General features: G+C 58.9%; 59 protein-coding genes and 1 pseudogene (1 of these 60 only partly in view). 21 read left to right on the top strand and 39 right to left on the bottom strand.

Features of this window, described 5'->3' with window-relative positions; translation table 11 throughout:
- Window positions 1-218, top strand: partial view of a methionine ABC transporter permease gene (locus tag V6P94_RS04020; RefSeq protein ID WP_133075094.1) — the 3' end only. 457 nt of this gene lie to the left of the window's left edge; 218 of the gene's 675 nt are visible here — the last part of the coding sequence; the start codon falls outside the window, past its left edge; its stop codon occupies window positions 216-218.
- 81 nt (window positions 219-299) lie between these two features.
- Window positions 300-1070: a MetQ/NlpA family ABC transporter substrate-binding protein gene (locus V6P94_RS04015; RefSeq protein WP_046809345.1), complete on the top strand. Its 771-nt coding sequence runs from the start codon at window positions 300-302 to the stop codon at window positions 1068-1070.
- A 114-nt stretch (window positions 1071-1184) separates the two neighbouring features.
- Here V6P94_RS04015 and V6P94_RS04010 read toward each other — a convergent pair whose 3' ends face one another.
- From V6P94_RS04010 to coxB, 9 genes are all read right to left on the bottom strand, one after another.
- Window positions 1185-1820 (bottom strand): SCO family protein, encoded by a 636-nt coding sequence (locus V6P94_RS04010; RefSeq protein ID WP_338649034.1) that lies wholly within the window; start codon window positions 1818-1820, stop codon window positions 1185-1187.
- Window positions 1817-2716: a heme o synthase gene (cyoE, locus tag V6P94_RS04005; protein ID WP_133075092.1), complete on the bottom strand. Its 900-nt coding sequence runs from the start codon at window positions 2714-2716 to the stop codon at window positions 1817-1819. The genes V6P94_RS04010 and cyoE overlap by 4 nt, the downstream gene beginning before the upstream one ends.
- Window positions 2704-3753 carry a heme A synthase gene (locus V6P94_RS04000; RefSeq protein ID WP_133075091.1) on the bottom strand — a complete coding sequence of 350 codons (1050 nt, stop codon included), beginning with the start codon at window positions 3751-3753 and terminating at the stop codon, window positions 2704-2706. Before V6P94_RS04000 ends, cyoE begins: the two co-directional genes overlap by 13 nt.
- 10 nt (window positions 3754-3763) lie before the next feature.
- A complete protein-coding gene (locus V6P94_RS03995; RefSeq protein WP_133075090.1) occupies window positions 3764-4357 on the bottom strand; it encodes a hypothetical protein in 594 nt (197 codons plus the stop codon).
- Window positions 4332-5069 carry an SURF1 family protein gene (locus V6P94_RS03990; protein WP_133075089.1) on the bottom strand — a complete coding sequence of 246 codons (738 nt, stop codon included), beginning with the start codon at window positions 5067-5069 and terminating at the stop codon, window positions 4332-4334. The genes V6P94_RS03995 and V6P94_RS03990 overlap by 26 nt, the downstream gene beginning before the upstream one ends.
- Window positions 5066-5953, bottom strand: coding sequence for a cytochrome c oxidase subunit 3 (locus V6P94_RS03985; protein ID WP_133075088.1), 888 nt, complete (start codon window positions 5951-5953; stop codon window positions 5066-5068). Before V6P94_RS03985 ends, V6P94_RS03990 begins: the two co-directional genes overlap by 4 nt.
- Before the next feature lie 12 nt (window positions 5954-5965).
- The gene (locus V6P94_RS03980) at window positions 5966-6538 is read right to left on the bottom strand and encodes a cytochrome c oxidase assembly protein (protein WP_133075087.1); all 573 of its coding nucleotides are present in this window, start codon (window positions 6536-6538) and stop codon (window positions 5966-5968) included.
- 21 nt (window positions 6539-6559) lie between these two features.
- Window positions 6560-8149: a cytochrome c oxidase subunit I gene (ctaD, locus tag V6P94_RS03975; protein WP_133075086.1), complete on the bottom strand. Its 1590-nt coding sequence runs from the start codon at window positions 8147-8149 to the stop codon at window positions 6560-6562.
- Between the two features lie 82 nt (window positions 8150-8231).
- Window positions 8232-9356, bottom strand: a complete 1125-nt coding sequence (gene coxB, locus V6P94_RS03970; RefSeq protein ID WP_133075085.1) for a cytochrome c oxidase subunit II — start codon at window positions 9354-9356, stop codon at window positions 8232-8234.
- A gap of 347 nt (window positions 9357-9703) precedes the next feature.
- On the opposite strand from coxB, the gene V6P94_RS03965 reads away from it, so the two are divergent.
- The gene (locus tag V6P94_RS03965; RefSeq protein ID WP_133075084.1) at window positions 9704-10339 is read left to right on the top strand and encodes a hypothetical protein; all 636 of its coding nucleotides are present in this window, start codon (window positions 9704-9706) and stop codon (window positions 10337-10339) included.
- Window positions 10340-10500: 161 nt separating this feature from the next.
- On the opposite strand, the gene V6P94_RS03960 is transcribed toward V6P94_RS03965, so the two are convergent.
- The 3 genes from V6P94_RS03960 to V6P94_RS03950 form a co-directional block, all read right to left on the bottom strand.
- On the bottom strand, window positions 10501-11214 hold the full coding sequence (locus V6P94_RS03960; protein WP_133075083.1) for a carbonic anhydrase: 714 nt from the start codon (window positions 11212-11214) through the stop codon (window positions 10501-10503).
- A 90-nt stretch (window positions 11215-11304) separates the two neighbouring features.
- Window positions 11305-11796 (bottom strand): DUF523 domain-containing protein, encoded by a 492-nt coding sequence (locus V6P94_RS03955; protein ID WP_133075082.1) that lies wholly within the window; start codon window positions 11794-11796, stop codon window positions 11305-11307.
- Window positions 11793-12428 (bottom strand): 2OG-Fe(II) oxygenase, encoded by a 636-nt coding sequence (locus V6P94_RS03950; protein ID WP_133075081.1) that lies wholly within the window; start codon window positions 12426-12428, stop codon window positions 11793-11795. The genes V6P94_RS03955 and V6P94_RS03950 overlap by 4 nt, the downstream gene beginning before the upstream one ends.
- A gap of 152 nt (window positions 12429-12580) precedes the next feature.
- On the opposite strand from V6P94_RS03950, the gene V6P94_RS03945 reads away from it, so the two are divergent.
- Window positions 12581-13333 carry a DUF2059 domain-containing protein gene (locus V6P94_RS03945; protein WP_133075080.1) on the top strand — a complete coding sequence of 251 codons (753 nt, stop codon included), beginning with the start codon at window positions 12581-12583 and terminating at the stop codon, window positions 13331-13333.
- Between the two features lie 29 nt (window positions 13334-13362).
- Here the strand turns inward: V6P94_RS03945 and V6P94_RS03940 are convergent, their stop codons facing one another.
- Entirely contained in the window at window positions 13363-14304 is a 942-nt protein-coding gene (locus V6P94_RS03940) for an alpha/beta hydrolase (RefSeq protein ID WP_133075079.1), read from the bottom strand.
- 108 nt (window positions 14305-14412) lie between these two features.
- Here V6P94_RS03940 and V6P94_RS03935 point away from each other — a divergent pair, with 108 nt between their 5' ends.
- Together V6P94_RS03935 and V6P94_RS03930 are read left to right on the top strand one after the other, a co-directional pair.
- Window positions 14413-14997 carry a DUF6436 domain-containing protein gene (locus V6P94_RS03935; protein WP_133075078.1) on the top strand — a complete coding sequence of 195 codons (585 nt, stop codon included), beginning with the start codon at window positions 14413-14415 and terminating at the stop codon, window positions 14995-14997.
- A 40-nt stretch (window positions 14998-15037) separates the two neighbouring features.
- Window positions 15038-17419: a penicillin acylase family protein gene (locus tag V6P94_RS03930; protein WP_133075077.1), complete on the top strand. Its 2382-nt coding sequence runs from the start codon at window positions 15038-15040 to the stop codon at window positions 17417-17419.
- A 151-nt stretch (window positions 17420-17570) separates the two neighbouring features.
- Here the strand turns inward: V6P94_RS03930 and ubiA are convergent, their stop codons facing one another.
- Together ubiA and V6P94_RS03920 are read right to left on the bottom strand one after the other, a co-directional pair.
- Window positions 17571-18461, bottom strand: coding sequence for a 4-hydroxybenzoate octaprenyltransferase (ubiA, locus tag V6P94_RS03925; protein WP_133075076.1), 891 nt, complete (start codon window positions 18459-18461; stop codon window positions 17571-17573).
- Complete coding sequence (locus V6P94_RS03920) at window positions 18461-19024, bottom strand: chorismate lyase (RefSeq protein WP_133075075.1); 564 nt, start codon at window positions 19022-19024, stop codon at window positions 18461-18463. The genes ubiA and V6P94_RS03920 overlap by 1 nt, the downstream gene beginning before the upstream one ends.
- 203 nt (window positions 19025-19227) lie before the next feature.
- On the opposite strand from V6P94_RS03920, the gene V6P94_RS03915 reads away from it, so the two are divergent.
- The 4 genes from V6P94_RS03915 to V6P94_RS03900 all read left to right on the top strand — a co-directional run bounded on the left by V6P94_RS03915 (window position 19228) and on the right by V6P94_RS03900 (window position 21619).
- Window positions 19228-19395, top strand: coding sequence for a rubredoxin (locus V6P94_RS03915; RefSeq protein WP_003437744.1), 168 nt, complete (start codon window positions 19228-19230; stop codon window positions 19393-19395).
- 39 nt (window positions 19396-19434) lie between these two features.
- Window positions 19435-20583, top strand: a complete 1149-nt coding sequence (locus tag V6P94_RS03910) for an NAD(P)/FAD-dependent oxidoreductase (RefSeq protein ID WP_133075074.1) — start codon at window positions 19435-19437, stop codon at window positions 20581-20583.
- A gap of 189 nt (window positions 20584-20772) precedes the next feature.
- Window positions 20773-21048: an HU family DNA-binding protein gene (locus V6P94_RS03905; RefSeq protein WP_016782719.1), complete on the top strand. Its 276-nt coding sequence runs from the start codon at window positions 20773-20775 to the stop codon at window positions 21046-21048.
- A 190-nt stretch (window positions 21049-21238) separates the two neighbouring features.
- On the top strand, window positions 21239-21619 hold the full coding sequence (locus V6P94_RS03900; protein ID WP_133075073.1) for a helicase: 381 nt from the start codon (window positions 21239-21241) through the stop codon (window positions 21617-21619).
- Between the two features lie 181 nt (window positions 21620-21800).
- Here V6P94_RS03900 and V6P94_RS03895 read toward each other — a convergent pair whose 3' ends face one another.
- The 6 genes from V6P94_RS03895 to exbB form a co-directional block, all read right to left on the bottom strand.
- Window positions 21801-23195: an HDOD domain-containing protein gene (locus V6P94_RS03895; RefSeq protein WP_133075072.1), complete on the bottom strand. Its 1395-nt coding sequence runs from the start codon at window positions 23193-23195 to the stop codon at window positions 21801-21803.
- A 79-nt stretch (window positions 23196-23274) separates the two neighbouring features.
- The gene (gene recG, locus V6P94_RS03890; RefSeq protein WP_133075071.1) at window positions 23275-25350 is read right to left on the bottom strand and encodes an ATP-dependent DNA helicase RecG; all 2076 of its coding nucleotides are present in this window, start codon (window positions 25348-25350) and stop codon (window positions 23275-23277) included.
- Between the two features lie 8 nt (window positions 25351-25358).
- Window positions 25359-26279: a hydrogen peroxide-inducible genes activator gene (locus tag V6P94_RS03885; RefSeq protein WP_133075070.1), complete on the bottom strand. Its 921-nt coding sequence runs from the start codon at window positions 26277-26279 to the stop codon at window positions 25359-25361.
- 160 nt (window positions 26280-26439) lie between these two features.
- Entirely contained in the window at window positions 26440-27186 is a 747-nt protein-coding gene (locus tag V6P94_RS03880; RefSeq protein WP_048361365.1) for an energy transducer TonB, read from the bottom strand.
- A complete protein-coding gene (gene exbD, locus V6P94_RS03875) occupies window positions 27183-27608 on the bottom strand; it encodes a TonB system transport protein ExbD (RefSeq protein WP_019828186.1) in 426 nt (141 codons plus the stop codon). The genes V6P94_RS03880 and exbD overlap by 4 nt, the downstream gene beginning before the upstream one ends.
- A 6-nt stretch (window positions 27609-27614) precedes the next feature.
- Window positions 27615-28595: a tonB-system energizer ExbB gene (gene exbB, locus V6P94_RS03870; protein ID WP_133075069.1), complete on the bottom strand. Its 981-nt coding sequence runs from the start codon at window positions 28593-28595 to the stop codon at window positions 27615-27617.
- Between the two features lie 189 nt (window positions 28596-28784).
- On the opposite strand from exbB, the gene V6P94_RS03865 reads away from it, so the two are divergent.
- Window positions 28785-29642, top strand: coding sequence for an SDR family oxidoreductase (locus tag V6P94_RS03865; protein WP_133075068.1), 858 nt, complete (start codon window positions 28785-28787; stop codon window positions 29640-29642).
- A gap of 116 nt (window positions 29643-29758) precedes the next feature.
- On the opposite strand, the gene V6P94_RS03860 is transcribed toward V6P94_RS03865, so the two are convergent.
- From V6P94_RS03860 to V6P94_RS03835, 6 genes are all read right to left on the bottom strand, one after another.
- Window positions 29759-30508, bottom strand: a complete 750-nt coding sequence (locus V6P94_RS03860; RefSeq protein WP_326398732.1) for a hypothetical protein — start codon at window positions 30506-30508, stop codon at window positions 29759-29761.
- A gap of 67 nt (window positions 30509-30575) precedes the next feature.
- Window positions 30576-30956, bottom strand: a complete 381-nt coding sequence (locus V6P94_RS03855; protein ID WP_016782709.1) for a RidA family protein — start codon at window positions 30954-30956, stop codon at window positions 30576-30578.
- 24 nt (window positions 30957-30980) lie between these two features.
- Window positions 30981-33086, bottom strand: a complete 2106-nt coding sequence (gene spoT, locus V6P94_RS03850; RefSeq protein ID WP_133075066.1) for a bifunctional GTP diphosphokinase/guanosine-3',5'-bis pyrophosphate 3'-pyrophosphohydrolase — start codon at window positions 33084-33086, stop codon at window positions 30981-30983.
- Between the two features lie 60 nt (window positions 33087-33146).
- Window positions 33147-33410, bottom strand: coding sequence for a DNA-directed RNA polymerase subunit omega (gene rpoZ, locus V6P94_RS03845; protein WP_016782707.1), 264 nt, complete (start codon window positions 33408-33410; stop codon window positions 33147-33149).
- A 168-nt stretch (window positions 33411-33578) separates the two neighbouring features.
- Window positions 33579-34199, bottom strand: a complete 621-nt coding sequence (gmk, locus tag V6P94_RS03840) for a guanylate kinase (protein WP_019828193.1) — start codon at window positions 34197-34199, stop codon at window positions 33579-33581.
- Window positions 34200-34212: 13 nt separating this feature from the next.
- Window positions 34213-35076, bottom strand: coding sequence for a YicC/YloC family endoribonuclease (locus tag V6P94_RS03835; RefSeq protein ID WP_133075064.1), 864 nt, complete (start codon window positions 35074-35076; stop codon window positions 34213-34215).
- Window positions 35077-35271: 195 nt separating this feature from the next.
- On the opposite strand from V6P94_RS03835, the gene rph reads away from it, so the two are divergent.
- Window positions 35272-35994, top strand: coding sequence for a ribonuclease PH (gene rph, locus V6P94_RS03830; protein WP_016782701.1), 723 nt, complete (start codon window positions 35272-35274; stop codon window positions 35992-35994).
- Window positions 35995-36043: 49 nt separating this feature from the next.
- Window positions 36044-36412: a DUF4870 domain-containing protein gene (locus V6P94_RS03825; RefSeq protein ID WP_019828196.1), complete on the top strand. Its 369-nt coding sequence runs from the start codon at window positions 36044-36046 to the stop codon at window positions 36410-36412.
- 79 nt (window positions 36413-36491) lie between these two features.
- Here the strand turns inward: V6P94_RS03825 and V6P94_RS03820 are convergent, their stop codons facing one another.
- Entirely contained in the window at window positions 36492-37271 is a 780-nt protein-coding gene (locus V6P94_RS03820) for an exodeoxyribonuclease III (RefSeq protein WP_003437806.1), read from the bottom strand.
- Between the two features lie 82 nt (window positions 37272-37353).
- On the opposite strand from V6P94_RS03820, the gene pyrE reads away from it, so the two are divergent.
- Window positions 37354-37995, top strand: a complete 642-nt coding sequence (gene pyrE, locus V6P94_RS03815; RefSeq protein ID WP_133075063.1) for an orotate phosphoribosyltransferase — start codon at window positions 37354-37356, stop codon at window positions 37993-37995.
- A gap of 59 nt (window positions 37996-38054) precedes the next feature.
- On the opposite strand, the gene argB is transcribed toward pyrE, so the two are convergent.
- The 4 genes and pseudogenes from argB to coaBC all read right to left on the bottom strand — a co-directional run bounded on the left by argB (window position 38055) and on the right by coaBC (window position 42203).
- Window positions 38055-38960, bottom strand: a complete 906-nt coding sequence (gene argB, locus V6P94_RS03810; protein ID WP_019828199.1) for an acetylglutamate kinase — start codon at window positions 38958-38960, stop codon at window positions 38055-38057.
- A gap of 25 nt (window positions 38961-38985) precedes the next feature.
- Window positions 38986-40362, bottom strand: a pseudogene (locus V6P94_RS03805) (phosphomannomutase/phosphoglucomutase); the annotation flags it as partial.
- Window positions 40363-40533: 171 nt separating this feature from the next.
- Complete coding sequence (gene dut, locus V6P94_RS03800; RefSeq protein ID WP_019828201.1) at window positions 40534-40989, bottom strand: dUTP diphosphatase; 456 nt, start codon at window positions 40987-40989, stop codon at window positions 40534-40536.
- A 5-nt stretch (window positions 40990-40994) separates the two neighbouring features.
- On the bottom strand, window positions 40995-42203 hold the full coding sequence (gene coaBC, locus V6P94_RS03795) for a bifunctional phosphopantothenoylcysteine decarboxylase/phosphopantothenate--cysteine ligase CoaBC (protein ID WP_338649032.1): 1209 nt from the start codon (window positions 42201-42203) through the stop codon (window positions 40995-40997).
- 122 nt (window positions 42204-42325) lie between these two features.
- Here coaBC and radC point away from each other — a divergent pair, with 122 nt between their 5' ends.
- Window positions 42326-43000, top strand: coding sequence for a DNA repair protein RadC (gene radC / locus V6P94_RS03790; RefSeq protein ID WP_133075060.1), 675 nt, complete (start codon window positions 42326-42328; stop codon window positions 42998-43000).
- Between the two features lie 3 nt (window positions 43001-43003).
- Here the strand turns inward: radC and V6P94_RS03785 are convergent, their stop codons facing one another.
- Window positions 43004-44590: an ABC transporter substrate-binding protein gene (locus V6P94_RS03785; protein ID WP_133075059.1), complete on the bottom strand. Its 1587-nt coding sequence runs from the start codon at window positions 44588-44590 to the stop codon at window positions 43004-43006.
- Window positions 44591-45092: 502 nt separating this feature from the next.
- Here V6P94_RS03785 and rpmB point away from each other — a divergent pair.
- On the top strand, window positions 45093-45326 hold the full coding sequence (gene rpmB, locus V6P94_RS03780) for a 50S ribosomal protein L28 (protein ID WP_019410280.1): 234 nt from the start codon (window positions 45093-45095) through the stop codon (window positions 45324-45326).
- Between the two features lie 11 nt (window positions 45327-45337).
- The gene (rpmG, locus tag V6P94_RS03775; protein ID WP_003437824.1) at window positions 45338-45493 is read left to right on the top strand and encodes a 50S ribosomal protein L33; all 156 of its coding nucleotides are present in this window, start codon (window positions 45338-45340) and stop codon (window positions 45491-45493) included.
- A gap of 99 nt (window positions 45494-45592) precedes the next feature.
- Here rpmG and V6P94_RS03770 read toward each other — a convergent pair whose 3' ends face one another.
- Window positions 45593-45889, bottom strand: coding sequence for an I78 family peptidase inhibitor (locus V6P94_RS03770; RefSeq protein ID WP_133075058.1), 297 nt, complete (start codon window positions 45887-45889; stop codon window positions 45593-45595).
- A gap of 229 nt (window positions 45890-46118) precedes the next feature.
- Window positions 46119-46481: a cupin domain-containing protein gene (locus tag V6P94_RS03765; protein WP_133075057.1), complete on the bottom strand. Its 363-nt coding sequence runs from the start codon at window positions 46479-46481 to the stop codon at window positions 46119-46121.
- 169 nt (window positions 46482-46650) lie between these two features.
- Here V6P94_RS03765 and V6P94_RS03760 point away from each other — a divergent pair, with 169 nt between their 5' ends.
- On the top strand, window positions 46651-48144 hold the full coding sequence (locus V6P94_RS03760) for an aldehyde dehydrogenase (RefSeq protein ID WP_133075056.1): 1494 nt from the start codon (window positions 46651-46653) through the stop codon (window positions 48142-48144).
- A 139-nt stretch (window positions 48145-48283) separates the two neighbouring features.
- Window positions 48284-49432, top strand: coding sequence for an MFS transporter (locus V6P94_RS03755; RefSeq protein ID WP_133075055.1), 1149 nt, complete (start codon window positions 48284-48286; stop codon window positions 49430-49432).
- Here the strand turns inward: V6P94_RS03755 and V6P94_RS03750 are convergent.
- Both V6P94_RS03750 and V6P94_RS03745 read right to left on the bottom strand, forming a co-directional pair.
- Complete coding sequence (locus tag V6P94_RS03750) at window positions 49427-50977, bottom strand: phospholipase D family protein (protein ID WP_133075054.1); 1551 nt, start codon at window positions 50975-50977, stop codon at window positions 49427-49429. The genes V6P94_RS03755 and V6P94_RS03750 overlap by 6 nt on opposite strands.
- 34 nt (window positions 50978-51011) lie before the next feature.
- On the bottom strand, window positions 51012-52433 hold the full coding sequence (locus V6P94_RS03745) for a PLP-dependent aminotransferase family protein (RefSeq protein WP_338649031.1): 1422 nt from the start codon (window positions 52431-52433) through the stop codon (window positions 51012-51014).
- Between the two features lie 169 nt (window positions 52434-52602).
- Here V6P94_RS03745 and V6P94_RS03740 point away from each other — a divergent pair, with 169 nt between their 5' ends.
- Window positions 52603-52836 carry a DUF1127 domain-containing protein gene (locus V6P94_RS03740; protein ID WP_133075052.1) on the top strand — a complete coding sequence of 78 codons (234 nt, stop codon included), beginning with the start codon at window positions 52603-52605 and terminating at the stop codon, window positions 52834-52836.
- Between the two features lie 38 nt (window positions 52837-52874).
- Here V6P94_RS03740 and V6P94_RS03735 read toward each other — a convergent pair whose 3' ends face one another.
- Window positions 52875-54176 carry an FAD-binding oxidoreductase gene (locus V6P94_RS03735; protein WP_133075051.1) on the bottom strand — a complete coding sequence of 434 codons (1302 nt, stop codon included), beginning with the start codon at window positions 54174-54176 and terminating at the stop codon, window positions 52875-52877.
- A gap of 146 nt (window positions 54177-54322) precedes the next feature.
- Between V6P94_RS03735 and V6P94_RS03730 the strand changes: the two genes are divergently transcribed.
- Window positions 54323-54676, top strand: a complete 354-nt coding sequence (locus tag V6P94_RS03730) for a YkgJ family cysteine cluster protein (RefSeq protein ID WP_133075050.1) — start codon at window positions 54323-54325, stop codon at window positions 54674-54676.
- An 11-nt stretch (window positions 54677-54687) separates the two neighbouring features.
- On the opposite strand, the gene V6P94_RS03725 is transcribed toward V6P94_RS03730, so the two are convergent.
- Window positions 54688-55176 (bottom strand): Lrp/AsnC ligand binding domain-containing protein, encoded by a 489-nt coding sequence (locus tag V6P94_RS03725; RefSeq protein ID WP_016782681.1) that lies wholly within the window; start codon window positions 55174-55176, stop codon window positions 54688-54690.
- Between the last annotated feature and the right edge of the window lie 55 nt (window positions 55177-55231).

Here is a 55231-nt window from a genome sequence, read left to right as displayed (position 1 = left end):
TTTTTGCCGCGATCACGGTGACGGCAATTACGCTGGTGGGCTACACCGCAATGGCGGGCGTGGTTGGCGCTGGCGGTCTGGGGGATTTGGCCATCCGGTTCGGTTATCAGCGCTTCCAGCCTGACGTGATGATCGTCACAGTGGTGCTGTTGCTGATTTTGGTGCAAATTCTGCAAACCGTTGGCGACAGGCTGGTGGTTCACTTTTCACGCAAGTAAACGCGACCCGCGTCAATAAACGTAACCGCCAGCCCACGGCTGGCAGATACCTGAACCCAGGTATTCACAAGGAGTTGCTGAATGAAGAAGTTATTTGCTGCTGTGGCCGCTGTTGCGGCGTTTTCGGCCCACGCGGGCGACCTGTCGGTAGCCGCTTCCCCGGTGCCGCACGCCGAGATCCTGGAGTTCGTGAAACCTGCATTGGCCAAAGAGGGCGTCAACCTCAAGGTCAAGGTCTTCACCGACTACATCCAGCCAAACGTACAAGTGGCCGAAAAACGCCTGGACGCCAACTTCTTCCAGCACCAGCCGTACCTGGATGAGTTCAACAAGGCCAAGGGCACCCACCTGGTCAGCGTTGCAGCCGTTCACCTTGAACCGCTGGGTGCTTACTCGAGCAAGTACAAAAAACTTGATGAACTCAAGGATGGCAGCACCGTTGTCATCCCCAACGACGCCACCAATGGCGGCCGTGCGCTGCTGCTGCTGGACAAGGCTGGCCTGATCAAGCTCAAGGACTCGACCAACATCCTGTCCACGGTCAAGGACATCACCGCGAACCCTAAAAACCTGAAGTTCCGCGAACTGGAAGCCGCCACCATTCCGCGCGTGCTGACCCAGGTTGATCTGGCGCTGATCAACACCAACTACGCGCTGGAAGCCAAGCTGAACCCGGAAAAAGACGCACTGGTCATCGAAGGTAGCGACTCGCCTTACGTGAACATTCTGGTAGCTCGCCCGGACGATAAAGATTCGGCTGACATGCAAAAGCTGGTTGCAGCCCTGCATACCCCGGAAGTGAAAGCCTTCATTCTGGAAAAATACAAAGGCGCCATCGTTCCGGCGTTCTAAGCATTACCAGTAGTCGCTGCCGCAAACTGCGGAGGGAGTTTCCAAGCCTTCGAGAAAACGGGGGGCTTCGCCCCCCCTTCGCAGCCTGCGGCAGCGACTACAGGCTTCTTTCCTTTACTTGCGCTCAACCAACCCCGGCAACTGGGCAACCATCTTCTGGTTGTTGAACGGTGCGCGGATAAAACCTCGCTGAGTGCCGTCCGGCCCGATCAGCGCCAGATTTCCACTGTGATCCACCGTGTAGTTCGGCTTGCTGGTATCCGCCGGAATAAATGGAATGCTCACCGCGTTGGCCAGTGTTTGCAGTTCATCGATGGAGCCCGACGTCAGGCCCACAAACTGCGGGTCAAAGTAGCCCAGGTACTGCTTGAGCTGTTGCGGCGTATCGCGATTGGGGTCGACGCTGACCAGCACGATTTGCAGTTTGTCCTGCACCTCTTTAGGCAGCTCGCTTTTGATCTGACGCAACTGGGCGAGGGTGGTCGGGCAAATGTCCGGGCAGAAGGTGTAGCCAAAAAACAGCAGGCTCCACTTGCCTTTCAGCTCGTTCATCACCACCGGCTGGCCGTCCTGGTTGGTCATTGTCACCTGCGGCAACTGACGGCTTTGCGGCAGCAAAATGATCCCCGCATCAATCAGAGACGTGTTGTCGCCCTGACTTTTACCCGACATCATTTTGTTAAACGTCAGGCCCATGACCAACGCCACCAGCGCAACGAGGATATAGACGGTTTTTTGAGTTTTAGTCATAGGTTCAACACTAGGTAGTGATCGACAAGCAGCGCGATAAACAGCAAGAACAGGTAATAGATAGAGTACTTGAACGTGTTGATCGCCGCGTGCGGCTGGGTGCCACGGTACAACACCCACGCCCAATGCAGAAAGCGTGCGCCCAACCCTAGCGCACACGCCAGATAGAGCAAGCCGCTCATGTGAATCACAAACGGCAGCAGGCTGACTGCCAGCAGCACGAAGGTGTACAGCACGATATGCACCTTGGTGTAGTGCTCGCCATGGGTCACCGGCAACATCGGGATATCAGCCTTGGCGTATTCCTCCTTGCGATGAATGGCCAGCGCCCAAAAATGCGGCGGGGTCCAGGCGAAGATAATCAGCACCAGCAGCAGCGGCTCGGCGGTGACGTGCCCCGTGACTGCCACCCACCCCAACAATGGCGGCGCCGCACCGGCCAGCCCGCCGATCACAATATTCTGCGGCGTGGCCCGCTTCAAAAAACCGGTGTAAATCACCGCGTAACCCAGCAAAGACGCCAGCGTCAGCCAGGCGGTGAGGGGATTGGTAAACGTCAGCAGCAGCCCCATGCCCGCCAAGGCCAGCAACAGGGCGAATGACAGCGCGCCAAGCGGTGACACACGCCCCTGCGCCAGCGGGCGTTTATGGGTGCGGGCCATGACGGCGTCAATGCGCCGGTCCACCACATGATTGACCGCCGCAGCCCCGCCTGCACACAGTCCAATCCCCAGATTTCCGAAGATCAGTACTGTCCAGGGCACTCCGGCACGGGTCGCCAAGAACATGCCCACCAGCGAGGTAATCAACATCAGTACCAGCACTTTGGGTTTGGTCAGTTCCAGATAATCGCGCCACAACGCTTGCTGCGCCCGTTCGCCAATCAAGGTCGCCACGGCTGTTCTCCTTTCAGGCTGTAGGTCCAGCGGGCAAAGCGCGGGGCCCGGACCCTGACCAGGGCCGTACGCGCGTGGTAGTTGACCAGTACCAGCGTCATCAGTAACGCCGCGCCACCGGCGTTGTGTGCCACCGCCACCGCCAGCGGCAAGCCAAACAGTACATTGCTGAGCCCCAGACTGATTTGCACCGCCAGCGCCACCAGCAGCAACCCCGCCAGGCGGGTCATGCCGACCCTGCGCAACTGCCAGGCCAGGCCCAGCAACACCAGGGTCAGCAACAGCGCGCCCAGACGATGGGTGAGGTGGATCGCCGTACGGGCCTCACTGTCCAGTTGCCCGCCAAGGTAGTTGGGACCGATGTGCTGAGTCAGGTGAAAGCCATTGGCAAAGTCAGCTTCGGGCCACCACTGGCCGTGACAGGTCGGCACGTCGACACAGGCCACGGCGGCATAGTTGGAACTGACCCACCCCCCCAGCGCGATTTGCATGATCGCCAGCACCAACCCGGCCGTGGCCCAGCGCTGCAAGCGACGGGGCACAGCCAGCGCGGGCAAGACGCCGGACAGGCGCAGGGTCAGCAAAAACAGCAGGCTCAAGGTCGCAAAACCGCCCAGCAAATGGCCCGTGACCACCTGCGGCCACAATTTGAGCGTCACCGTCCACATGCCAAAAGCCGCTTGGGCAATCACCACCAGCAAAATGAACAGCGGCAGCTTGAGCGGTTGATCCGGCACATGCCGTTGCCGCCAGGCCCGTGCCGCCAACAGCACGATCAATAAGCCCAGCGTGCCGGCGAAATAACGATGGGTCATCTCGCTCCAGCCCTTGTCAGCCTCCACCGGAGTATCGGGAAAATGCAGTTCGGCATGGGCCAGTTGCGCCTCGGTCTTGGGCACGCTGATAAAGCCATAGCAGCCGGGCCAGTCCGGGCAGCCGAGCCCGGCGTGGGTCAGGCGGGTGTAGGCGCCGAGCAGCACCACCACCAGCGCCAGCAAGGTGGCAAACAACGCGAGGCGAAATCCAGCTTTGGCCATGACAGAGCCCCTATCCGATATTGGACAGCTTGAGCAGCAGGCGCAGGTCGTTGAGCACGTCCTTGCCGATAACCCCGGGGCCGTAGCGCAGCACCAGATTGCCGTGGGGGTCGATGATCCACAGTTGCGCGGCACCGTTGCCCTCGGCGCCCTGTGTATAAGTCGGCACGTCCAGGGTGTAGCGCTGTAACTGCGGATACTCGAGTTGCAGCTTGGCGGCGTAGGCCGCGTCCACCGGCTGTGCGACCGCCAGCCCGTGGGTTGCACGGGACGCATCGCGGCCCAGGCCGATTTGCAGTTGGCGGGCCAGATACACCAGTTGCTGGCAATCCGCCTCGCAGGCTTGTGGCGCGGTCACCAGCAATTGCCAGCGTTGCTCATCGGCCGCCACCCCAAGGGCGGCCCGGCTTTGCCCGTCGCCAATCAGCTCACCGTGATAGCTGCGGCTGTCGGGCACCCAGAATTTGAGTTTGTACATGCCCGTGGCCAACACCATGGGGCCAACGGTAAGCAGCAAAATAAGGATCAGCTGCAACCGTCCGCGCCGACGTGTAGCCGTGGACGGGACGCGTGCGGTATCAGGCTGATTGATGGCCGTTCCCATGGCGTTTCTCCTGAGCAGTGTGCCAACCGAGGTACAGATAAAGACCGAGCAAGGCCAGCGCCATCGCGAACCACTGCACGGCATAAGCGGTGTGTTTCTCCGGGCCCATGCCCGTGGAGATCAGCGGCCAGTCGGCCTGATACGCTGCGGGGCCGGGGGCGATACGCACCTCATCGGCAAAACCTTCGCGGCCCAGCTCGGCCCACAATTTGTCAGGCATCACGGCCGTTACCAGTCGTGGCCAGGGCGCGTCCGACGGATCGGCGTGTAACTGAAAGGGCGTGCCCGGAGACTCATAGACCCAGGCCTGAACGTCCAGTATCTGATCGGGGGTGGCGAACACGGGCGGTGTCTGGCGGCTCGGCCACGGCAACCAGCCACGATTGAGCAGCAGCCACTGGCCGCTGGCCTGATCCTGAAAAGGTTGCAGCAGCTCGACGCCGACCTTGCCGTCCCGTACGCGGTTGTCCAGCAACAGGCTGTGTTGCCCATCCAGATGCCCGCGCAACTGCACACGGCGAAAGGCAGGGCCGTCCAGGGTCAGCAATTGCCCGACCGTTACCGGCGCGGCCACCTGGCGCTCGGCGTAGCTGTCGAGCAACACGCGTTTCTGCTCACCGCGGCCAAGCTGCCAGAACCCCAGAAACACCAGCACAGGCAGCAGTGCCAGCACCACCAGGGTGGGTGCAACACCGGGACGAAAGCGCGTCATAGCACGTAGACAAACAAGAACAGGCCGAGCCAGACCACGTCCACAAAGTGCCAGTACCACGTTGCGGCCTGGAAGCCGAACTGGTGCTCGGCAGTGAAATGCCCTCGAACGATACGAATCAGCATGATCAGCAGAATCAGTGCACCAATGGTCACGTGGGCGCCGTGAAAACCGGTGAGCATGAAGAAAGTCGCACCGTAGATCCCGGAGCCCAGGGTTAGCCCCAGCTCTTTGTACGCGTGGACATACTCTTCGGCCTGGAACCCCAGAAAACCGGCGCCCAGCAGCACCGTGACGGCCAACCAGAACTTGAGTGCCCCGCGATGACCTTTGTTCAGTGCGTAGTGGGCAATGGTGAGCGTGATGCTGGAACTGACCAGCAGCACTGTGTTGAGCAGTGGCAAGCCCCAAGGGCTGATGGTGCCTTTGGGCGGCGGGTAGAGGGCCGGGTCGGGGGTGTGCAGCAGCGGCCAGGCAAATTGAAAGTCAGGCCACAACATGTGCGCCACTCCCTTGCTGCCTTCGCCACCCAGCCAGGGGCCCGCAAAGTGGCGTACATAAAACAGCGCGCCAAAAAACGCGAGAAAGAACATCACCTCGGAAAAAATAAACCAGGTCATGCCCCAACGGAACGAACGGTCCAGTTGCGAGCTGTAGAGCCCGGCGCGGCTCTCCTTGATAACCGCGCCGAACCAGCCAAACATCATGTAGGCCACTATCAGGGCGCCGACAAAGAAGATCAGCGGGCCATGGGATTCAGGCCGCGCCGCCTTCAGATCGTTGAACCAGGTCCCCAGGCCATACACCGTGACCAGCAAGCCGATCGTGGCAATGATCGGCCACTTGCTTTGCGCCGGGACGTAGTACTGATCATGAGTTGCCATGGGGCTTTCTCCTTATCGGGAAGGCTGGTCAGCGTCCTTGCCAGCGATAGCGGCGACGGGCGGATGGCGAGCGGTGATATCGAACAGCGTGTAGGCCAGCGTCAGGTGTTTCACATCCTTGGGCATGGCCCGATCGACGATAAAGCGCATCGGCATCTCGATCCGTTCACCCGGTTGCAGCACCTGCTGGGTAAAGCAAAAACACTCGGTTTTGTGAAAGTACTGAGCCGCTTCGGCGGGAGAAATACTCGGCACCGCCTGCGCCGACATGGGGTGGTCGGTGGGGTTGTAGGCCACAAAGACCATCTCGTTGACCGAGCCGGGGTTGACCACCAACTGATCGCCCTTGGGATAAAAGTCCCACACCATGTCGATGGCATTGGTGGACAGAAACTGCACCCGTACCTGACGACTCGGGTCCACCACCTGCTCACCTTCGTACTGCCCGGCAGTCTTGCCGTTGATACCGAAGGCCCTGCACATCACGTCGTAAATAGGTACCAGCGCAAAGCCGAAGGCGAACATCACCACCACCATCAGTGACAGGCGCAGGACCAGGCGCTTGATGGAAGAGGACTCAGTCATGACCGTCTCCTGCAGGGATGTTCACTTGATCTCCGGAGGCGTCGTAAAGGTGTGGTAAGGCGCAGGTGAAGGCACGCTCCACTCCAGACCCTCGGCACCGTCCCACGGTTTGGCCGGTGCTTTCGGGCCGCCGCGAATGCATTTGATGACGATAAACAGGAACAGAAACTGCGTAACGCCAAACATGAATCCGCCAATCGACGACACCATGTTGAAGTCGGCAAATTGCAGGTTGTAGTCCGGAATCCGCCGCGGCATGCCCGCCAGCCCCACAAAGTGCATCGGGAAGAAGGTCAGGTTCATGCCCACAAACGACAGCCAGAAATGCAGCTTGCCCAAGGTTTCGTCGTACATGTGACCGGTCCATTTCGGCAACCAGTAGTAGGTCGACGCGAAGATCCCGAAGATTGCTCCCGGTACCAGCACATAGTGGAAATGCGCCACCACGAAATAGGTGTCGTGGTACTGGAAGTCCGCTGGCGCAATGGCCAGCATCAACCCGGAAAACCCGCCAATGGTGAACAGGATCACAAAGGCCACGGCGAACAGCATCGGTGTTTCAAAGGTCAGCGAGCCTTGCCACATGGTGCTGGCCCAGTTGAACACCTTGACCCCGGTCGGCACCGCGATCAGCAACGTGGCGTACATGAAGAACAGCTCGCCCACCAACGGAATGCCGACCACAAACATGTGGTGCGCCCACACGATAAACGACAGGAATGCGATGCTGGCCGTGGCGTAGACCATCGAGGTATAGCCGAACAGCGGCTTGCGCGAGAAGGTCGGGATGATCGAGCTGACGGCACCGAAGGCCGGCAGGATCATGATGTACACCTCGGGGTGCCCGAAGAACCAGAACACGTGCTGGAACAACACCGGGTCTCCGCCACCGGCCGCGCTGAAAAAGCTGGTGCCAAAGTGGATGTCCATCAACATCATGGTCACCACGCCCGCCAGCACCGGCATGACCGCGATCAGCAAGAAGGCCGTGATCAGCCAGGTCCAGACAAACAGCGGCATTTTCATCAAGGTCATGCCGGGGGCACGCAAATTCAGGATGGTGGCGATCACGTTAATCGCGCCCATGATTGAACTGATACCCATCAAATGGATGGCAAAAATAAAGTAAGTCACGCTTTCGGGTGCGTACGTTGTGGACAGTGGCGCATAGAACGTCCAGCCGAAATTAGGCCCGCCACCGGCGGTAAACAAGGTCGATACCAGCAGCAGGAACGCTGCGGGGAGCAGCCAGAAGCTGAAGTTGTTCATCCTCGGCAAGGCCATGTCGGGTGCGCCGATCATCAACGGAATCATCCAGTTGGCCAGGCCGACAAACGCGGGCATCACCGCGCCGAACACCATGATCAGTCCATGCATGGTGGTCATCTGGTTGAAAAAGGCCGGAGCCACAATCTGCAGGCCGGGCTGGAACAGCTCGGCGCGAATGACCATCGCAAACGAGCCGCCGAGCAGGAACATGCAGAAGCTGAACCACAGGTACAAGGTACCGATGTCTTTGTGGTTGGTGGTCAACACCCAGCGCATCAGGCCTTTGGCCGGACCATGGGCCTGGCCGTCTGCATGTCCGTGGTCATCGATAACAGCACTCATGTCCTGACTCCTGCAAACAGCTGGACCAAGAAGCCAGCGGCACATTGCCCCCGACCGTTGCGTGCGCACGTCACTGAGCGGCTCACTTGCCTTGCGCCTGTTTGAGCGCCAGCACGTCTTTTGGCGTCACCATGTCGCCCTTGTTGTTGCCCCAGGCGTTGCGTTCATAGGTCACGACGGCGGCGATATCCACTTCGGACAACTGCTTGCCGAAAGCGGCCATGGCCGTGCCCGGCTTGCCGAAGAACACGCGGTGCAGGTGATCGGCGGCCGGGCCGGTGGCAATCGGTGAACCCTTGAGCGCCGGGAACATGGGCGGCAGACCCTGACCTTCGGCCTGGTGACAGGCTACGCAGGCGGTGTGATAGACCTTGTCGCCACGAGCCACCAGCTCGTCGAGGGTCCAGTCCTTGCTGGTCAGCTCCTTGAGCTGCGCGGCCTGGGCCTTGCGCTCGGCCAGCCAGGCGTCGTAGTCCGCACGGGTTTTGACATCGACCACAATCGGCATAAACCCGTGATCCTTGCCGCACAGCTCGGCGCATTGGCCTCGATAGATGCCGGGCTTCTCGACGCGGGTCCAGGCTTCGTTGATAAAGCCCGGAATGGCATCACGCTTGACCGCAAAGGCAGGCACCCACCAGGAGTGAATAACGTCGGCCGAGGTCACCAAAAACCGCACTTTGGCGCCAATGGGCAACACCAGTGGCTCATCGACTTCGAGCAAGTAGTGCTCGCCCTTGGGGGCCTGGTTATGGATTTGATCGGCGGGTGTGGCCAGGTTGCTGAAGAATTCGACGTCCTGGCCCAGGTATTTGTAATGCCACTTCCACTGATAGCCGGTGACCTGGATATCCACATCCGAATCACTGCTGTCATAGATATTGATCAGGGTCCTGGTCGCAGGCACGGCCATCGCGATCAGGATGACCAGAGGGATTACGGTCCAGAGAATTTCGACCGTGGTGCTCTCATGGAACTTGGCCGCCACCTGGCCGGTGGAGCGACGGTGAACGATCATTGACCAGAACATGGCACCGAAGACGATGATGCCGATCACCACGCAGATCCAGAAGATGATCATGTGCAGGTCGAAGACCGCATGACTGACTTCGGTCGCCCCAGGCGACATGTTCACTGTCCAGGCCGCGTGAGCCTGGCCGAACACTGACCACAACAGCAAACCCATCCATAGATGTGGATGTCGCATCGCGGTGCTCCCCTTTATTTTTCTTGTTATTGCGCCGGTCTGCATCTGTGTTACGGGCAGCGCTACAAGGGGGCGGTTTCAAAACCTGCGAACTCTTACCGCCGAGCCTCGTCTGCTCAAGCAGTCGGGCGTCATCAAAAAACGGTTACAAAAACGAGTATAGACACCGAGTCCAACCCCGCAATGGGAGGGGCAAAAACAATGAAATAACCCCCCATCGACAAATGGCACTCACTGCCCGGTCATAAAATGAATAACAATACTCCCCCTGAAAAAAAGCCTCTCCTTGACTTGAGGAGGGCTACTTTTAAAGTACTTCCCTGCCTAGCACCCCCCCTGGAGTTCCAATGAACACCGCCGCCATCCGCGTGCAGATCTCGCGTGCCCAAGAACATGAGGCCGAAACGGGCCTGCTCGCCAAGCATCTGGCCGCTCAATTGCCACACCTTCACACCGCCATTCAACTGCCTGAAGTCGACCGCAATCTGGTGATGACACGTTTCGTCAGCGCCTACATCGACCAGGTGCCCGACTTGCTCGATGCGGCCAATGAGGTTGCTCGCGAGGCCGGTATCGAATCGCAAATCAAGCCGATACTGAAAATCGCCGAACAGTTTTTTGCCCAGCCACTGCCACTGCTCGCGGGTCACGAAGGCCTTGAGGGTTTGCTGGATGAGGCTTACCTGGCGCACCGTCTGGTCGAAGAGGTCAACGACCTCTACATCAAGCACTTCCAGCAGCCACTGATCCCGCTGGACATGACGGTGGCCAACCTGATTGCCCACCAATTGATTGGCGAAGACTTTGCCAACCAGCTGGACGCCGCCGTGCATCACGCTGTTGACCTGATGCTCAATGACGAAAGCTTCGCTCTGGAATCGGTCGAAGCCTACCGCGAGCGCCTGACCAGCCCCGAGACCGGCGCGGCCTGGAAGCGCTGGCCTTGCCTGTCCAAGCAATTGGGTGTCGGGTTGGCGTTGTAATCACAAGCTTGTAGCCGCTGAGGAGCGTAGCGAGGCTGCGTTCGGCGGCGCAGAGCCTGAGTGCAAGTTCTGCCTGACACACTGTGCAATTCGTCTTTACGACGGCTACGCCGCCGATCGCAGCCTTCGTGCCTCGTCAGCGGCTACAAGTGTCGCGCCGTTTAAAACCGTGCTTTAGGCGTCGCGCTCGGGATCGCAGTGGTGCCATCCAGCGGCAGGAAGGCGCCCTTGTCGGCGTCGTAGGCCTTGATCTGACTGGTTTCGATATCGTAAACCCAGCCATGAATAAACAGATGCCCGTTGGCCATTCGTGACGCCACCGACGGATGCGTGCGCAAGTGCTGCAACTGGGCAATCACGTTCTCTTCGGTCAGTACGTGCATGCTTTCGGCTTCGTTGGCGCAATTGCAATTGTCCTGAACCATGGTCTTGGCCACTTCAACGTGGTGCAACCAGGCTTTTACCGTCGGCATTTTTTTCAGGCTGGCGGGGTTGAGCACTGCACGCATCGCGCCGCAATCGGAATGCCCGCAAATGATGATGTGCTGCACGCCCAGTGCCAGCACCGCGTACTCGATGGCCGTCGAAACACCGCCGTTCATCTGACCGTATGGCGGTACGACGTTGCCAACGTTACGGGTCACGAACAAATCACCCGGCGCGCTCTGGGTAATCAGCTCCGGCACGATTCGCGAATCGGCACAGGCAATAAACATCGCACGCGGGCTTTGTGCCGTGGCGAGTTTTTTGAAAAAGGCTTCTTGTTCAGGGAAGATTTCGTGATGAAAGTGCAGAAAGCCATCAACGATATGGTGCAGTGCTGTATCAGCACTTTCAGCCGCGGCCGAGGGCTGTGGTTTAGGCTTGTCAGTCATCGGTATATCCCTGGGCAAAGTGGAGACGAATGTTACCTGAACTCAAATCCTGCTGAAAATACACAACCCGTAGCAACTTTCAGCAACGGACTACAAATCCAGGGCTGCCAGCGCTTTTGCCGCGTCTTCCAGCTCCAGTTCACTGAACACCTGAACCCCGGCACCGATCAATAACGCCGCCGTCACGCCCTGACCTTCGACCTTCACGCCGCCAAAACTGCCGTCATACGTCTGCACATTGCCGCAAGACGGGCTGTTGGCCTTGAGGATGGCGATGCGGATGCCGTGCTGCGTCACCAGCGCCAGCGCCTGCCGGGCCCCGGATAAAAAGGCTGCGGTCACATCCTCGCCTTCGACAGTCATCACCGGCGCTCTGCCCGCAAGCACTTCAACTCCTTGGCCGCCGGGGATTTCCGCCGGCGCACGGGGTGTCGGCAAACCACCCGCCACTTCCGGGCACAAGGCAATGACCCGACCTTCAGCCTGCCACCGGGCCAATTGCGCATACGGGCCGCTGGCGCCGCCGTCGTAGCGCACGGGATGGCCCAGCAGGCAGCGGCTGATCAACAGTTTGTGGCTCATAGAACTATCTCGGTGGCACGACGACGAAACCAACCGGTCAACGACAAACGGTCACGGGTCGCTGGCATCACTTCGTGGGGGATCTCACCCGAGAGGAACACCACCAGACAACCACCGGTCGGCAACACGTCATAGTCGACATTTCCTTCGAGGTACATGCGCAAATGCCCACCGTGCTCGGGCAGCCAGCTCTGATTGAGGTACACCACGGCCGACACCATGCGCCTGTCATCGTCGCGAAAGCGGTCCAGATGCTTGAGGTAGAACGCACCGGGCGGGTACAGCGCAAAGTGACTTTCAAAGTCCTCCAGGCCCAAAAAAAGCCTGCGATTCATGGCGATTCGCAGGCTTTCCATTAACTCCAGATAACTGTCACAGGCCAAAGCCTCTCCCGGCTCCAACCATTGGATATGGTCACCCCGTATACCCTCGCGAACCTCCTGGGTCAGGCCGCGTCCAACCGCTGCGGGAGTGAGTTCACCTTCAGCAGAACGTTTATGGCACTCAGCCGCCAGCTCGAGGGTCAAAGCCTCGGGCAGGAAAATAGTTTGCTGTGACCATCCCTGCGCGTACAGGTCGTCGACGATGCGTAGAAACAGCGGGTGATCAGAGGGTATTGGCATGGCGCGCATAGTATCGAGCCGCCTCAAAATCTGACAGCTCCGTCTGGCCGGCAACGTCGAAAAATTTCACCTGTGCATTTAAAGCCCATTAGAGCGAGACGAATTCTCGACAAGTCCTACGCCACACCCGGACAATAGCGCCCTGCAGACAGGAGCCCCTCATGCGCCGCTTGTTTTTACTGTTAATGATGTTTTGTACGTTACCCGCATGGGCAGATAACCTTGATGATCTGTTTACGGTCGCCGGCTGGCCGCAGCAACGCGCGCATTTCAATGATGCCCTGAGCGCCGCTCAGCAGCGCTACAGCAACAACTTGCCGCCTGCGGTCTATCAGGCACTGGTCAACAACAGCAACCAGCGTTTTGCGCCTGATGCAATGGACCAACGGGCCAGGGACCAGATGCGCAAACACCTGCCAGATCCTGATCCTGCCCTGGCCTTTTTTCAGTCGCCGCTGGGTCGCAAGATCGTGGCCGCCGAACTGCTGGCCACACGCCGCGATCAACTGGCCAAGCACGCACAAGGCTTGCCGCGCATGGAAGCCAGCGCCACTCGTCAGTTGCTGATCAATCATTTATCCCGCGCACTGCCTGCCCGTGAAGCCGGAGCTGAAGTCAGCCTGGCCATTGCTGGCGTTGCCGCCGACAGCTTGAGCTCGATGATCCCGGGGCTGCTGGGTGGCGGGCAGGCGCAAAGCATGTTGAATGGCCAGCGCCAGCGGTTGATGGACCAGATCGCCGGTGAGCTGGATAACACGTTGCTCTACGTGTATCGCGACCTGTCTGACCCGGAGCTGGAAGAATTCGTCACCTTTGCTGAGTCACCTGAAGGCAAGACCTATTACCAGGCAGCTCTGGCCGCGATCCGCGCCGGGTTGGCAGTCGGGCAAAGTACCTCAAACCTGAGCCAGTAGGCTTAAGCCCTACAGGCTCACTATCAAGTTCAAAAGAACTTATCCAGAAACGCAAAATACCTCGCGCGGATTTCTGCCGTTTCATTCGCCAGATGGTGGCGCGCTTCAGGTAATAGCAGTATCTGCGGCTGCTTGAACCTCGCGTTCAGTACCTCAAGGTTATGTTGCCAGTCCACCGTCTTGTCGGCTTCGCCCTGAATCACCAACGGCTGGCGCACACTCGGTGATGCGCCTTCAATACGCGGAATCCAGCGCGCCAGTGCCCCCACCCACGCCGTTGGCAAACGTACCGGCTGCAGCGGATCGGCTTGCAGAAATGCCAGGAAATTCGGGTCGTTGGAGTTCTCGCTAAAGCGCCGGGCAATCCCTTTGACGAAAGGGCGCAGCAAGTAATAACTGAACTTTGACCAGCCCCAGCCTTTGGGGCGAACCAGTGGCGAGAGCAAAATGGCCTGCCCTTGAGCCGGGCTGTGCTCCTCGTGGTTCAGCAAGTGATCGAGGACAATCGCCCCGCCCGTGCTTTGCCCGCACAGGTGCCAAGGCTGGGGTAATTGCAACGATTGCGCCTCGATAAACAACCCTTGCAGGACTGCCTGGTACTGCGTGAAATCATCGATGCTGGCCCGCTCTCCACTCGACAGCCCATGCCCCGGCAGGTCACAGGCAATCACGGCAAACCCCCGGTTCAATCCCCACTCGATCACATGCCGATACAGCCCCATGTGGTCATAAAAACCGTGAATCACAAACAGGGTCGCCACAGGCGGGGTGTCGGGCCACCACACCTGACTGACCAGTTCGAAGCCGCCAGCGCTAAAGCGACCCAACTGGCGTTTGACCGCAGCCGGACGCAGAGGAAAATCCAGCCCATAAAAGTGCTGATACGCCAGACCCTCTCTCGATAACGGTTGAGCCGCGGCCAACGGCTGCAAGCTGGCGCGCAAGGAATCGGGGGCAAACGGGGCAGGCATAAGGGCTTCCAGACAGGGCGCACAGGCGCAAAACAGGCTTTATAGACCATCGATATTCATCTGTCAGGTCAGGCATGGCAAGCTACGCGACCTTCAAGGAGCTTTTGCATGCCGGTGCCCACGCTGAAAACTCTGTTGGCCTGCCTGCTGACGCTGATCTGCGCAGTGGGGTTGTGGCTCGCTTACGACTGGTTCCAGGGCCGCTACATTCGCGCTTTCAGCGATCAAACCGCGCTATTTGCAGGCGACGTACTGAGCCTGCCTGGCGAACTGTCCGGCCCGGGTGCGATTCGCGTGGTGCATTTCTGGGACCCGGCCTGCCCGTGTAACGTTGGCAACCAGCAGCATCTCGGTGAACTGCTGGCCCATTACGTCCCGCAAGGTGTCGAGTTCTACTCAGTGAAAAAGCCCGGCACTCAAGGTCAGTTGCCCTCCACCCTGGGCGCCATCAAGCCCTTGGCCAGCCTGCCCGGCGCCGAACGCCTGGGCGCCAGCCCGGCCGTGGCCATCTGGGACCGCAGCGGCCAACTCGCCTACTTCGGTCCCTACAGCGAAGGTGCCACCTGCAACGCCAGCAACAGCTTTATCGAACCCATCCTGCAAGCCCTGAGCGAAGGCCGTCCAGTCAAGGCCACCCACACCATGGCCGTGGGCTGCTATTGCCCGTGGCAGGCTGATAACGCCGCACGTTGATAGCGTACCGGTGCACTTGAGCAGAACAAGGAGTAGTTCCATGAAACGCAGCCTGACCCTCATCGCTCTTGTCGTCGCGTCCATCGCAGGGGGCGGGTTCTGGTACGTGCAAAGCAAACTGCCGACACGCCAGGGCCAGGTCGGGCTTGCTGCACTGCAGGGGCCGGTCACGGTGCGTTATGACGAGCGCGGGGTGCCGCATATTCGGGCTGGCAACCAGGCTGACCTGTATCGCGCCCTGGGCTATGTGCAGGCCCAGGACCGGCTGTTTCAGATGGAAATCATGCGTCGCCTGGCGCGGGGTGAGCTGGCCGAGGTGCTGGGGCCCAAGCTGGTCGATACTGACAAACTGTTTCGCAGCCTGCGCATCCGCGAGCGGGCTGCCAGTTACCTGACGGAGCTGGATCCTCAATCCCCGGCTTTTCTGGCCTTGCAGGCGTATCTGGACGGGATCAATCAGTTCCAGGCCAACAATCCAAACCCCGTGGAGTTCGACCTGCTGGGCATCACGCCACGGCCCTTTACCGCCGAAGACACCATCAGCGTTGCCGGTTACATGGCCTACAGTTTTGCCGCCGCCTTTCGTACCGAACCGCTGCTGACGTACGTGCGCGATCAACTGGGCAGCGACTACCTGAAAATCTTCGACCTCGACTGGCAACCCCAGGGCGTATTGGCCCCGGCACTGGCGGCCAACGACTGGAAAACCCTGGGAGCGCTGGCCCGACTGAGCGATCAGGCCCTGAGCCAGACAGGCTTGCCACAGTTCGAGGGCAGCAATGCATGGGTGGTGGCGGGCAAACGCACCCAAAGTGGCAAACCGCTGCTGGCTGGCGACCCGCACATCCGCTTTTCGACACCCTCTGTGTGGTACGAAGCACAGCTTTCGGCACCGGATTTTGAGCTGTACGGCTACCATCAAGCCCTGGTTCCGTTCGCCTTTTTGGGCAACAACCGGGATTTCGGCTGGAGCCTGACCATGTTCCAGAACGACGATCTGGACCTGATCGCCGAGAAGACCAACCCCGACAATCCCAATCAGGTCTGGTACCACGGCCAGTGGGTCGACATGACCCGCACCGAGCAGCAGATTGCCGTCAAGGGCGAGGCACCGGTCACGCTTACACTGCGCCAATCACCCCACGGGCCGATCATCAATGACGTGCTGGGCGCAACGGCGGGCAACACGCCGATCGCGATGTGGTGGGGTTTTCTGGAAACGAAAAATCCGATCCTGGAAGGCTTCTATCAGCTCAACCGTGCCGACAGCCTGAGCAAGGCGCGCACGGCCGCAACCTTTATTCAGGCGCCGGGACTCAATCTGCTATGGGCCAACGCCAAGGGCGATATCGGCTGGTGGGCAGCGGCGCAATTACCCAAGCGCCCGGCCGGGGTCAACCCGGCGTTCATTCTGGACGGCAGCACCAACCAGGCTGACAAGGACGGTTTCTACCCGTTCAGCGCCAACCCCCAGGAAGAAAACCCGGCACGAGGCTATATCGTGTCAGCCAACTTCCAGCCGTTATCCCCTGCTGGCATCGAGATTCCCGGTTACTACAACCTGGCGGACCGTGGCCAGCAGCTAAATCGCCAGCTCAGCGATAACAGCGTGAAGTGGAACCTCAAAAACAGCCAGGCCCTGCAACTGGGAACCGCCACAGACTACGGCCAGCGTGTGCTCAAACCCCTGTTGCCCGTACTGCGCGAAGTCGTCACGGTTCCAGCCGAGCGCAAACTGGTAGAACAACTGGCGCAATGGACAGGTGATTACCCGCTCGATTCGATTGCCGCCACCGTGTTCAACCAGTTCTTGTACAGCCTCACTGAAGCCACCATGCGCGACAAATTGGGCGACGCCTTTTTTGACACCCTGCTGACGACGCGAGTGGTTGATGCAGCCTTGCCACGCCTGGCCGCAAGCCCGGACTCGCCGTGGTGGGACAACCGCACGACACCGCAAAAAGAGAGCCGCGCTGACACGGTCAAAGTGGCCTGGCAGGCCAGCATTGCCCACTTGAAGGCCGTCCTGGGCGACGACCCCGGACAATGGCGCTGGGGCCGGGCCCACACCCTGACCCACGAGCACCCGCTGGGTCGACAAAAGCCTCTGGACTGGCTGTTCAACGTCGGTCCCTTCGCCGCTCCCGGCAGTCACGAAGTGCCGAACAACCTCAGCGCCAAACTCGGCAACGCACCGTGGCCGGTGACCTACGGCCCATCAACGCGGCGCTTGATCGACTTTGCCGACCCGGCCCACGGGCTGACCATCAACCCGGTGGGTCAAAGCGGCGTGCCCTTCGACAAACACTACCGTGATCAGGCCGAGTCCTACATCGAAGGCGACTACGACAAGCCTCATATGGACGAAGCCGAAATCCAGCTCAACACCCGCAGCACCTTGCGGCTGATGCCGGTGCGGTGAGAGTTGAAGTTTTCTGTAGCCGCTGAGGAGCGCAGCGAGGCTGCGTTCGGCGGCGTAGCCGTCGTAAAACCGGACACTGCACCGTCTCAGGGAAACCCGGATGGAGGATTTACGGTCGCTGCGCTCCTCAGCGGCTACACATCACTTTTGGCTAGCGCAGTGCGTAATCCAGCACGATCCCCACAAAAATCGACAAGCCTGCCCAGTGGTTATGCAGGAAAGCTTTAAAGCAGCGCTGCGGATCACGGTCGCGGGTGTACCAGAACTCCCACACAAAACACGCCGCCGCGCCCAACAGCCCAAGGTGGAACCAGCCGCCCAGTTCAAAGTGCGAACCTGCCAGCAGCAGACAGCCCAGGGCCAGACCCTGCAGGCTCAGGATAATCACGCGATCAGCATCGCCAAACAGGATCGCCGTGGATTTGACACCGATTTTCAGGTCGTCTTCGCGGTCGGTCATGGCGTAGTAAGTGTCGTAGCCCACCGTCCACAGCAGGTTGGCGATGTACAGCAACCATGCCGCAGCAGGCAAACTGCCGGTTTCGGCGGTGAAGGCCATCGGGATGCCCCACGAGAACGCAGCACCCAGTACCACTTGCGGGTAGTAGGTATAGCGCTTCATGAACGGGTAGGTCGCGGCCAGTGCCAGCGCGCCGAATGACAACCAGATGGTCGGTGCATTGGTGCACAGCACCAGCAGGAAGCTGAGCCCCATCAGCAGGGCAAAAAACACCAACGCCTCTTTGCTGCTGATTTTTCCGCTGGCCATCGGCCGTTGTTCCGTTCTTTTTACGTGACCATCCACCTTGCGATCGGCGAAGTCGTTGATCACGCAGCCGCCCGCTCGCGTCAGGATCACGCCGAATACAAAGATCAGCAGATTACTTAGCGAGGGCACACCTTTGGCGGCAACCCACAGTGCCCACAGGGTCGGCCACAGCAACAGGTAGATGCCGATGGGCTTGTCCATGCGGGTCAGCTGGATGAAGTCCCAGGCGCGAGGGTTCAACCGGTTGAGTGATTTGAGCAGGCGCATGTACATCAGTTGTTCTCCGACCGGGCACTGAGGGCGGTCCACAGTTTGGGTAAAAACACTTCGGCCACCAGCACACTCAGTGCCCCGCGAACAAAGCGCGAGCGGCGGGCCCACAGGTGATCGACCTGGTCGACCCGTGGCAACCAGTGGCGCGGGTAGTGACACACCTGCAGCGCCCCACGCTCAAAGGCCTGATCGCTAAACAGCAACTCGCCCAATGAGCGGGTGCCCAGCTCGTCCATATTCAGGCCGCCCTCTTGCAGCGAGCTTTTGGCCGCCACGCTGCGAGCAAACACCCACGGCTGGCCGTGCCCGCGCAAATACACTTCACGCACCCAGCCCTGAATGCCCTGGGGCAGTTCAAGTGCAGCACATTCGTCCGGGCGCAACATCTGCCAGCCCTCAAAAAGTGGAAGCACGCTGAAGGAATCGTCTGAAATCGCAGTGAGACGCCGGGTCAGAGAACCCTCATCAAACAGCCAGTCGAACATTTGTGCGTCAGGCAGGGCAGGAAGTTGGCCTTGCTCAAGCCAGACGGGGGAGACAAGCGCAGAAGTTATGTGCGGCACAGTGGGTCATAATTGGCAGCCATTGAGGTCGGCGAGCTTATCACGCCGGTCCCTGATTGAGCGGCCTTGGGCCTTTTGGCAGTATTGGTGCTTGCATCTGCCTGTGGTCATCAGTACAAAACGCCCTGAATTTGACGAGCAACTCGGCGGTTGTTGATAAGTCTGTGGTCTCGTCCAAGCCTGAACCTCTAGGAAGTACCCCGATGAAAAAGTGGCAATGCATTGTATGTGGACTGATTTATAACGAAGCCGACGGCTGGCCGGACGATGGCATCGCCCCGGGCACCCTGTGGCAAGACGTACCTGAAGACTGGCTGTGCCCGGACTGCGGCGTCGGCAAAATGGATTTCGAGATGATTGAAATCAACTGATCGACCCTTTTAAAACCTGATTCACTTTTGGAGATTGGAATGAACGCACCTGTCGTGATCGTTGGCACCGGGCTGGCTGGCTATAACCTGGCCCGCGAGTTTCGCAAGCTGGACAGCGAAACCCCACTGCTGCTGATCACGGCCGATGACGGGCGCTCCTACTCCAAGCCCATGCTGTCTACCGGCTTTGGCAAGAACAAGGAAGCCGATGGCCTGAGCATGGCAACGCCCCAGGCGATGGCCGAACAACTCAAGGCCCAGGTGCGCACCCACACTCGCATCAGCGGGATCGACCCGGGCCACAAGCAATTGTGGATTGGCGAAGAAGCCGTGCCCTATCGCGACCTGATCCTGGCGTGGGGCGCACAAACGGTGCAGGTGCCGGTAGAGGGCGATGCCCAGGACGCCATTTTCCCGATCAATGATCTTGAAGATTACGCGCGCTTTAGGGCCGCGGCGGCAGGCAAGCGCCGGGTACTGATCCTGGGGGCTGGCTTGATCGGCTGTGAGTTTGCCAATGACCTGATCGCAGGGGGCTATGAGGTCGATCTGGTCGCGCCCTGTGAGCAAGTGATGCCAACCCTGCTGCATCCCGCTGCCGCGGCTGCGGTCCAGTCAGGCCTAGAGAGCCTGGGTGCACGCTTTCATCTGGGGCCGGTGTTGACTCGACTGCAACGCACCGATGCCGGGCTCGACGCGCATTTGTCGGATGGCAGCGTAGTCCAGTGTGATGTCGTTGTGTCAGCCATCGGTTTGCGCCCACGCATCGATATGGCGGCCGCAGCCGGGATCAAGGTCAATCGCGGGGTCGAAGTCGATCGCCAGCTTCAAACATCCCACCCCAACATCTACGCACTGGGTGACTGTGCCGAGGTCGATGGCTTGAATCTGTTGTACGTGATGCCGCTCATGAGCTGCGCCCGTGCACTGGCGCAAACGCTGGCAGGCAACCCGACGACGGTCAGTTATGGCGCTATGCCCATTACCGTTAAGACCCCGGTTTGCCCGCTGGTGGTATCACCTGTGCCGCGCGGCCGTGACGGCGTGTGGACCGTGGAAGGTCAGGGCGCCGATATCAAGGCGCTGTGCCGCGATGCCGATGGCAAATTGCTCGGCTATGCCCTGACCGGCGAAGCCGTTCGCGAAAAACTCGCACTGAACAAAGAGCTGCCTGCACTTTTGGCGTAAACACGGTGCACTCTGTCGGATATGGCACTGCCTTGACTCAACAAAGCCTGTGCAGAGGCTGGCGCCGGCCTTGACCGCATGCCATTCTCACACCGGTCTGCCGCAGTTTAGAGCCTGCGGCGCCTTGGGCGCTGCTCCATAGAGAGCAGCACGGACATAACAACAAAAAACCGTCAATGAGGCTTCATCATGCGTAAACCAGATCTCGCCGCCGCTATTGCTGAAAAGGCCGACCTCACCAAAGAACAAGCCAACCGCGTACTCAATGCAGTGCTGGAAGAAATCACCCAGGCCCTGCATCGCAAAGACAGCGTCACGCTGGTCGGCTTTGGTACCTTTATTCAGCGTCATCGCGGTGCCCGTACCGGACAAAACCCGCAAACCGGTCAGCCGGTCACCATCAAGGCCAGCAACACGGTAGCGTTCAAGCCGGGCAAGTTCCTCAAGGACAGCGTTAACCCTTAAGCCCTTGGCGACATGAAGAATGGGCAAGCTGGCGATCCTGGCGGCCCATTCTTGACTGTATTCGGGTCGATTATGCGGCCATAAGTGGCAAAACCTACCCCATCTACGCCCATCCATGCAGACATGTGGCGTTCTTCGCTCAAATCGTTACACTGCGCCGGCCATTTTTTATTCCCCCGAGGCCGCGTACATGAAATTTCGTTTTCTGCTCTGGATGCTTGGCTTTCTAATGGGCAGAGCCAGCCGTAAGAATCCTGCTTTCCAGCAACAGCTGGCTGATAAGGATCTGGTGTTCCAGCTGCAAACCCTCGATGGCAAAGTGGCCCGTCACTTCAAGGTCAAAAACCAGCGCATCACCAGCCACGGCGGCCTGTACCCCGAGCCTGCGTTTGCCATCGCCTTTAAGGATGCCGCCTACGGCTTCGCCACGCTGCAAGCGAAGAACAAGCAACTGGCGTTCATGACCGGGATTCAGGACAAGTCGATTCAGATCAAGGGCAACCCGGCGCTGGTGATCTGGTTCCAGGGCCTGACCAAATACCTCAAGCCGCGTAAGAAGACGAAGGCGTAGGTCTCGGATATTTGTAGCCGCTGACGAGCTCCGCGAGGCTGCGATCGATTGCGCAGCGATCGCAAAACCTGAGTACGCGATTTTCCTGACAAATAGTGAAGGTTGGCTTTACGACTGCTTCGCAGCCGATCGCAGCCTCGCTTCGCTCCTCAGCGGCTACTGAAATGGTGCAGACCGGGCTTCAGGCCTGACCGAACTGCGCTGCCATTTCACGCAGCAACACTTCAGCCTCCAGTACTTTGCTGACGACCGCTTCGGCCTTGTCCCGCGATACCCCCAGACGCTCAAACAACGCATCTGGCAGCGGCGCACACGCACCATGCCCAATTCCGCGGTTTTGCAGTAACCCCAGCGCTACGCACACCAGATTCGGATAGTGGGCATCGGTACCGATGTAGGCCGGATCATGTTGAAAGCGCACCGCAATCGCCAGCTCCTCAGGCATGCCCCAAAATCGCATCAACCAGGCCCCCATTTGCTCACGGCTGATGCCCAGCAAATGCTGTTCAATCAGGCTATGGCTGACATGCGGGTTAACCTCGAGATGACGGCAAATCAGCGAAAAATGCGGCGGAAACACATAGGCCAACAGCAAGTAACCAAAGTTGTGCAACAGCCCGCCCAGGTAAGTCATGCCGACTTCAGGACGCAGTTCCCGAGGCATGGCGCGGGTCAGCCCTTCAATCACCGCTGCGGTATAGATCGATTGTTGCCAGTAGGGTGTGCTCGATTGCGGATTGTCCTTGGGCAGGCTCAGACTTTTGCCCAACGACAGGCTGAGCGCCAGGTTGATCACCAGGTCGACCCCCAGCACTCGCACAATGGCGTCTTCGACCGAGCGAATCTTGCTTTGTGATGCGTAGTACGACGACGACGCCCAGCTCATGACTTGTGCCGCGAGTGCCGGGTCGGTTTCAACAACACTGGTGATCTCATCGATGGTGACATCGGGATCGGAACGCAGCCGCATCATTCTGCGCACGCTCTCAGCCAACGGTGGCAACTCGATGGTCGCTTCGAGCCGCTGCTGAATCCGGCGTGCCGTGAATGCCTGAACGGCTCGGGTGATGGCCTCGCCATCGTCCCCTGTGTAATCAAGTTTGATCGCACTCAGGGGCTCGCCAAAGCGACCGACGCTGGCATTTTTGAGCAGGTATTTGAAATCTTCCCGAGTGATTTCCAGCAACCGCCCCGGCTCACCTGCGCTAATCAGCAGTGTGGGTTGTTGCAGCAATTGCTCTTCGTACAGGCAGGGCGAGTTGATCAGCGCTGGCAGCCCTGGCAACAGGCTCAGGCCATGTTTGTCGAGCATGGCCTGCAGGCGATCGGGGGCAACGGCGGTCATGCGGCGCCCGATCAAGTCAGCCAGACGGTTCAGATCCAGCAAATGGCTCTGCGTGAACAGCACCATGAGGATGCCGACCGCGTCATCGAGCAGTACAGCCTGGACCTTGCGCGCGGGATCGAGCGCCGGGTGGTCAGGGACTTCGCGATAGGCGATAGCCAAGTCACCGAGCAAGCGCCCGATAACAGACGGCGTACTCGCAACGGCAGGGGCGCTGGCAACTTCAGTCATGGTCTGCTTCCGTTCTGTACAACTCAAATTTGATAAGCCGTTACTAGATCGGCAGCCGGACCATTTACTGAATAGTGTTTTAAACCTGTCCGTATTGCTGGCCGTGACGCAGCCACCGATCCAGCAAGGGGCTGACATGCCCAGGCCAGCGCTCAATCAATGCCTGAGCGGCCTCCCGTACGGCGGGCAGCAGGTCGGCATCGCGCATCAGGTCGGCAACCTTGAATTGCAAAAGGCCAGTCTGGCGGGTGCCCAGCATTTCTCCAGGGCCGCGCAGTTCCAGGTCTTTTTCGGCGATCACAAAGCCGTCGTTGGTCTCGCGCATGATGCCCAGACGCTGGCGGCCAATTTGCGACAGCGGCGGGTGATACAGCAGCACGCAATGGCTCGCGGCGCTGCCACGGCCTACACGCCCACGCAGTTGGTGAAGTTGTGACAGACCCAGCCGCTCAGGGTTTTCGATGATCATCAGGCTGGCATTGGGCACGTCGACGCCCACTTCAATGACCGTGGTCGCCACCAGCAACTGCAGTTCACCGGCCTTGAACTGGGCCATGACAGCCGCTTTTTCAGCCGCTTTCATGCGCCCGTGGATCAGACCCACGCGCAACTCTCCCAAGGCACTGGAAAGGTCTTCAAAGGTGGTTTCAGCGGCCTGACAGGTCATCTCTTCGGATTCTTCGATCAAGGTGCAGACCCAATAGGCCTGTCGCCCCTGAGCGCAGGCGGCACGCACTCGCTCAATCACTTCGATGCGTCGCGTGTCGACCACCAGTACGGTGTTGACCGGGGTTCGACCAGGGGGCAGTTCGTCGAGAATCGAGGTGTCGAGGTCGGCGTAAGCGCTCATGGCCAGAGTGCGCGGAATAGGGGTAGCGGTCATGATCAACTGGTGCGGACACATCACACCACCCACGCCCTTGTTGCGCAGGGCCAGACGTTGCTGCACGCCAAAGCGGTGCTGTTCGTCGATGATGACCAGCGCCAGATTGTGGAACTGCACATGGTCCTGAAACAACGCATGGGTACCCACGACCATGGGCACGCCACTGGCGATTTGCTCCATCGCCGTCACGCGAGCCTTGCCTTTGAGCTTGCCGGCCAGCCACGCGACCTCCAGCCCAAGAGGCTCCAGCCAGCGTTTGAAGTTGATGAAGTGCTGCTCGGCAAGGATTTCAGTCGGTGCCATCAATGCCACCTGATATCCCGCCTCAAGCGCCTGCAATGCCGCCATCGCCGCAACCACCGTCTTGCCGGAGCCTACGTCGCCCTGAATCAGGCGCAGCATGGGTTCGGGCTGACTGAGGTCATAGGCAATTTCGTTGCCGACCCGAGCCTGGGCTCCCGTCGGCGGGAAGCCCAGATTGGCAAGAAACTGCACCGGCAGTTTTGTGGCCTTGGGCAGTGCGGGCGCCTGCTGGGAGCGCAGGCTCTCGCGCAAGCGCTGCTGGGACAGTTGATGAGTCAACAGCTCTTCAAAGGCCAGGCGGTGCTGCGCCCAGTGATGGCCCAGGGCAAGTTCTTCAACATCGGCATCGGCGGGCGGCTGATGCAGATAACGAATGGCCTGGTCGAGTGGGGCCAGTTGATAGTCCTTGGCCAGTTCCGGCGGCAACCAGTCGGGCAGGCTGCTCGGGCCAAGCATGGCCAGGCTTTGCTGGCTTAACTGGCGCAGGCGCTGCTGGGTCAGGCCTTCGGTGGTGGGATAAATCGGCGTCAGGGTGGTATCGACGGGCGGCGGTTCGTCACCGGTAATGGCGCGGTATTCGGGGTGGTAGATTTCCAGCCCCGAGGCTCCTGGCCGGGCCTCGCCGTAGCAGCGCACTTCAGTGCCGCGCTTGAGGCTTTCCTTTTGCGCATTGCTGAAGTGATAGAAGCGCAGGCTCAGGCCGCCAGTGCCATCGTTGATGCGCACCAGCAAGCTGCGGCGCTTGCCCATGACCACATCGGCACCGATAACCCGTCCTTCAACCACCGCATCCTGACCGGGGCGCAAGGCGCCAATCGGCACCACGCGGGTCCGGTCCTGATAGCGCAGCGGCAAATGGAACAGCACGTCCTGGACGTTTTCCAGTCCGACCTTGGCCAGTTTCTCGGCCATGGCCTCGCCCACGCCCTTGAGCGCAGTGACCGACACTTTCGACAACTCGGTCATCGGCGTAATTACTTCTCAGCAGGCGGCTTGGCCACCGAGCACAGGCGGATCGAGTCGGCGAGGATTTCAATTGCCTTGGGCCGCGGGAAGCTGGCGCGCCAGGCAATGGCGACGGTTCGGAACGGCACCGGCGGGGTCAACGGGCGCACAGCCAGGATACCGGGTGCGTAGTGATGACTGTCGACGGCCGACAACGGAAGAATCGAGATACCCAGGCCGGACGCGACCATGTGGCGGATGGTTTCCAGCGAGCTGGACTCAACCGTCGTGTGCATGGCGCCATCATTGCCTTTGGCCACGGTCGGGCACGCTTCCAGGACCTGATCGCGGAAACAGTGACCTTCGCCCAGCAACAGCAGGCTCTTGTCGTTCAGCAGGCTGGCGTCGATGGTCTCTTTTTTGGTCCACGGGTGCTCACTGGGCATCAGCACGTAAAACGGCTCGTCGTACAGCGGCAAGGTCAGCACGTCGGCTTCCTGAAACGGCAGCGCAATGATGATCGCGTCCAGCTCACCGTTACGCAGCTTGTCGCGCAGGACGTGGGTGAAGTTTTCTTCGATATACAACGGCATCTGCGGGGCAACCCGGTGCAGTTGTGGAATCAGGTGCGGGAACAGGTACGGGCCCACGGTGTAGATCGCGCCGACCTTGAGCGGGGCCGTCAGCTGGTTTTTGCCCGCCTGTGCCAACTCGCGAATACCTTGCGCCTGCTCCAGCACTTTTTGTGCCTGAGCCACGATACTTTCACCCACCGGGGTTACGCGTACCGCACTTTTGCTGCGCTCAAAAATCAGCACACCGAGTTCGTCTTCCAGTTTTTTCACACCCACCGACAGGGTCGGCTGGCTGACGTGGCAACGTTCGGCAGCGTGGCCGAAATGTTGCTCTTGGGCGAGGGTAACGATGTAGCGTAATTCTGTAAGCGTCATAGCGTGCGTCCCTGTGGTTGCGGGCCAAGCATAGCGGCTGCAATCGATAGACGCACGTTATCAGACATTGCCCCAAGAGCTACAGTCGCTAATCAAAGGCAGGGCTGATTTATCTTGCTCGCAGATGCACAAAGGGCACCCTGAGGTGCCCTTTGCGGTGTTATCGCCGACGTTTATCGATGGAATAAACGAAGGGTGCCACGATCTCGATGCTGCCATTGGTCAGCATCTCGGGCGGCGGCTTGGGCAATGGCTGTGCCCGGCGAATCATTTCCAGGGTCGCCCTGTCCAGATCAGCATTGCCGGAACGCCCTACCAACTCGTAGGACAGTACCTTGCCTTCAGCATCCACCACGAAGCGCAGACGGTTCAGGCCTTCCTTGCCACGGGATTGCGCAGCAGGCGGGTACTTCTTGTACTTGCCCAAGTGACTGAGCAAGGTGCCTTCCCAACTGGCTTTGGCCGCCAGTTGTTGCGCAGACGGCCCCGGGGCCGGTGCAGCGGATTTCTCGCTGGTGTTCTTGGTCGGCGTCGCGTCGCTGGGTTTCTCTTCTGAAGGTTTCTCTTTGACCGGGTCCGGTTTTTCCACAGGCTTGGGCGGCTGAGGCTTTTGCTTGGGCTTGACCGGCTTGGGTACAGAAATCTTCGGCTTGGGCGCTTCGGCCAGCTTGGGTATCGGCAACTCTTCCACTGGCGCCGGCGGTTGTGGCGGTGTCACCACTTTTGGCGGCGCAGGAGGAGGCGGTGCCGGCAGTGGTGCCAGATCAACCATCATCGCTTGCGGCGGAAGTTCGATCGCGCGCGGGCTGGACCATTGCAGGGCAAGAATCACTGCCACTGCATGGACACCCAATACCACGGCCAGGCTGGTTGCGTAACGCGTCATCTTTTGGCGCGCTATGGTCATTTCTTGGCTGCCGTCTCAAGTCCGACCAGACCCACCTTCAAGTAACCGGCTGCGCGCAAAGCATCCATCACGCTCATCAAGTCACCGTAGTCCACGCCCTTGTCGGCCTGGAAGAAGATCGTCGTGTCTTTGTTGTTGTGGGTCCTGGCATCCAGGGTCGGGCCCAACGCTTCAACCGTGACCGGTTCTTCGCCCAGATACAGCCGCTGGTCAGCCTTGACGCTGAGGAACACGGGTTTCTCGGGGCGAGGCGCCGGTTTGGCCGTCGAAGCGGGCAGGTCAACCTTGATATCCACAGTGGCCAGCGGTGCTGCCACCATGAAGATGATCAGCAGTACCAGCATCACGTCGATAAAAGGGGTGACGTTAATTTCATGGTTCTCGGCGAGATCGTCATCGCCTTCTTTTAAATGCAGGCCCATGGCCGATTACCCCACTTTCACCATGTGCGGTTGCGAGCTACGCTCAGGCGGCAGGTGATCGAGGTCACGGCTAACCAACAGCAACACTTCAGCAGACGCATCAGCCACCTGGGCTTTGTAGCCGGTGATGGAGCGGGCGAAAACGTTGTAAATCACTACGGCAGGGATCGCGGCAACCAGACCCAGTGCCGTGGCCAGCAGGGCTTCGGCAATACCCGGCGCAACAACGGCCAGGTTGGTGGTCTGGGTTTTGGCGATACCGATGAAGCTGTTCATGATGCCCCATACCGTACCGAACAGACCTACGAACGGTGCAGTGGAACCAATGGTGGCAAGTACGCCCGTGCCGCTGCTCATGTTACGACCGCACGCGGCTACCAGACGCTCAAGACGGAAGCTCACACGCTCCTTGATGCCTTCTTTTTCGCGGCTATTGGCCGACAGGCGCATTTCTTCAAGGGCGTCCTGGACCAGCAGGTGGGCCAGCGTGCCTTCCTTGGCCGCAGTGTCGCTGGCTTCTTTAAGGGTGCGGGCTTTTTTCAGGTTGGCGATTTCAACGCGCAGACGACGCTTGGCGCCCAGCACTTCAAAGCCTTTGGCAATCCAGATGGTCCAGGTGATGATCGAAGCGATAGCCAGACCGATCATCACGATTTTGACGACGATGTCCGCGTTCTTGTACATGCCCCAAGGCGACAGATCATGGGCCATGCCCAGGCTGTTTTCTTCTTCGGCAACAATTTGCGGCGCGTCATCGGCCGGGGCAACAGCGCCCTCAACCAGTGTAGGATCAGTCGCACCCGGGGTAGCGACAGGTGCAGGGGCAGCAGCTGCAGTAGCAGCCTGAACGGCAGGGGCAGCAGGCTCGTCGGCAAAGGCCGCGACAGGTGCCAACATCAAGCTGAACATCAGCGCCGCAACCCCACGCCAGACGCGTGTTGGGCTCAAAGGCTGGGTTGGCGAAGCGGTGGGATGATTGCGTGTCATGCTAGCCGGACCTGAGGAAAGTAATGAGGTAATGCCCTACAACGCGGTGTAAGACCAAGGGCAAAATGATGCGTTATTATTGCAAGTAATTCTTGTTAACAAAAGCAATAGCATCTGTTTTTTTCGAAAGTCACGACTTAGGTCGTGTCAAATCACGTCGTTTTGTAACTTTTCATTAGGAATTTTGCGATGCCAAAAGCTTCTGTATTGATCGCCGGATGCGGTGATATCGGCAGCCGCCTGGCCACTCAGTTGCTCGGTGATGACTGGCAGGTGTATGGCCTGCGACGCTCCATCGACCGTTTGCCTGCGGGTGTCATCGGGGTAGCGGGCGACTTGTTCAGTGAGCAATGCCCGGCGCACTGGCCAACCGGCCAGATCGACTATCTGGTGTACAGCGCGGCTGCGACCGATCATGACGAGGCGGGTTATCAGGCGGCCTATGTCGACGGATTGAAAAACACCTTGGGCTGGCTTGAGCAGAACGGCCAGCGGCCAAAGCGCCTGTTGTTTGTGTCCAGCAGCAGCGTTTTTGCCCAAAAGGATGGGGAGTGGGTGGACGAAACGTCCCCAGCCCAGGCAACAGCCTACTCGGGGCGGATCATGCTCGAGGCTGAGCAGGTGGCGATCAGCAGCGGTATCGCGGCCAGCGTCGTGCGCCTGACCGGGATCTACGGGCCTGGCCGTGAATGGATGCTGGGGCAGGTGCGCAAAGGTTATCGCGTGCCCACCGACCCGCCGATGTATGGCAACCGTATCCATGCCGATGACGCAGGCGGGCTTCTGGCCTTTTTGCTTGAGGCAGACCGCCAGGGTAAAGCCCTGGATGACTGCTACATCGGTGTCGACAACGCGCCGGTGCCATTGGCCGAGGTAGTGAGCTGGCTGCGCGAGCGCCTGGGCGTGACTGAATGGGCTGCCGAGACAAGCGTCCGCCGGGCAGGCAGCAAGCGTTGCAGCAACGCACGCGCCAAGGCGCTGGGCTGGGAGCCGCGCTACTCAAGCTTTCGCGAGGGGTATGCCGAGATTCTGGGGGAGAAGGACTGAGGCTTGATGTTGGCTGGGTTCTTTGTGGGAGCGGGCTTGCTCGCGATGATATCGCCGCCATTTGCTTGGCAGACCGCGCCGACTGGATCGCGAGCAAGCCCGCTCCCACACAGCATTTAATTGGGCAACAGCTTCTCTAACAACCACTCGCGCTTGCCCGGGTAAAACTGGGGCATGTCATCCGGAGCAGAAGCATCCAGCGCCTGGAAGATTTCCAGTTTGCGGCCATCGCGGACAAAAATGTGCGCCGCTCCCAACTCACCCTGCTGCAACCAGAGGCTGTCGTACTCGCCGCTCATCGAGGCGCAATCGCCCGCCAGGCACAACACGTAACGCTGGATATTGGGCAGGCCCTTGACCTGACCGTTCGCTGAAAACGTCACAGGGTTGCCCTGGCCCACACCACTGACGACACGCCACTGCCCGCCCATATAAGCGGAGTTGAGCGCCGCCTCAAAACTCGTACCCAGTGGCGCGTCGCTTGCAACGTTGACCTGTGAGCGCACAAAAGGCTGGCGCGGCTCTGCTTCCGTCTCGGCCTGGATCAGCGTTTCTCCTTCCAGGCTCAAGCCGGTGGATTCACTGCCATACAAGCTGACTTGCCACATGCCATCATCGGCAGGCAGCAGTTTGCCTTCCACTGACTCAAAGCCGTTGGTGTAGTGAGCGGTGGCGTTTTTGACGTCGATGTCCCATTCCAGGTTCGGCCCATAGGCCAGCAGGGCTTCGCGCAAGTTGCCACCATTGGCAGCTGCGTCGATCGCGGCCTGATTGATCCAGACACCACTGATGTCGCGGTGGGCGGGTACGCTGGCACAACCACCCAAAACAAAAGTGAGCAGTGACAACACGAGCGCTTTGCGCATGGCGGGGTCCTTTTGAAACAAGGAAGAGCGGGGGGTGGCGCAGCATGAAAACGCTGCGCCGAGGGTGTTACTCGATTACCAGAATAGCGTCCATCTCTACCTGCGAACCCTTTGGCAGGGCGGCAACACCGATGGCGGCGCGGGCCGGGTAAGGCTGTTCGAAGTATGTGCCCATGATCTCGTTGACCTTGGCGAAATGGCTCAGGTCAGTCAGGAAGATGTTCAGCTTGACGATGTCCTTGAACGAACCACCAGCGGCTTCAGCTACCGACTTCAGGTTTTCGAATACCTGAATGGTCTGGGCTTCAAAACCTTCAACCAGTTCCATGGTTTTTGGGTCCAGCGGGATTTGACCGGACATGTAGACAGTATTGCCAGCTTTGATCGCCTGAGAGTAAGTACCGATTGCAGCAGGTGCCTTGTCGCTGGTGATAACAGTCTTGGACATGGGTGACTCCTTGTAATTAGATGGCTACGCACGCATACGAGTGATGCGGATAACCCCGGTAAGGGCGCGCAGTTTTTTGATCACGCGAGCCAGGTGCACACGGTCGTGCACGCTGACCACCAGTTGGACCACGCTGATGCGACCATCGCGTTCGTCCATGCTGATCTTTTCGATGTTGCCGTCGGCGGCGTTGACGCTACTGGCCAGCAGCGCAATCAGGCCGCGCTGGTGTTCCAGCTCGACGCGCAATTCGACGTTGAATTCGCCGGTAACGTCCTTGGCCCACGACAGCTGGATGCACTTTTCGGGGTTGTGGCGGATTTCACTGATATTGCGGCAGTTGTCCAGGTGCACAACCATGCCTTTGCCTGCCGACAGATGGCCAACAATCGGATCCCCCGGGATCGGCGTACAGCATTTGGCGTAGCTGAGCACCAAACCTTCTGTACCGCGAATCGCCAGCGGACCTTCAGGGCTCGGCAGCGCCTCGCCTTCGCCCAGCAGACGCCGGGCCACCACGTAGGCCATGCGATTGCCCAGCCCGATGTCTTCGAGCAGGTCTTCGATTTGCTCCAGGCGGTATTCCTGGAGCATCGCCTGAACGCGCTCGGCCGCAATCTTGTCCAGCGAGCTGTTGAAGCCGTTAAGCACCTTGTTCAGCAAGCGCTCGCCCAGATTGACCGACTCGGAGCGGCGTTGCAGTTTGAGAGCATGACGAATGTGCGTACGCGCCTTGCCAGTCACCACAAAATTGAGCCAGGCCGGGTTGGGACGGGCACCGGGAGCACTGACGATTTCGACCGTGGAGCCACTTTGCAGCGGCTCGGACAGCGGCGCGAGACGACGGTTGATCCGGCACGCAATGCAGCTGTTGCCGACATCGGTGTGAACCGCGTAAGCAAAATCGACCGCTGTGGAGCCTTTGGGCAGCTCCATGATCCGGCCTTTGGGCGTGAACACGTAGACCTCGTCCGGGAACAGGTCGATCTTCACGCTTTCGATAAATTCGAGGGAGTTGCCTGCGCGCTGCTGCATTTCCAGCACGCCCTTGACCCACTGCCGCGCCCGGGCGTGAGTGCCCGTGTGCTGCTCGTCGCCACTGGATTTGTACAACCAGTGGGCAGCGATACCGTTGTTGGCCATTTCTTCCATTTCACGGGTACGGATCTGAATTTCGATCGGTACGCCATGCATGCCAAACAGCGTGGTATGCAACGACTGATAGCCGTTGGCCTTGGGAATGGCGATGTAGTCCTTGAAACGCCCCGGCAGGGGTTTGTACAAATTATGTACAGCACCCAGCACGCGGTAGCAGGTATCGACCTTGTCTACGATGATCCGGAACGCGTAAACATCCATGATCTCGTTGAAGGCCCGGCGCTTGCCGCGCATCTTCTTGTAGATGCCGTAGATGTGTTTTTGACGGCCGCTGACTTCGCCCTGAATGCCATCGATGGCCAGGCAGTGGCTGAGCGACTCTTCAATTTTGTTGACGATTTCCTTGCGATTGCCCCGGGCGCGCTTTACCGCCTGATAAATGCGCGCGGAGCGCATCGGGTACATCGCCTTGAAACCGAGGTCTTCGAATTCGATACGAATGCTGTGCATACCCAGCCGATTGGCAATGGGCGCGTAGATTTCCAGGGTTTCCTTGGCAATCCGTCGGCGTTTTTCGCCGGACAGCACTTCGAGGGTACGCATGTTGTGCAGACGATCGGCCAGCTTAACCAGGATCACGCGGATATCGCGCGCCATGGCCATGGCCATCTTCTGGAAGTTTTCAGCCTGGGCTTCGGCCTTGGTTTCGAAGTTCATCTGAGTCAGCTTGCTGACTCCATCGACCAGATCGGCCACGGTTTCGCCGAACTGCGCGACAAGCGCTTCCTTGGCAATACCGGTGTCTTCAATTACGTCATGCAGCATGGCCGCCATCAGGCTTTGATGGTCCATATGCATGTCGGCAAGGATGTTTGCCACTGCCAGCGGGTGCGTGACATAAGGCTCGCCGCTACGTCGGCGTTGGCCGTCGTGGGCTTGTTCTGCGTAGAAGTACGCCCGGCGGACCAGATTGACCTGGTCCGGGCCGAGGTACGCCGACAAGCGATCGGCGAGGGCGTCTATGCTCGGCATGAGGAAACCTCCTGCCAAAACTTTTTACCCTTCGCCGTGCTACGTCGACCGGGCATAGGCTTAGTTCGCCTCGTTGGACTCGTCCTCGAACGCTGCGAACAGCGGTTCGTCTTCGACGATTTCAGCGTTGGCGATAAACTCGTAGCTCATCAGGCCTTCTGCGATTTCACGCAGGGCAACAACGGTAGGCTTGTCGTTTTCCCACTGCACCAGTGGCTCTTTACCGCCGGTGGCCAGTTGACGGGCACGCTTGGTAGAGAGCATGACCAGCTCAAAGCGGTTATCCACGTGTTCTAGACAGTCTTCAACGGTTACGCGGGCCATGGTCTTCCTCGTAGCAAATGCAATATGCGCGCTGCCCGGATGGGCGAGCGGACTGAACAGTTTAAAAAATCACCAGCCATTAGGGAAGCGCTGATTTTTCGGCCACTGTCCCAAAAACCTCTGTAAGCGCCAATGTAAAGCCCTTACAGGGGTTTTGGGAAGTGCTGTTTAACCGAGCAGTTCGGCCAGTAATTTGCCAAAACGCTGCTGTTGACGTTTTTGCTGGAGCCGATTGGCGCGAAAAATGGCCTTCAGGTCCTCGAGTGCCAGAGCAAAATCGTCATTGATGATCAGATAGTCATAGTCGACATAGTGGCTCATTTCACTCACGGCTTCGCGCATCCGGCCATCAATGATTTCGTCGCTGTCCTGGCCGCGGTTGTCCAGACGCTGACGCAGGGCTTCCTGGCTTGGCGGCAGGATAAAGATCGAACGCGCCTGCGGCATCAACTTGCGGACCTGCTCCGCACCCTGCCAGTCGATTTCCAGAATCAGGTCGTGACCTTCATCCAGTGTCTGCTGCAAATGGCTTTGCGAGGTGCCGTAAAGGTTGCCGAAGACCTCGGCGCGCTCCAGGAAGTCACCGTGTTCGATCATTTTCACGAACTCTTCGCGCTCGACGAAATGATAGTTCACGCCATTCACTTCACCTGGGCGCATGGCGCGGGTCGTGTGCGAAACCGAAACCCGGATCTGCGGCTCAACGTCGATCAACGCTTTGACCAGGCTGGTCTTGCCTGCGCCAGAAGGGGCAGAAACGATATAAAGGGTGCCAGTGCTGTGGTTCATGTCAGGGGATGCCTTACTCAATATTCTGTACTTGTTCACGCATCTGCTCGATCAACACCTTGAGGTTGACCGCTGCTTGAGTGCTGCGTGGATCGAATGCCTTGGAGCCCAGGGTATTGGCCTCGCGATTCAGTTCTTGCATCAGGAAGTCCAGACGGCGACCCGCAGCACCACCCGACTTGAGCACACGCCGCACTTCAAGAATGTGAGTGCTCAGGCGGTCCAGCTCTTCGGCCACGTCGCTTTTTTGCGCCAGCATGACCATTTCTTGCTCAAGACGCTGCGGATCAAGCTCAGCCTTCATATCGGCAAAACGATCGAGCACCTTTTGGCGCTGGGTGGCGAGCATCTGTGGCACCAGCTCACGCAAGGTTTCGACGTCGCCTTCAATCGCCGTCAAACGCTCGCTGATCAAACGGGCCAGCTCCGCGCCTTCGCGCTCGCGGCCGTTCTTGAGTTCTTGAAGGCCTTGCTTGAACAATGCAAGGGCCTGGGTATTCAAAGCTTGCGGGTCGCTTGCATCCGCCACCAGAACGCCGGGCCAGGCCAGCACTTCCAGTGGATTGAGCGGTGCTGGCTGCTTGATCAGGCTGGCAATGGTCTCGGCTGCGGCCACCAGTTGCGCGGCACGTTCACGGTCGACCTGCAGCGGCTTGCCAGTGGTTTCTTCGGTGAAACGCAATGTGCATTCCAGCTTTCCCCGGGAAATCCCCTGACGCAGCGCTTCACGCACCGCACCTTCGAGGTCACGGAAAGATTCAGGCAGTCGCAGGTGCGGCTCCAGGTAGCGGCTGTTGACCGAGCGCAGCTCCCAACTCAGGGTGCCCTGAGTGCCGGCGCTTTCGACGCGGGCAAAGGCGGTCATGCTATGCACCATGGACGGTACCTCGCGATTCAATGAATTAAGCCTGACGGCAATTAAGACCGCCGATTGTAACGCAGTGCAGCCGGTGGCCCCAAATGACGTCGGTCGTAAATACGTTCAACCTGATGACAAGCCGACGCGTCCTGCACCGCCATAGCCTTTCCTTTATAATGTTCGGCAGTTTTCCGTCCCGTACAGGTATCCCACATGAAACGTCCAAGTGGTCGCGTTGCCGATCAGCTCCGTCCGATCCGCATCACCCGCAACTACACCAAACACGCAGAGGGTTCTGTACTGGTCGAGTTCGGTGACACCAAAGTCATCTGCACCGTCAGCGTCGAGAACGGCGTACCGCGCTTCCTTAAAGGCCAGGGCCAGGGCTGGTTGACTGCCGAATACGGCATGCTGCCACGCGCCACCGGCGACCGTAACCAACGCGAAGCCAGCCGCGGCAAGCAAGGCGGGCGCACCCTGGAAATCCAGCGCCTGATCGGTCGTTCCCTGCGCGCAGCGCTGGATATGTCCAAGCTGGGCGATATCACGCTGTACGTCGACTGCGACGTGATCCAGGCAGATGGCGGCACCCGCACCGCGTCCATCACTGGCGCCATGGTTGCACTGGTAGACGCACTGAAAATCATCAAAAAGCGTGGCGGCCTCAAAGGCGGCGACCCTATCAAGCAAATGATCGCAGCGGTATCGGTCGGCATGTACCAGGGCGTACCGGTCCTTGACCTGGACTACCCTGAAGACTCGGCAGCCGAAACCGATCTCAACGTTGTGATGACCAGCAGCGGTGGCTTCATCGAAGTTCAGGGCACTGCAGAAGGCGCGCCGTTCCAGCCTGAAGAGCTGAACGCCATGCTCGCACTGGCTCAAAAAGGCATGAATGAAATTTTCGCCCTGCAGCAAGCGGCATTGGCGGACTAAACAGCCGGATTGATTGTCAAAGCCTTCAAACGACCCACCGGAGAACGCTATGAGTGAGCTGGACCTTTCAAAACCCCAACCGAGCCGCGACGCTCGTAAATGGGCCATGTTTTGTCACTTTTCGGCGTTTCTCGGGATGTGGTTTCCGTTTGGCAGCCTGATCGGCCCACTGATCCTGTGGCAGCTCAAGCGTGAAAGCGATCCCTTTATCGACGACCAGGGCAAGGAAGCACTGAACTTTCAGATCACCGTGGCGATTGCGTCTGCCATTTGCTACGTGCTGATGTTCATACTGGTCGGCTTCGCCTTGCTCGGCCTGGTGCTGATCGGTGCCGTGGTGCTGGTGGTGATCGCAGGCGTGAAGGCCAATGACGGGGTGGTGTACCGCTACCCCTTCACCTGGCGCCCATTGAAGTAACATATTTACCTTGTGGGTTGCGCACAAAAAAATGCCCGTATCTTTCGATACGGGCATTTTTTATGACGGCGACAAACACTTAGATAGTCAGTGTCCAGTCGTAGTCCACGATCAATGGCGCATGTTGCGAAAACCGTGGCTGACGCGGCAAGCGAGCGCTTCGTACAAAGCGACGCAAGCCTGGTGTCAGCAACTGGTAGTCGAAACGCCAGCCCAGATTAAGCATCTCGGCTTGTTCGTTGTCCGGCCACCAGCTGTACTGATCGCCCTCACGACTGACTTCGCGCAGGGCATCGACATAGCCCATGTTGCCGACAATCTCATCCATCCAGGCCCGTTCAGGCGCCAGGAAACCAGGCGATTGCTGGCTGTCACGCCAGTTTTTAATGTCGAGCTTCTGCTGCGCCACATACAACGAGCCGCAGTAGATGTACTCACGACGCTTGCGACGCTGCTTATCAAGGTAGCGCGCAAAGTCGTCCATTAGCTTGAACTTCTGGTTCAAGTCTTCATCGCCATTCTGCCCCGAAGGGAGCAACAAGGTCGCGATGCTGACCTTATCGAAATCGGCTTGCAGGTAGCGCCCGTAGCGATCGGCCGTCTCGAAGCCAAGCCCAGTGATGACTGCTTTCGGTTGCAACCGCGAATACAAAGCCACACCGCCTTGGGCAGGGACTTCAGCTTCGCAGGCATAAAGAAAGTAGCCATCGAGCTGGTAAGCTGGATCGTCCAGTTCAAAGGCGGAGGCGCGGGTGTCCTGCAGGCAGATAACGTCGGCATTCTGAGCTTGCAGCCAACTGAGCAAACCGCGCTCGACTGCCGTCTGAATACCATTGACGTTCACACTGATGATCCGCATAAATGGCCCCAAAAATCACGTGCGTGTATGATACACGCGGTCTTACTAATTAGCTAAATCCGTGGTATCTGGGGCTTTTTTCATGCAAGCGTATCAGCGCGACTTCATCCGTTTTGCCATCGATCGCGGCGTCCTGCGCTTCGGTGAGTTCACCCTGAAGTCGGGGCGTACCAGTCCTTACTTCTTCAATGCCGGCCTGTTCAATACAGGTTCTGCGCTGGCTCAACTGGGGCGCTTCTATGCGGCTGCCATCGTTGACAGCGGCATTTCCTTCGATGTGCTCTTTGGCCCGGCCTACAAGGGTATTCCCTTGGCTGCGACCACGGCCGTAGCACTGGCCGAGCACCACGACCGCGACATGCCGTGGTGCTTCAACCGCAAGGAAGCCAAGGCCCACGGCGAAGGTGGCAGCCTGGTTGGCTCGCCGCTCGAAGGCGATATCCTGATCATCGACGACGTGATCACGGCCGGCACCGCCATCCGTGAAGTCATGCAGATCATTCAGGCCCAAGGCGCCAAGGCAGCAGGCGTGATGATTGCCTTGAACCGCCAGGAGCGCGGCAATGGCGAGCTGTCGGCCATCCAGGAAGTCGAGCGCGACTTCGGCATTCCGGTGATCAGCATCGTTTCGTTGAACCAGGTTCTGCAGTTCCTGGCCGAAGACGAAACGCTCAAGCAGTACCTGCCAGCTGTTGAAGCGTACCGGGCGCAGTACGGGATTTAACCCCCGGCCATAAAAAAGCCCCGCCCGGCGATTGCCGGGCGGGGCTTTTTCAGTTCTGCCTACAGCGGTTTGCTGTTGGTGATCAGCGTGCCCACACCGGTGTCGGTGAAGATTTCCAGCAACACGGCATTCGGTACACGACCGTCGACAATATGCGCAGTCGTCACGCCACCTTGCACGGCTTCCAGCGCGCAGCGGATTTTTGGCAGCATGCCGCCGTAAATGGTGCCGTCGGCAATCAGGTCATCCACCTGAGCAGTTGTCAGACCGGTCAGCACCTTGCCTTCCTTGTCCATCAAGCCTGCAATGTTGGTCAGCAACATCAGCTTCTCGGCCTTGAGGGCTTCGGCAACCTTGCCCGCCACCAGATCAGCGTTGATGTTGTAGGACTCGCCATTGGCGCCCACACCGATTGGTGCGATGACCGGGATGAAATCGCCCTTGGTCAGCATGTGCAACAGGTCGGTATTGATGTCGATGACCTCACCCACATGACCGAAGTCGATGATTTCAGGCTTGGTCATTTCTGGCGTTTGACGTGTCACGACCATTTTCTTGGCGCGAATCAGGGTCGCGTCCTTGCCGGTCAGACCGATGGCGCTGCCGCCATGACGGTTGATCAGGTTAACGATTTCCTTGTTCACATGACCGCCAAGCACCATCTCCACCACATCCATGGTTTGCGAGTCAGTCACGCGCATCCCGTCGATGAAATGACTTTCGATGGACAAACGCTTGAGCAAATCACCGATTTGCGGCCCGCCACCGTGTACCACGACCGGGTTGATACCCACGGCCTTCATCAACACGATGTCACGGGCAAAACCGGTTTTCAGTTCGTCGTTTTCCATAGCGTTGCCGCCGTACTTGATCACCAGCGTCTTGCCGACGTAACGGCGAATGTAGGGCAGCGCTTCGGACAAAACCTTGGCGACGTTGGAGGCGGCATCACGTTCGAGGGTCATTCAGGGCTCCGGTAGAACAAGTCGATCAAAACGGTAGTGGAAGATCAGGGGCCACACGCTTCAGTTGAGCGTGAAAGACGTCCTTGATGCGTTGCAGTTCGGCCTCGGTTTGGGCCTCGAATCGCAGCACCAGCACCGGAGTGGTGTTGGATGCGCGAACCAGGCCCCAGCCATGAGGGTAATCAACCCGCACACCATCAATGGATGTCAGCTCGGCGGCGTCACCCCATTGGGCGTCGTGCAGAGCGTCAATGATGCTGAATTTGCTCTCATCCGTCACATCGATATTGATCTCTGGCGTAGAAATATCGTTCGGGAAGGCCTCAAACAGCTCTTCAGCCGTCTCCTGGCGCTTGCTGAGGATCTCCAGCAGGCGCGCAGCGCTGTAAATGCCGTCGTCGAAACCGAACCAGCGCTCCTTGAAAAAGATATGCCCGCTCATCTCGCCTGCCAGCAGGGCACCGGTTTCCTTCATCTTCTTTTTGATCAACGAGTGGCCGGTTTTCCACATCAGCGGCCGGCCACCATACTCTTCGATCCAAGGCGCCAAGCGGCGTGTGCATTTCACATCGAAAATGATCTCGGCCGCAGGATTGCGTTCAAGTACATCTTGGGCAAACAGCATCAGCAAACGATCCGGGAACACCATGGTGCCTGTGTTAGTCACCACACCCACGCGGTCGCCATCACCATCAAAGGCAAGCCCTACATCAGCGTTGGTTTCTTTGACCTTGGCGATCAAGTCCACCAGATTTTCCGGTTTTCCCGGGTCCGGATGGTGATTAGGAAAGTTCCCATCCACCTCACAGAACAAAGGAATCACTTCACAGCCTAGAGCCTCGATCAGTTGCGGGGCAATCACTCCCGCAGCACCGTTGCCGCAATCCACCACCACTTTCAAACGCCTGGCCAGCTTGATGTCCTGTGTAATTACATCAGCGTAGGGCGAAAGAATATCTACACGCTCGATACTGCCCTCGCCCCAGCTCAGATCGTTGGTTTTCAAACGCGTGTGCAGTGCCTGAATTTGTTCGTTGGCCAGAGTATCGCCCGCGATTACGATTTTAAATCCGTTATAGTTCGACGGGTTGTGGCTGCCCGTGAGCATCACCCCCGACTTACCAGCCAACACGTTAGCCGCGTAATACAGCGCAGGCGTTGGTACCAACCCCACATCGCTGACCTTGCAGCCACTGTCCGCCACACCCTGGATCAAACGCTCGACCAGCTCAGGGCCGGACAAACGACCGTCCCGACCCACTGACACATTGGGCTCGTCCTTGGCCAGACTCTCGGCTCCAATGGCTCGGCCAATCCAATACGCAGTTTCGGCGGTCAAGGTTTGGGGGACCACGCCACGAATGTCGTACGCGCGAAAAATGCTGTCAGGAAATTGGGGGGCGACCGAAGCTTGGCTAATCATTGCAGTGGGGACTCCATGTTCTGAGGATTCGGGAGGGGGCGACATCAATGTGGACAACAAAGAGGGTAAATACATCTGCGTGAATTTCATCCTGAATTACCACGCCGAACTGATCAGGCCAGGCAGAGCGCCTGACCTGATATTGCACGGTCAGAGCTTGCCTGAGTGACCAAAGCCGCCAGCACCGCGCTGGCTTTCGTCGAACTCTTCGACCAGCTCAAAGTGCGCCTGCACCACCGGCACCAGTACCAATTGAGCAATGCGCTCGCCGATAGTGATGTTGAAGGCGGTCTGGCCACGGTTCCAGCACGACACCATCAGTTCGCCCTGGTAATCGGAGTCGATCAGGCCGACCAGGTTGCCCAGCACGATGCCATGCTTGTGGCCCAGGCCCGAGCGCGGCAGGATCAGGGCGGCAAGGCCGGGATCGCCGATATAGACCGACAGGCCCGTCGGGATCAGCAGGGTCTGGCCTGGCTCCAGAACGGTGTCTTGTTTAAGCATGGCGCGCAGGTCCAGGCCTGCGGAGCCTGGAGTGGCGTACTGCGGCAGCGGGAATTCGTTACCAATGCGTGGATCGAGGATCTTGGCTTGCAAAGCGTGCATACGAGTTAAACCTGGCTCAGACGTTCGGCGATAAAAGTGATCAGCTGGCGGGCAATCTTGCCCTTGCTGGTCTGGGCAAACACAGTGGCGTGCAGTTCGCGGTCAATCACGCTGCACGCGTTCTCCTCACTGTTGAAGCCAATGCTGGGGTTAGCCACATCGTTGGCAACAATCAGGTCGAGGTTTTTGTCTTTGAGCTTGCGGGCAGCGTAATCGAGCAGATGCTCGGTTTCTGCGGCGAAGCCGACACTAAAAGGGCGATCAGGACGCGAAGCGATGGTGGCCAGAATGTCTGGATTGCGCACCATCTGCAGCAACAAGCCGTCGCCCTTGGTAGGGTCTTTCTTGAGTTTTTGCGGGGCGACTACTTCCGGGCGGTAGTCCGCAACAGCAGCAGAAGCGATAAACACGTCACAAGGAATCGCCGCCTCACAGGCAGCGAGCATGTCACGGGCACTGACCACGTCGATGCGGCTGACCCGATCAGGGGTCGGCAAATGAACCGGGCCGGTAATCAGGGTCACGCGGGCACCCGCTTCAACCGCCGCTTCGGCCAGGGCAAAGCCCATTTTCCCGGAGCTGTGGTTGGTGATGTAACGCACCGGGTCGATGTTTTCCTGGGTCGGGCCTGCGGTAATCAGTACGTGCCTGCCGGTCAGCAGCTGACGCTGGAAACACTCGGCGGCGCAGTGCACCAGATCATCGGCTTCGAGCATGCGGCCAAAGCCCACATCGCCACAGGCCTGGCTCCCGGAGGCCGGGCCAAACACACGCAGACCACGGCTTTCAAGCAGCCGTGTATTGGCCTGGGTGGCCGGATCACGCCACATGGCCTGGTTCATCGCCGGCGCAATGGCCACCGTTGCATCAGTGGCGAGCACCAGCGTGGTCAACAGGTCATTTGCCAGGCCTTGGGCAAGGCGGGCGATCAGGTCAGCGGTCGCAGGTGCAATCAGCACCAGATCGGCCCACTTGGCCAGTTCGATGTGGCCCATGGCTGCTTCAGCCGCAGGGTCGAGCAAATCCAGATGAACGGGGTGCCCGGATAACGCCTGCATGGTCAGAGGCGTAATGAATTCGCTGCCGCCGCGGGTCATGACAACCCGTACTTCTGCGCCTTGGTCCAGCAGACGACGAACCAGCTCTGCACTCTTGTAAGCCGCGATGCCGCCGCCGACGCCCAAAACAATGCGTTTTCGATACAGCCGCTGCATAGGCCTGCCTTTTAGTTCGATGATGACTGCGTGAAAAATGGCCAAATGCCACGCAAAAATGATGGGCTAAGATAACACAGCGCCTGCCAGGGAACAGCGGCGCCCACTCACAAGGAGGTGTTATGAGCATTCGTAATTGGCCTGCGGCGGAGCGCCCGCGAGAGAAGCTTTTGGAGCACGGCTCATCCAGTCTTTCCGACGCCGAGTTGCTGGCCATTTTCTTGCGCACGGGGGTTTCAGGCAAAAGCGCAGTCGATCTGGCCCGTCATTTACTCACTGAATTCGGCAGTTTGCGGGCCTTGCTGGAAGCCGACATTCGCGGATTCTGCCGCCATCTCGGACTGGGGCCCGCCAAGTTCAGCCAGTTGCAGGCGGTACTCGAAATGAGCCGTCGCCACCTGGCAGAACGCCTGCGCCGGGACAGCGCTCTGGAAAGCCCGCAAGCGGTACGGGATTATCTGAAATCGCTGCTGCGCCATGAGCCTCATGAGGTCTTTGGCTGCCTGTTTCTGGACTCCAAACACCGCATGCTCGCCTTCGAAGTGCTCTTCAGAGGCTCGATCGACAGCGCCAGTGTTTACCCGCGCCAAGTGGTCAAGCGGGCCCTCACACACAACGCGGCAGCGGTAATTTTTTGCCACAACCACCCTTCAGGCATCAGCGAGCCCAGCCAGGCCGACCGCACGTTGACCAAACGCTTGATCCAGGCGCTGGATCTGATCGAAGTGCGGGTGCTGGATCATTTCATTATCGGCGACGGCCAACCCCTTTCAATGGTTGAACACGGCTGGATGTAGCGTTCAAGGCTTAACGCTGACCGTCGAAAAGTCCTGACGCCCAAAAGGACTCACCTGATAGCCTTGAACGTCTTTACGGGTAAGTGCGTAGGCTGTCGGATGCGCCAGCGGCAGCCACAGCGCCTGCTGCTGGATCTGCGCCTGGGCCTTCTGATACAAGGCACTGCGTTTGTCCTGATCGGTCAGGGTTTTGCCTTCGCTGATCAAACTGTCCAGAGCCTTGTCGCAATAACGGGCAAAGTTGGTCCCGGACTTCACCGCCGCACATGAAAACTGTGGCGTCAGGAAATTGTCAGGATCGCCGTTATCACCGGCCCAGCCCATAAACAGCAGGTCGTGCTCACCCGCCTTGGCGCGGCGAATCAGCTCACCCCACTCGATCACTCGAATGTCGGCCTGGATACCGATCTTGGCCAGATCGGCCTGCAACAACTGCGCCCCCAGACTTGGGTTCGGATTGAGCACGCTGCCCGTCGGACGCGTCCAGATGGTGGTTTTAAAACCGTCCTTGAAGCCAGCCTTGGCCAGGAGTTCGCGGGCTTTTTGAGGGTCGTGGGCATACCCCGGCAAATCCTTGGCGAAGCTCCAGGTTGTGGCCGGGTAAATACCGTTGGCAGCCTGGGCGCTGTTTTCAAACACGGCCTTGAGATAAGTGTCCTTGTCGAAAGCCAGATTGATGGCCTGGCGCACCTCAGGCTTGTCCAGAGGCGGATGCTGGCTGTTGATGGCCACAAACGCGGTCATGAAGGCAGGGGTTTGCGTGACCGACAACGCGGGGTCCTTGATCGCTGCCGCCACGTCCAGTGGCTTGGGCGATAGCGCAATCTGGCACTCATTGCGGCGCAATTTTTGTAGCCGCACGTTAGCGTCCGGCGTGATGGCAAAAATCAGCCCATCCACAGCGGGTTTGCCTGCGAAGTAGTCAGGATTGGCCTTGTAACGCACTACCGCATCTTTCTGGAAACGGCTGAATATAAAAGGTCCGGTGCCGATCGGCTGACTGTTCATCAGCTCCGGGGTGCCGGCTTTCATCAGTTTGTCGGCGTATTCGGCCGAGTAAATCGACGCAAAACCCATGCTCAGTGCTGGCAGAAAGGTGGAGTCAGGACGGCTGAGAGTGAAGCGAACTGTCAGCGGGTCCGGCGTCTCGATCTTTTTTATCAGCTCAGGCAACTGCAAGGACTGGGCATGGGGGAAACCGCTTTGAGCCACCTTGTGCCAAGGGTTGGCAGGATCGAGCATGCGCTCGAAGCTGAAACGCACGTCATCGGCATTCAACGCTCGGCTCGGGGTGAAATAGGGCGTGCTGTGAAACTTGACGCCAGGACGCAGCTTAAAGTCGTACACAAGGCCATCAGGGGACACTGACCAGCTTTGCGCCAAACCCGGCACCAGCTTGGCGGCTTGGGCGTCAAAGTCCACCAGGCGGTTCATCAGCACGTCTGCCGAGGCATTGGTGGTACTGAGCGAGTTGTACTGCACCACATCGAACCCTTCGGGGCTGGCCTCGGTGCAAACGCTCAAAGTGGCCGCCTGCACCAGTGGGGTCAGGCAAAAGGTGAGCAAAAAGGGGACGGCAGCAAGGCGCATGATCTGTTTCCTTTACAAGTCGATGAGGCCCATCTGCAAGTGCAGTCTGGAAAAGTCCTACCCTAGTGTTCCGCTACTCAAATGACTACTTTTTAATAGCGTTTGAAGCCCCGTAGTCGCTGCCGAAGGCTGCGAAGGGTTGCGAAGCAACCCGTTTTCCCGGGTCTGTACGGACCTTTCCGCAGCCTTCGGCAGCGATTACAGGTACACACTTCGCCTGAAAATCTTCTCCCCGCGACGAGCGGTAAAACGCTTTAAGGCATAGACGCCGCGTGGATTGGCGTTAAAATGGCGGCTTCATTAATTACAGCAAATCACACTGCCTGTTGTTGCTCTTTAGTCTTTCTGGTATAAAGCAGCGCTCTTTTCTAGGGGCCCGGTTCCTGCGTTTGTAGGTGTAGCCGGTAAGACCCTTAAAGAAACGCGGCGCCTGGCGCCATGACTGAGAGATTAAGCGGCCAACCCATGCCGGGTTGGGCATGTGGTTTTAGAGGGCTGAGGCATGTCGAGAGTCTGTCAAGTTACCGGTAAGGGTCCGGTGACTGGGAATAACATTTCCCACGCAAATAACAAAACCCGTCGTCGTTTCCTGCCGAACCTGCAGCATCACCGCTTCTGGGTTGAAGAAGAGAAACGTTTTGTTCGTCTGCGCGTATCTGCTAAAGGCATGCGTATCATCGACAAGCGTGGCATTACTGTCGTGCTGGCCGAAATCCGCCGTGCTGGCAAGATCTAAGGGAGCTAATCATGCGTGAATTGATCCGTTTGGTGTCGAGCGCTGGTACAGGCCATTTCTACACCACTGATAAGAACAAGCGCACCACTCCGGACAAAATCGAAATCAAAAAATTCGATCCGCGGGTTCGCAAGCACGTGATCTACAAAGAAGCCAAAATCAAGTAATTGGTTTTTCTTCTTACAAAAAAGGCCCATATCTCACGATACGGGCCTTTTTTGTTGCCTGCGGTTTAGCTGCACTTACGCACCGTTACCGCACCCTGTTCAACCACAGCTCAGCGAGCTGAGCTTGTTGCCTTCATTGACCAACACCCTAAGGCGATAGCTGTTGAACTCCTTGGTATAGCCCTTGCCAGGGACCTCCACGCGGACCTCCCGAGCGCCGTAAGTGTTGCGCCACAACTCCACCAACTGCGGCGTCACTTCTGGTGCAACCACATAGTTGAGCGCCAGATTCTTATCGCACAGGCCCTCTTCAGCAGCCATCGCAGGCAGTGAAAACGCTGCGAGCATCATGCTTGCCGCCAGCGCGGCACTTTTGGAAACAGTAGTCTTCGACATGATTCATCCTTGTTAAAAAAGCCATTGTGAGTGCGGGGGCTGACAGTGCCTGCTCGTCCATGAGTATTTGGCACCGCAACGCCTTGCCCTCCAAAGACTGGCTCACTTTGACGCCCATATCCGCGGCGACGTGTTTCCTGGTTTGTCTTTCAAGGTGCGGCAAATGCCCATAAAAAAGCCCCGCCTTCAATATCAGGCAGAGCTCTTAAAGCGCTCTGGATCAGCGGTTTCAAACCTTCTGTTCAAACACCACGTAAATCTTCCGACATGGTTCAAGCACTTCCCACGTCCCGCGAAACCCTGCCGGGATGACAAAACGATCACCGGCCCGGAGGGTCTTGGCGTTACCGTCATGGTCACGCAAGACAGAAACGCCCTGCACAATCTCGCAGTATTCATGCTCGGTGTAATTGACCGTCCATTGACCCACAGCACCTTCCCACACGCCCGCACTCATTTGTCCGCACGGGCTGTTGTAATGGTTGTGGATAACTTGTTCGGGAGCGCCCTTGAGCACCTTTTCCGGTGCCGGGCTGAAGCGGTCAGCCTGGGTGTTGGCAGTGCTGAAATCGACGATGGTTGCGATGCTCATGGTTCTTGTCCCCCCGAAATTGCGGTGTATGTGGCCAGAAAAACCAAAGTCTATGTTTATTAAAACGAACAAGCCATGCCGTTTGCGACTCATGTGTCAAATATATTGAAAGTTCCTGGGCCACTGGTTTAGGGTGACGCTTCCATTTCAATAAGAGGAGGACACTCGAATGACCACCCTGACGCGTGCTGATTGGGAACAACGGGCCCAAGAGCTGAAAATCGAAGGCCGTGCCTACATCAATGGTGAGTACACCGATGCGGTCTCCAATGAAACGTTCGAGTGTCTGAGCCCGGTCGATGGCCGTTTGCTGGGCAAAATTGCCAGCTGCGATAGCGCTGACGCCCAGAGAGCCGTAGACAATGCACGCCAGACGTTTGAGTCCGGTGTCTGGTCCCGCCTGGCCCCGGCCAAGCGCAAGGCCACGATGATCCGCTTTGCCGGCCTGCTGAAACAAAACGCCGAAGAACTGGCCCTTCTTGAAACCCTGGATATGGGCAAGCCGATCAGTGACTCCCTGGGCATCGACGTGCCAGGTGCCGCCGGCGCGCTGAGCTGGAGCGGTGAAGCCATCGACAAGATCTACGACGAAGTCGCTGCCACCCCCCACAACCAACTGGGCCTGGTGACCCGCGAAGCCGTTGGCGTTGTCGCCGCGATCGTGCCGTGGAACTTCCCGTTGATGATGGCCTGCTGGAAACTCGGTCCGGCTCTGTCGACCGGTAACTCGGTGATCCTCAAGCCGTCTGAAAAATCCCCACTGACTGCCATCCGTATCGCAGCTCTGGCCGTTGAAGCCGGTATTCCTGCGGGCGTACTCAACGTGCTGCCAGGCTATGGCCATACCGTCGGCAAGGCCCTGGCCCTGCACATGGATGTCGACACCCTGGTATTCACCGGCTCGACCAAGATCGCCAAGCAACTGATGATCTATTCCGGCGAATCCAACATGAAGCGCGTCTGGCTTGAAGCGGGTGGCAAGAGCCCGAACATCGTCTTCGCCGACGCACCGGACCTGCAGGCTGCGGCCGAATCCGCTGCCAGCGCCATTGCCTTCAACCAGGGTGAAGTGTGCACAGCCGGTTCGCGCCTGCTGGTGGAGCGCTCGATCAAGGACAAATTCCTGCCGCTGGTGATCCAGGCCCTCAAAGGCTGGAAGCCCGGCAACCCGCTGGACCCGGAAACCACCGTGGGCGCTCTGGTTGATACCCAGCAAATGAACACCGTGCTGTCGTACATCGAGTCCGGCCACAGCGAAGGCGCAAAACTGGTAGCAGGCGGCAAACAAATCCTGCAGGAAACCGGCGGCACCTACGTTGAACCGACGATTTTCGATGGCGTGAGCAATGCGATGAAAATCGCCCAGGAAGAAATCTTCGGTCCCGTGCTGTCGGTGATCACCTTCGACAGTGCCGAAGAAGCCATTCAGATCGCCAACGACACGCCCTACGGCCTGGCCGCAGCAGTGTGGACAGCTGACATCTCCAAGGCTCACCTGACCGCCAAAGCCCTGCGCGCCGGCAGCGTGTGGGTCAACCAGTACGATGGCGGCGACATGACCGCACCGTTTGGCGGCTTCAAACAGTCGGGCAACGGGCGTGACAAGTCGTTGCACGCGTTCGACAAATACACAGAGCTGAAATCCACTTGGATCAAGCTGTAACAGCCTTAACGCAACACCCTGTGGGAGCGGGCTTGCCCGCGATGGCAGCATTGAGGTCTGACTGACAGACCCCGGTGCCTTCATCGCGGGCAAGCCCGCTCCCACACTGGTTTTTACACCACACATTTGGAGCACAGACATGCGTTGGGCGACGTATTTCGCCGTTCTGGCCTCGGTTCTCAGTGTCGGCCTGGCACTGGGCGTGAGCATGCCGCTGGTATCGTTTCGGCTTGAAAGCTGGGGTTATGGCGGGTTCGCAATTGGCGTCATGGCCGCCATGCCGGCGATAGGTGTGCTGGTCGGCGCCAGCCTGGCAAGCAAGCTGGCTGCACGCTTTGGCACACCCGGCCTGATGCGCCTGTGTCTGTGGTGTGGGGCGCTGTCCATCGGGCTGCTGGCGTTACTGCCCAGCTATCCGGTGTGGCTGGTACTGCGCCTGCTGATCGGCGTGGTACTCACGATTATTTTTATTCTCGGCGAAAGCTGGATCAACCAGCTGGTAGTCGAGCAATGGCGCGGCCGCCTGGTCGCGCTGTATGGCTCGGCCTATGCCTTGAGCCAATTGTCCGGGCCACTGCTGCTGGGCCTGGTCGGCTCTGAAGATGACTACGGTTTCTGGATCGGCGTTGCATTGCTGACCCTTGCGCCTTTACTGCTCATGGGTCGCGACGGCGCACCCACCACCGAATCCTGCAGCGTGACCTTCAAGGATTTACTGGGATTCTGTCGAGGCTTACCGGCTATTGCGTGGGCCGTAGCGCTGTTTGCTGCTTTTGAGGCAATGATTCTTACGCTTCTGCCCATCTACTGCCTGCGCCAGGGCTTTACCGCTGATATTGCACTGGCGATGGTCAGCACCGTTGTGGTGGGCGATGCCCTGCTGCAATTGCCGATAGGGGCGCTGGCCGACCGTCTGTCCCGCCGTTCGCTGTTTACCGGCTGCGCAGTACTGCTGATGCTGTCGAGCCTGGCGGTGCCGTTCTTGCTCAATACCCTGCTGATCTGGCCGCTGTGGGTGATCTTCGGTGCCAGTGCCGGCGGCTTGTTCACCTTGTCACTGATCCTGATCGGCGAGCGCTACCGTGACGATGCCCTGGTGCGCGCCAACGCCCACGTCGCGCAACTGTGGGGTATCGGCTGCCTGATCGGGCCATTGGCCGCCGGTGCGGGCAGCCAGTGGATCAGCGGGCACGCCTTGCCGCTGTTCATGGCCGCAGGCGCGCTGGTACTGGTGATTCTGGTGTTGCGCCAGGGAGCATTCGGCGCGGAGCAAGCAACGGCTTCATAGCATCTTTTCCAGCCCCACACGCTTGCTGAACCAGGCATTGAGCCGCCGCCACCAGTTGCCCGGCTCCCGATGCAAGGTGTGCAACTGGCCGTTGTCTTCAGTCACCCAGACAAGCTTGCCCTGCTCAAGCCTTGGCTCATAGCTCAAGGCCGGAGCCATGCCTTGCAGGGCCAGCTTGCGGGTTTCGGCGGCCAGTTCCGGGCTGTCCACCAACACACCGACCTCGGTGTTCCACAACCCCGAACGCGGGTCGAAATTGAAAGAGCCAATAAATGATTTCTGCTGGTCAAAAATCATCGCCTTGCTGTGCAGGCTCGAATCCGAACTCATCCCGTGCTTGAACAGGTGCAGTCCACTGCCTCCGTTGCTACCCGGCTGGCGACGCAGTTCAAACAGTTTGACCCCGTGTTCCAGCAACGCTTTGCGATAAGGGGCGTAGCCGCCGTGAACAGCGGGTACGTCCGTCGCTTCCAGTGAGTTGGTCAATAAACGTACATCGACCCCCGCATCCGCTCGACCCGTCAGGTACACCAACCCGGTTTCACCCGGCACAAAATAGGCCGAGATCAGGATCAGTTCCTGGTTCACTCCCGCCAGCTCCGGCGCCAACTGCGTGGTCAGCAACAAGTGGGAGTCTGGCTCCCCCCTGGCCAGTACCTTGCTCGGCGCATCCCACAGCGCCTGATTCCAGGCCCAGATCAGCTCTTTGCGCCAAACATCCAGCTGCGGGTTGGTCTCATAGGATGCCAACTCTTGATAAAGCGCCGGGTTGCGTTGCTGCGCCCGCTTGAGCGAGGCCTCGAGTTTTTTACGCGCCTTGCCCAATTCATGCACAGACAGTTTCGACGAGACAAAATCACCAATCGGCTGGCTGAGGGCGCTGTTCCAGTATTGATCGAAACCGTGCCCCAATTGTTCTGCCACCGGGCCAACGCTGAGCAGGTCGATATCGGTGAAGTTCAGCTCGGGCTTGGCATCGAAATACTCATCACCCAGATTGCGCCCACCCACAATCGCCACGCTGTTATCGGCCAGCCAGAGTTTGTTGTGCATGCGCCGGTGCTGGCGCGAGAGGTTGAACAGCCGCCCCATGGCTCGGGTCACGCCCGTGCTGCGCCCCAACTGCAGAGGATTGAACAGCCGGATCTGGATATTGGGATGGGCCGCAAGTGTCGCCAGGATATCGTCCAGGCCATCACTGGCGGTGTCATCGAGCAGGATCCGCACGCGCACGCCGCGATCTGCCGCCTTGAGCAGTTCATCAATCAGCATGCGCGTACTCAACCCGTCGTGGACGATGTAGTACTGCAAGTCGAGGCTGCTTTGCGCATTGCGGATCAGCTCTGCACGGGCCCTGAACGCTTCGCCGCTGTTGGGCAGCAGGCGAAATCCGGAGCGACCCTGATAGGGCGCGGCCTGGGCCTGGATGGAGCGGCCAAAGGCCGAGTCTGCGGCTGGCAACGCCTGGGTTGGCTCACGGGGCACGTCCAAAGTGGCACAACCTCCCAGCAATACAGCCAAAAACAATGCACAGAGTGATTTCAACGTGTAGAGCCTCGGGCCAGACGTCACAGGGTGATTAAACAGCTTCTGCCAACAGTTTACTGGCCGCCATCCCGACCTTGCGCACCGCCTCCTCAACCTGAGGCGTAGGCTTTGCAGCGTAGTTCATGCGCAAGCAGTTACGGTATTTGCCCGAGGCAGAGAAAATACTGCCCACCGCAATCTGCACCCCCTGATCCAGCAGCGCGCGGTTGAGGCGCAAGCTGTCAAACCCTTCCGGCAGCTCCAGCCAGAGCATAAAACTGCCTTGGGGCCGACTGGCGCGAGTGCCGGGTGGAAAGTAGCGACTGATCCAGCCCAGCATCAGGTCTCGATTGCGCTGATATTGGCTGCGCATTTTGCGCAGGTGCGGTTCGAAATGGCCGTTCTTTAAAAAGTCGGCAATGGCCAGTTGCGGCTGTGGCGCTGTGGAACCGGTGCTGATGTATTTCATGTGCAGCACCCGCTCCAGATAACGACCCGGCGCGACCCAGCCAACGCGCAAGCCGGGCGCCAGGGTTTTGGAAAATGAGCTGCACAGCAAGACCCGCCCATCATCGTCGAAGGATTTGATCGTGCGCGGACGCGGATAGGTATAAGCCAGTTCGCCGTACACATCGTCTTCGATAATCGCCACATCAAAACGCTGAGCCAGTATCACCAGCGCCCGCTTGCGAGCCTCGGGCATGATGTAGCCCAGCGGGTTGTTACAGCTGGGCGTAATCTGGATCGCCTTGATCGGCCACTGCTCCAGCGCCAGCTCCAGCGCCTCGAGACTGATGCCGGTCAGCGGATCGGTAGGGATCTCGAGCGCCTTCATGCCCAACCCCTTGAGGGTTTGCATGGCGCCATGAAAACTCGGCGAATCGACCGCCACGATGTCACCCGGCTCACACACCGCGCGAATACTGCACGACAGCGCCTCATGGCAGCCGGTAGTGATCACCAGGTCTTCAGCACCCAGCTGGCAGCCCGAATCGAGCAACAGACGCGCCAACTGCTCACGCAGGCCCAGCACCCCGTACACGTTGTCGTAATACAGACCGGGCAAATCCAGGCGACGACTGATTTGCGCCAGGCTGCGCAACAGCAGCTTGATAGTTGGCGTAGTGACGTCAGGCATGCCCCGTCCCAACTGGATCACGTCCTTCTGCGGCACGGAACGCACCAGTTCCAGCACTTGTTCCCACTGGGAAATTTCCACCGGCCGCTGAGCCGGTTTACCCATGCCCGGCAAGGCAGGCAGCTCACGTTCCATTGGCACGAAGTACCCGGACTTGGGGCGTGGCGAAGCCAGCCCATTGTCTTCCAGCAACCGATACGCCTGCTGCACCGTGCTCAGGCTCACGCCATGCTCGGCGCTTAGCGCCCGCACTGATGGCAATCGGTCGCCAGGACGATAAAAGCCCTGTTCGATGCGCGTACCGAGCAGGTCAGCGAGATTGACGTAAAGGGACATTGCCGGACTCCAGGAGTGCTGACCAGTACAGATGAGCTGAAAACCGAGGATTCAGCGTCTAAAAGGCCGTATCTGTATGTATATAAAATGACTTTGCTGAATCTGTCATGGTTTTGAGCGTAAGGCCATCATGCTGACTCATGGTAATCGAGTCAAAAGGAGCTGTCTGATGAATGGTTTGAGCGATGTCCGCCTGACGCTGCACAGCCAACAATTACTGGCCGAACACGAGGCCAGGGAAATCATTAACGCCCCTGCAGCGCTGGGGCGCTGGAGCCTGTTCTGGCACCGCGCACGCAGCCGCCGCGTGCTGCTCAACCTTGACGAGAATCAACTGCGTGACGTGGGCCTGAGCCGCGAAATGGCCCGACGCGAAGGCTGCAAACCTTTTTGGCGTTCGTGAATACTGCGCTGTGTGCAAGGGAGCTTGCTCCCACCGTTTTAACGCAGCTCTTTGATCCGATGCCACAGCATCCCCAGCGCCAGCAACGGCGAGCGCAGGTATTTGCCGCCAGGGAAGGTGATGTGCGGGACTTTGGCGAACAGGTCAAAACCGTCGCTGTGCTGACCACTGATGGCTTCGGCCAGCAACCTGCCCGCCAGGTGAGTCGCGTTGACCCCATGCCCTGAATACGCCTGGGCGTAATACACATTGGGCTGCTCTTGCAGGCGGCCGATTTGCGGCAAGCGGTTGGCGCCAATGCCGATCATGCCGCCCCACTGGTAATCGATTTTCACGTCGTTGAGGTGCGGGAACACCTCAAGCATTTTGGGCCGCATATACGCCGCAATGTCTTGAGGATCGCGACCCGAATAGTGACAAGCCCCCCCAAACAGCAAACGTCGATCCGCCGATAACCTGTAGTAATCCAGCGCCACCCGCTGATCACACACCGCCATGTTCTGCGGCAGCAAGGCGTGGGCCTGGGCTTCGCTCAGCGGCTCGGTGGCGATGATGTAGCTGCCCGCAGGCAGTACCTTGCCACTCAGTTGCGGATTCAGGTCTTTTAAATAGGCGTTGCAGCCCAGCACCAGGCTTTTGGCCCGTACCGAGCCCTGCGCCGTGTGTACCCTTACTTCAGGGCCATAATCGATACGGGTCACGGTGGAGTTTTCAAATAGCTTCACGCCCAGCTGCGCAGCTGCCGCCGCTTCGCCCAGCGCCAGGTTGAGTGGATGCAAATGCCCCGAGCCCATATCGATCAGGCCGCCGACATAACGATCCGAGCCCACCACGCTATGCACCTCGCTGGCTTGCAGCAGACGGACTTCGTGGCGATAGCCCAAACCCCGCAGTTCCTGGGCTTCTTCGGCAAAACCTTCAAGGTCACGCGGCTTGTTGGCCAGATCGCAGTAGCCCCATGTCAGGTCGCAGGCGATATTGAAGCGCTCTACGCGACGGCGAACGATTTCCACCGCCTCCAGCCCCATCAACTTCATCTGCCGTACGCCGTCTTTGCCGATAACCCCTTCAAACTGCTCAAGGCCATGGCCGACACCGCGAATCAATTGACCGCCATTGCGCCCGCTGGCGCCCCAGCCGATCTTGTGAGCCTCGAGCAAAACGACGCTCATGCCGCGCTCGGCAAGCTCCAACGCGGTGTTGAGCCCGGAAAAGCCGCCACCCACCACGCACACATCCGCCACCACATCACCCTGCAGCACCGGATGATCGGGCTGCGGCAGGCTGCTGGCGGCGTAATAAGAGGCGGTGTGCTGGCTGCGCTGAACCGGGGCGCTCATGGGCGAATCCTGATTATTGATGTTTGGAAAATTTGACGGAGCATAAGCCGGGCCATTCCCACGGGGCAAGAACAGCTGGACGGCCCTGTCTAGAGCCGGGGTTTTCAGGCAGACTTTGCGGCCTTTTCAAAATCGGTACGTTCTGGATGAGCTGCAACAGTCACAAGATCCGCTTTCTCAGGCAGCAAATCCCCTCGTTTGACTGCGTGCCGGGTTGCCATGACTGCTGCGGACCGGTGACCACCTCCTCCGAAGAAATGGCCCGCTTGCCGCGCAAGACTGCCGCCGAGCAGGAAGCCGCGATGGACGAGCTTGACTGTGTGCACCTGGGACCCAATGGCTGCACGGTGTATGAAGAGCGACCATTGATCTGTCGCCTGTTCGGCACCACGCCCACACTGCCCTGCCCCAACGGCCGACGCCCGGTGGAGATGATTCATCCCAGCGCTGAGAAGCTGGTGCATGAATACATCGCCAGTACGCGCCAGGTGCTGGTTTAAGCCCGCAGGGTTCAATCGGCAATCGGCAGGTTCAGGCTCTCTTTCACTTCTTCCATCACGATATAGCTCTTGGACTCACGCACGTGGGGCAATTTGAGCAGGATGTCGCCCAGCAACTTGCGGTATGAAGCCATCTCGCTGATCCGCGCCTTGACCAGATAGTCGAAATCTCCCGACACCAGATGACACTCCAGCACGTGAGGTAACTTCAGCACCGCGCGGCGAAATTCATCAAAGGTGTCGCCAGACTTGTAGTCCAGGCTGATCTCAACAAAAACCAGCAGGCTGCCCTGCAAGTGCTGCGGGTTGAGCCGGGCGTTATAGCCCATGATGATGCCTTCACGCTCCAGCCTTCTTACCCGTTCTGTACAGGGCGTAGTGGACAGCCCGACCTTCTCTCCCAGCTCGGTAAACGAGATGCGGCCATCGACCTGAAGGATGCGCAAAATATTGCGGTCAATCTTGTCCAATTCACGTTTTGTTTGGTGATTTGTACGCATAGGAGATTCTCCTCCGTGAAAAGGGTTGTGCCCGAGAATTGTCGCCAAATATAGC

The sequence above is a fragment of the Pseudomonas sp. ML2-2023-3 genome (assembly GCF_037055275.1).
Classification (GTDB): domain Bacteria; phylum Pseudomonadota; class Gammaproteobacteria; order Pseudomonadales; family Pseudomonadaceae; genus Aquipseudomonas.
Note: the sequence above shows the minus strand (reverse complement) of the source record. Positions and strands in the feature narration are given on the sequence as shown.

Coding starts and splice junctions, on each gene's coding strand:
- V6P94_RS03785 (WP_133075059.1), bottom strand. CDS start 44,590: ATGCGCCTTGCTGCCGTCCCCTTTTTGCTCACCTTTTGCCTGACCCCA.
- V6P94_RS03930 (WP_133075077.1), top strand. CDS start 15,038: ATGAAACGCAGCCTGACCCTCATCGCTCTTGTCGTCGCGTCCATCGCA.
- coxB (WP_133075085.1), bottom strand. CDS start 9,356: ATGCGACATCCACATCTATGGATGGGTTTGCTGTTGTGGTCAGTGTTC.
- V6P94_RS03915 (WP_003437744.1), top strand. CDS start 19,228: ATGAAAAAGTGGCAATGCATTGTATGTGGACTGATTTATAACGAAGCC.
- radC (WP_133075060.1), top strand. CDS start 42,326: ATGAGCATTCGTAATTGGCCTGCGGCGGAGCGCCCGCGAGAGAAGCTT.
- V6P94_RS03950 (WP_133075081.1), bottom strand. CDS start 12,428: ATGCGCGCCATGCCAATACCCTCTGATCACCCGCTGTTTCTACGCATC.
- coaBC (WP_338649032.1), bottom strand. CDS start 42,203: ATGCAGCGGCTGTATCGAAAACGCATTGTTTTGGGCGTCGGCGGCGGC.
- rpmG (WP_003437824.1), top strand. CDS start 45,338: ATGCGTGAATTGATCCGTTTGGTGTCGAGCGCTGGTACAGGCCATTTC.
- V6P94_RS03820 (WP_003437806.1), bottom strand. CDS start 37,271: ATGCGGATCATCAGTGTGAACGTCAATGGTATTCAGACGGCAGTCGAG.
- rph (WP_016782701.1), top strand. CDS start 35,272: ATGAAACGTCCAAGTGGTCGCGTTGCCGATCAGCTCCGTCCGATCCGC.
- V6P94_RS03745 (WP_338649031.1), bottom strand. CDS start 52,433: ATGTCCCTTTACGTCAATCTCGCTGACCTGCTCGGTACGCGCATCGAA.
- V6P94_RS03755 (WP_133075055.1), top strand. CDS start 48,284: ATGCGTTGGGCGACGTATTTCGCCGTTCTGGCCTCGGTTCTCAGTGTC.
- V6P94_RS03730 (WP_133075050.1), top strand. CDS start 54,323: ATGAGCTGCAACAGTCACAAGATCCGCTTTCTCAGGCAGCAAATCCCC.
- V6P94_RS03935 (WP_133075078.1), top strand. CDS start 14,413: ATGCCGGTGCCCACGCTGAAAACTCTGTTGGCCTGCCTGCTGACGCTG.
- V6P94_RS03760 (WP_133075056.1), top strand. CDS start 46,651: ATGACCACCCTGACGCGTGCTGATTGGGAACAACGGGCCCAAGAGCTG.
- ctaD (WP_133075086.1), bottom strand. CDS start 8,149: ATGAGTGCTGTTATCGATGACCACGGACATGCAGACGGCCAGGCCCAT.
- V6P94_RS03965 (WP_133075084.1), top strand. CDS start 9,704: ATGAACACCGCCGCCATCCGCGTGCAGATCTCGCGTGCCCAAGAACAT.
- V6P94_RS04010 (WP_338649034.1), bottom strand. CDS start 1,820: ATGACTAAAACTCAAAAAACCGTCTATATCCTCGTTGCGCTGGTGGCG.
- V6P94_RS03735 (WP_133075051.1), bottom strand. CDS start 54,176: ATGAGCGCCCCGGTTCAGCGCAGCCAGCACACCGCCTCTTATTACGCC.
- V6P94_RS03955 (WP_133075082.1), bottom strand. CDS start 11,796: ATGAGCCACAAACTGTTGATCAGCCGCTGCCTGCTGGGCCATCCCGTG.
- rpmB (WP_019410280.1), top strand. CDS start 45,093: ATGTCGAGAGTCTGTCAAGTTACCGGTAAGGGTCCGGTGACTGGGAAT.
- V6P94_RS03725 (WP_016782681.1), bottom strand. CDS start 55,176: ATGCGTACAAATCACCAAACAAAACGTGAATTGGACAAGATTGACCGC.
- V6P94_RS03880 (WP_048361365.1), bottom strand. CDS start 27,186: ATGACCATAGCGCGCCAAAAGATGACGCGTTACGCAACCAGCCTGGCC.
- V6P94_RS03860 (WP_326398732.1), bottom strand. CDS start 30,508: ATGCGCAAAGCGCTCGTGTTGTCACTGCTCACTTTTGTTTTGGGTGGT.
- V6P94_RS03995 (WP_133075090.1), bottom strand. CDS start 4,357: ATGGGAACGGCCATCAATCAGCCTGATACCGCACGCGTCCCGTCCACG.
- V6P94_RS03895 (WP_133075072.1), bottom strand. CDS start 23,195: ATGACTGAAGTTGCCAGCGCCCCTGCCGTTGCGAGTACGCCGTCTGTT.
- V6P94_RS03980 (WP_133075087.1), bottom strand. CDS start 6,538: ATGACTGAGTCCTCTTCCATCAAGCGCCTGGTCCTGCGCCTGTCACTG.
- V6P94_RS03960 (WP_133075083.1), bottom strand. CDS start 11,214: ATGACTGACAAGCCTAAACCACAGCCCTCGGCCGCGGCTGAAAGTGCT.
- V6P94_RS03885 (WP_133075070.1), bottom strand. CDS start 26,279: ATGACGCTTACAGAATTACGCTACATCGTTACCCTCGCCCAAGAGCAA.
- V6P94_RS03910 (WP_133075074.1), top strand. CDS start 19,435: ATGAACGCACCTGTCGTGATCGTTGGCACCGGGCTGGCTGGCTATAAC.
- V6P94_RS03945 (WP_133075080.1), top strand. CDS start 12,581: ATGCGCCGCTTGTTTTTACTGTTAATGATGTTTTGTACGTTACCCGCA.
- V6P94_RS03905 (WP_016782719.1), top strand. CDS start 20,773: ATGCGTAAACCAGATCTCGCCGCCGCTATTGCTGAAAAGGCCGACCTC.
- exbD (WP_019828186.1), bottom strand. CDS start 27,608: ATGGGCCTGCATTTAAAAGAAGGCGATGACGATCTCGCCGAGAACCAT.
- V6P94_RS03855 (WP_016782709.1), bottom strand. CDS start 30,956: ATGTCCAAGACTGTTATCACCAGCGACAAGGCACCTGCTGCAATCGGT.
- gmk (WP_019828193.1), bottom strand. CDS start 34,199: ATGAACCACAGCACTGGCACCCTTTATATCGTTTCTGCCCCTTCTGGC.
- rpoZ (WP_016782707.1), bottom strand. CDS start 33,410: ATGGCCCGCGTAACCGTTGAAGACTGTCTAGAACACGTGGATAACCGC.
- exbB (WP_133075069.1), bottom strand. CDS start 28,595: ATGACACGCAATCATCCCACCGCTTCGCCAACCCAGCCTTTGAGCCCA.
- pyrE (WP_133075063.1), top strand. CDS start 37,354: ATGCAAGCGTATCAGCGCGACTTCATCCGTTTTGCCATCGATCGCGGC.
- recG (WP_133075071.1), bottom strand. CDS start 25,350: ATGACCGAGTTGTCGAAAGTGTCGGTCACTGCGCTCAAGGGCGTGGGC.
- V6P94_RS04015 (WP_046809345.1), top strand. CDS start 300: ATGAAGAAGTTATTTGCTGCTGTGGCCGCTGTTGCGGCGTTTTCGGCC.
- V6P94_RS03985 (WP_133075088.1), bottom strand. CDS start 5,953: ATGGCAACTCATGATCAGTACTACGTCCCGGCGCAAAGCAAGTGGCCG.
- V6P94_RS03770 (WP_133075058.1), bottom strand. CDS start 45,889: ATGTCGAAGACTACTGTTTCCAAAAGTGCCGCGCTGGCGGCAAGCATG.
- V6P94_RS03740 (WP_133075052.1), top strand. CDS start 52,603: ATGAATGGTTTGAGCGATGTCCGCCTGACGCTGCACAGCCAACAATTA.
- spoT (WP_133075066.1), bottom strand. CDS start 33,086: ATGCCGAGCATAGACGCCCTCGCCGATCGCTTGTCGGCGTACCTCGGC.
- V6P94_RS04000 (WP_133075091.1), bottom strand. CDS start 3,753: ATGGCCAAAGCTGGATTTCGCCTCGCGTTGTTTGCCACCTTGCTGGCG.
- V6P94_RS03940 (WP_133075079.1), bottom strand. CDS start 14,304: ATGCCTGCCCCGTTTGCCCCCGATTCCTTGCGCGCCAGCTTGCAGCCG.
- dut (WP_019828201.1), bottom strand. CDS start 40,989: ATGCACGCTTTGCAAGCCAAGATCCTCGATCCACGCATTGGTAACGAA.
- V6P94_RS03825 (WP_019828196.1), top strand. CDS start 36,044: ATGAGTGAGCTGGACCTTTCAAAACCCCAACCGAGCCGCGACGCTCGT.
- V6P94_RS03835 (WP_133075064.1), bottom strand. CDS start 35,076: ATGGTGCATAGCATGACCGCCTTTGCCCGCGTCGAAAGCGCCGGCACT.
- V6P94_RS03865 (WP_133075068.1), top strand. CDS start 28,785: ATGCCAAAAGCTTCTGTATTGATCGCCGGATGCGGTGATATCGGCAGC.
- ubiA (WP_133075076.1), bottom strand. CDS start 18,461: ATGTACATGCGCCTGCTCAAATCACTCAACCGGTTGAACCCTCGCGCC.
- V6P94_RS03765 (WP_133075057.1), bottom strand. CDS start 46,481: ATGAGCATCGCAACCATCGTCGATTTCAGCACTGCCAACACCCAGGCT.
- V6P94_RS03900 (WP_133075073.1), top strand. CDS start 21,239: ATGAAATTTCGTTTTCTGCTCTGGATGCTTGGCTTTCTAATGGGCAGA.
- argB (WP_019828199.1), bottom strand. CDS start 38,960: ATGACCCTCGAACGTGATGCCGCCTCCAACGTCGCCAAGGTTTTGTCC.
- V6P94_RS03990 (WP_133075089.1), bottom strand. CDS start 5,069: ATGACGCGCTTTCGTCCCGGTGTTGCACCCACCCTGGTGGTGCTGGCA.